General features: G+C 74.9%; 56 protein-coding genes, 2 tRNA genes and 1 pseudogene (2 of these 59 running past the window's edge). 34 read left to right on the top strand and 25 right to left on the bottom strand.

Annotated elements, in window-relative coordinates; all coding sequences use genetic code 11:
- Positions 1-219, top strand: the final stretch of a protein-coding gene (locus tag ABT006_RS07220; protein WP_350703826.1) for a hypothetical protein. The gene continues 396 nt to the left of window position 1, outside the view; 219 of the gene's 615 nt are visible here — the last part of the coding sequence; its start codon lies beyond the left edge, outside the window; its stop codon occupies positions 217-219.
- A 209-nt stretch (positions 220-428) separates the two neighbouring features.
- Here ABT006_RS07220 and ABT006_RS07215 read toward each other — a convergent pair whose 3' ends face one another.
- Entirely contained in the window at positions 429-1,727 is a 1,299-nt protein-coding gene (locus tag ABT006_RS07215) for a zinc-dependent metalloprotease (RefSeq protein ID WP_350703824.1), read from the bottom strand.
- 113 nt (positions 1,728-1,840) lie between these two features.
- Here ABT006_RS07215 and ABT006_RS07210 point away from each other — a divergent pair, with 113 nt between their 5' ends.
- The 7 genes from ABT006_RS07210 (at position 1,841) to ABT006_RS07180 (ending at position 8,611) form a co-directional block, all read left to right on the top strand.
- On the top strand, positions 1,841-2,854 hold the full coding sequence (locus ABT006_RS07210; protein ID WP_350703822.1) for a YlbL family protein: 1,014 nt from the start codon (positions 1,841-1,843) through the stop codon (positions 2,852-2,854).
- A gap of 220 nt (positions 2,855-3,074) precedes the next feature.
- Positions 3,075-6,110, top strand: a complete 3,036-nt coding sequence (locus ABT006_RS07205) for a UPF0182 family membrane protein (RefSeq protein WP_350703820.1) — start codon at positions 3,075-3,077, stop codon at positions 6,108-6,110.
- Positions 6,111-6,274: 164 nt separating this feature from the next.
- Positions 6,275-6,784, top strand: a complete 510-nt coding sequence (locus ABT006_RS07200) for a SigE family RNA polymerase sigma factor (protein ID WP_350703819.1) — start codon at positions 6,275-6,277, stop codon at positions 6,782-6,784.
- Complete coding sequence (locus tag ABT006_RS07195) at positions 6,774-7,709, top strand: superantigen-like protein SSL4 (protein ID WP_350703817.1); 936 nt, start codon at positions 6,774-6,776, stop codon at positions 7,707-7,709. Before ABT006_RS07200 ends, ABT006_RS07195 begins: the two co-directional genes overlap by 11 nt.
- Before the next feature lie 99 nt (positions 7,710-7,808).
- Positions 7,809-7,885: transfer RNA gene (locus ABT006_RS07190), tRNA-Met, on the top strand.
- 230 nt (positions 7,886-8,115) lie between these two features.
- Positions 8,116-8,189, top strand: a tRNA-Met gene (locus tag ABT006_RS07185).
- A gap of 173 nt (positions 8,190-8,362) precedes the next feature.
- The gene (locus ABT006_RS07180; RefSeq protein WP_350703815.1) at positions 8,363-8,611 is read left to right on the top strand and encodes a hypothetical protein; all 249 of its coding nucleotides are present in this window, start codon (positions 8,363-8,365) and stop codon (positions 8,609-8,611) included.
- A 30-nt stretch (positions 8,612-8,641) separates the two neighbouring features.
- Here ABT006_RS07180 and ABT006_RS07175 read toward each other — a convergent pair whose 3' ends face one another.
- Complete coding sequence (locus ABT006_RS07175) at positions 8,642-9,973, bottom strand: ABC transporter substrate-binding protein (protein ID WP_350703813.1); 1,332 nt, start codon at positions 9,971-9,973, stop codon at positions 8,642-8,644.
- A gap of 166 nt (positions 9,974-10,139) precedes the next feature.
- On the opposite strand from ABT006_RS07175, the gene ABT006_RS07170 reads away from it, so the two are divergent.
- The 3 genes from ABT006_RS07170 to ABT006_RS07160 are packed head-to-tail and all read left to right on the top strand — an operon-like array spanning position 10,140 to position 12,677.
- The gene (locus ABT006_RS07170; RefSeq protein ID WP_350703811.1) at positions 10,140-10,973 is read left to right on the top strand and encodes a phosphoribosylaminoimidazolesuccinocarboxamide synthase; all 834 of its coding nucleotides are present in this window, start codon (positions 10,140-10,142) and stop codon (positions 10,971-10,973) included.
- Positions 10,974-11,031: 58 nt separating this feature from the next.
- Positions 11,032-11,529, top strand: a complete 498-nt coding sequence (locus ABT006_RS07165; RefSeq protein ID WP_350703809.1) for a SigE family RNA polymerase sigma factor — start codon at positions 11,032-11,034, stop codon at positions 11,527-11,529.
- Positions 11,526-12,677: a hypothetical protein gene (locus ABT006_RS07160; RefSeq protein ID WP_350703807.1), complete on the top strand. Its 1,152-nt coding sequence runs from the start codon at positions 11,526-11,528 to the stop codon at positions 12,675-12,677. The genes ABT006_RS07165 and ABT006_RS07160 overlap by 4 nt, the downstream gene beginning before the upstream one ends.
- A gap of 36 nt (positions 12,678-12,713) precedes the next feature.
- Here ABT006_RS07160 and glpK read toward each other — a convergent pair whose 3' ends face one another.
- Positions 12,714-14,198: a glycerol kinase GlpK gene (gene glpK / locus ABT006_RS07155; RefSeq protein ID WP_350703805.1), complete on the bottom strand. Its 1,485-nt coding sequence runs from the start codon at positions 14,196-14,198 to the stop codon at positions 12,714-12,716.
- A 91-nt stretch (positions 14,199-14,289) separates the two neighbouring features.
- Between glpK and ABT006_RS07150 the strand changes: the two genes are divergently transcribed.
- Positions 14,290-15,228: a ribose-phosphate diphosphokinase gene (locus ABT006_RS07150; protein ID WP_350703803.1), complete on the top strand. Its 939-nt coding sequence runs from the start codon at positions 14,290-14,292 to the stop codon at positions 15,226-15,228.
- A 122-nt stretch (positions 15,229-15,350) separates the two neighbouring features.
- On the opposite strand, the gene ABT006_RS07145 is transcribed toward ABT006_RS07150, so the two are convergent.
- Positions 15,351-15,818: an ATP-binding protein gene (locus tag ABT006_RS07145; RefSeq protein WP_350703801.1), complete on the bottom strand. Its 468-nt coding sequence runs from the start codon at positions 15,816-15,818 to the stop codon at positions 15,351-15,353.
- A gap of 120 nt (positions 15,819-15,938) precedes the next feature.
- Between ABT006_RS07145 and macS the strand changes: the two genes are divergently transcribed.
- The gene (gene macS, locus ABT006_RS07140; RefSeq protein ID WP_350703799.1) at positions 15,939-17,081 is read left to right on the top strand and encodes a MacS family sensor histidine kinase; all 1,143 of its coding nucleotides are present in this window, start codon (positions 15,939-15,941) and stop codon (positions 17,079-17,081) included.
- 42 nt (positions 17,082-17,123) lie between these two features.
- On the top strand, positions 17,124-17,789 hold the full coding sequence (locus ABT006_RS07135; protein ID WP_350703797.1) for a response regulator: 666 nt from the start codon (positions 17,124-17,126) through the stop codon (positions 17,787-17,789).
- 66 nt (positions 17,790-17,855) lie between these two features.
- Here the strand turns inward: ABT006_RS07135 and ABT006_RS07130 are convergent, their stop codons facing one another.
- The 3 genes from ABT006_RS07130 to ABT006_RS07120 all read right to left on the bottom strand — a co-directional run bounded on the left by ABT006_RS07130 (position 17,856) and on the right by ABT006_RS07120 (position 20,316).
- The gene (locus ABT006_RS07130; protein ID WP_350703796.1) at positions 17,856-18,428 is read right to left on the bottom strand and encodes a DUF5709 domain-containing protein; all 573 of its coding nucleotides are present in this window, start codon (positions 18,426-18,428) and stop codon (positions 17,856-17,858) included.
- 104 nt (positions 18,429-18,532) lie between these two features.
- Complete coding sequence (locus ABT006_RS07125) at positions 18,533-19,258, bottom strand: ATP-binding protein (RefSeq protein ID WP_350703794.1); 726 nt, start codon at positions 19,256-19,258, stop codon at positions 18,533-18,535.
- Between the two features lie 59 nt (positions 19,259-19,317).
- A complete protein-coding gene (locus tag ABT006_RS07120) occupies positions 19,318-20,316 on the bottom strand; it encodes an SDR family oxidoreductase (RefSeq protein WP_350703792.1) in 999 nt (332 codons plus the stop codon).
- 213 nt (positions 20,317-20,529) lie between these two features.
- Between ABT006_RS07120 and ABT006_RS07115 the strand changes: the two genes are divergently transcribed.
- On the top strand, positions 20,530-21,729 hold the full coding sequence (locus ABT006_RS07115; protein WP_350703790.1) for a glycosyltransferase: 1,200 nt from the start codon (positions 20,530-20,532) through the stop codon (positions 21,727-21,729).
- Here the strand turns inward: ABT006_RS07115 and ABT006_RS07110 are convergent.
- From ABT006_RS07110 to aroA, 4 genes and pseudogenes are all read right to left on the bottom strand, one after another.
- Positions 21,684-22,609: pseudogene (locus ABT006_RS07110) on the bottom strand (hypothetical protein). The gene ABT006_RS07115 and the pseudogene ABT006_RS07110 sit on opposite strands and share 46 nt — an antisense overlap.
- A gap of 59 nt (positions 22,610-22,668) precedes the next feature.
- Complete coding sequence (hisN, locus tag ABT006_RS07105; protein WP_350703788.1) at positions 22,669-23,487, bottom strand: histidinol-phosphatase; 819 nt, start codon at positions 23,485-23,487, stop codon at positions 22,669-22,671.
- A gap of 28 nt (positions 23,488-23,515) precedes the next feature.
- A complete protein-coding gene (gene rsgA, locus ABT006_RS07100; RefSeq protein ID WP_350703786.1) occupies positions 23,516-24,652 on the bottom strand; it encodes a ribosome small subunit-dependent GTPase A in 1,137 nt (378 codons plus the stop codon).
- Positions 24,622-25,923 carry a 3-phosphoshikimate 1-carboxyvinyltransferase gene (gene aroA, locus ABT006_RS07095; RefSeq protein ID WP_350703784.1) on the bottom strand — a complete coding sequence of 434 codons (1,302 nt, stop codon included), beginning with the start codon at positions 25,921-25,923 and terminating at the stop codon, positions 24,622-24,624. Before aroA ends, rsgA begins: the two co-directional genes overlap by 31 nt.
- A gap of 101 nt (positions 25,924-26,024) precedes the next feature.
- On the opposite strand from aroA, the gene ABT006_RS07090 reads away from it, so the two are divergent.
- From ABT006_RS07090 to rsrA, 5 genes are all read left to right on the top strand, one after another.
- A complete protein-coding gene (locus ABT006_RS07090; protein WP_350703782.1) occupies positions 26,025-26,735 on the top strand; it encodes an SOS response-associated peptidase in 711 nt (236 codons plus the stop codon).
- A gap of 195 nt (positions 26,736-26,930) precedes the next feature.
- Positions 26,931-27,323 carry a WhiB family transcriptional regulator gene (locus ABT006_RS07085; protein ID WP_350683209.1) on the top strand — a complete coding sequence of 131 codons (393 nt, stop codon included), beginning with the start codon at positions 26,931-26,933 and terminating at the stop codon, positions 27,321-27,323.
- Between the two features lie 82 nt (positions 27,324-27,405).
- Positions 27,406-28,020 carry an alpha/beta hydrolase family protein gene (locus ABT006_RS07080; RefSeq protein ID WP_350703780.1) on the top strand — a complete coding sequence of 205 codons (615 nt, stop codon included), beginning with the start codon at positions 27,406-27,408 and terminating at the stop codon, positions 28,018-28,020.
- A 427-nt stretch (positions 28,021-28,447) separates the two neighbouring features.
- Positions 28,448-29,272: a sigma-70 family RNA polymerase sigma factor gene (locus tag ABT006_RS07075; RefSeq protein WP_350703778.1), complete on the top strand. Its 825-nt coding sequence runs from the start codon at positions 28,448-28,450 to the stop codon at positions 29,270-29,272.
- Position 29,273: 1 nt separating this feature from the next.
- Positions 29,274-29,561, top strand: a complete 288-nt coding sequence (rsrA, locus tag ABT006_RS07070; RefSeq protein WP_350703776.1) for a mycothiol system anti-sigma-R factor — start codon at positions 29,274-29,276, stop codon at positions 29,559-29,561.
- Positions 29,562-29,666: 105 nt separating this feature from the next.
- Here the strand turns inward: rsrA and ABT006_RS35080 are convergent, their stop codons facing one another.
- Positions 29,667-29,741, bottom strand: a complete 75-nt coding sequence (locus ABT006_RS35080) for a 50S ribosomal protein bL37 (protein ID WP_369700219.1) — start codon at positions 29,739-29,741, stop codon at positions 29,667-29,669.
- A gap of 314 nt (positions 29,742-30,055) precedes the next feature.
- On the opposite strand from ABT006_RS35080, the gene ABT006_RS07060 reads away from it, so the two are divergent.
- Positions 30,056-30,277 (top strand): biotin/lipoyl-binding carrier protein, encoded by a 222-nt coding sequence (locus tag ABT006_RS07060; RefSeq protein WP_176737378.1) that lies wholly within the window; start codon positions 30,056-30,058, stop codon positions 30,275-30,277.
- Positions 30,274-30,783: a GNAT family N-acetyltransferase gene (locus ABT006_RS07055; RefSeq protein WP_350703774.1), complete on the top strand. Its 510-nt coding sequence runs from the start codon at positions 30,274-30,276 to the stop codon at positions 30,781-30,783. Before ABT006_RS07060 ends, ABT006_RS07055 begins: the two co-directional genes overlap by 4 nt.
- A gap of 43 nt (positions 30,784-30,826) precedes the next feature.
- Here the strand turns inward: ABT006_RS07055 and ABT006_RS07050 are convergent, their stop codons facing one another.
- Entirely contained in the window at positions 30,827-31,420 is a 594-nt protein-coding gene (locus ABT006_RS07050) for a TetR/AcrR family transcriptional regulator (RefSeq protein WP_350703772.1), read from the bottom strand.
- A gap of 110 nt (positions 31,421-31,530) precedes the next feature.
- Between ABT006_RS07050 and ABT006_RS07045 the strand changes: the two genes are divergently transcribed.
- Positions 31,531-33,120 carry an MDR family MFS transporter gene (locus tag ABT006_RS07045; protein WP_350703770.1) on the top strand — a complete coding sequence of 530 codons (1,590 nt, stop codon included), beginning with the start codon at positions 31,531-31,533 and terminating at the stop codon, positions 33,118-33,120.
- Between the two features lie 6 nt (positions 33,121-33,126).
- Here the strand turns inward: ABT006_RS07045 and ABT006_RS07040 are convergent, their stop codons facing one another.
- Positions 33,127-34,953 (bottom strand): tetratricopeptide repeat protein, encoded by a 1,827-nt coding sequence (locus ABT006_RS07040; protein WP_350703768.1) that lies wholly within the window; start codon positions 34,951-34,953, stop codon positions 33,127-33,129.
- Positions 34,954-35,141: 188 nt separating this feature from the next.
- Between ABT006_RS07040 and ABT006_RS07035 the strand changes: the two genes are divergently transcribed.
- A complete protein-coding gene (locus tag ABT006_RS07035) occupies positions 35,142-36,173 on the top strand; it encodes an SIS domain-containing protein (protein ID WP_350704155.1) in 1,032 nt (343 codons plus the stop codon).
- A 25-nt stretch (positions 36,174-36,198) separates the two neighbouring features.
- Entirely contained in the window at positions 36,199-37,758 is a 1,560-nt protein-coding gene (locus tag ABT006_RS07030) for a histidine kinase N-terminal domain-containing protein (RefSeq protein WP_350703767.1), read from the top strand.
- Positions 37,759-37,941: 183 nt separating this feature from the next.
- On the opposite strand, the gene ABT006_RS07025 is transcribed toward ABT006_RS07030, so the two are convergent.
- Complete coding sequence (locus tag ABT006_RS07025; protein ID WP_350704153.1) at positions 37,942-39,396, bottom strand: glycosyltransferase family 39 protein; 1,455 nt, start codon at positions 39,394-39,396, stop codon at positions 37,942-37,944.
- Between the two features lie 408 nt (positions 39,397-39,804).
- On the opposite strand from ABT006_RS07025, the gene ABT006_RS07020 reads away from it, so the two are divergent.
- The 4 genes from ABT006_RS07020 to ABT006_RS07005 are packed head-to-tail and all read left to right on the top strand — an operon-like array spanning position 39,805 to position 43,260.
- Entirely contained in the window at positions 39,805-41,520 is a 1,716-nt protein-coding gene (locus tag ABT006_RS07020; protein WP_350703765.1) for a nitrite/sulfite reductase, read from the top strand.
- On the top strand, positions 41,517-41,675 hold the full coding sequence (locus ABT006_RS07015) for a hypothetical protein (protein WP_350703763.1): 159 nt from the start codon (positions 41,517-41,519) through the stop codon (positions 41,673-41,675). The genes ABT006_RS07020 and ABT006_RS07015 overlap by 4 nt, the downstream gene beginning before the upstream one ends.
- Positions 41,672-42,457, top strand: a complete 786-nt coding sequence (locus ABT006_RS07010; RefSeq protein WP_350703761.1) for a phosphoadenylyl-sulfate reductase — start codon at positions 41,672-41,674, stop codon at positions 42,455-42,457. The genes ABT006_RS07015 and ABT006_RS07010 overlap by 4 nt, the downstream gene beginning before the upstream one ends.
- Positions 42,439-43,260 (top strand): sirohydrochlorin chelatase, encoded by an 822-nt coding sequence (locus ABT006_RS07005; RefSeq protein ID WP_502890878.1) that lies wholly within the window; start codon positions 42,439-42,441, stop codon positions 43,258-43,260. Before ABT006_RS07010 ends, ABT006_RS07005 begins: the two co-directional genes overlap by 19 nt.
- A gap of 97 nt (positions 43,261-43,357) precedes the next feature.
- On the opposite strand, the gene ABT006_RS07000 is transcribed toward ABT006_RS07005, so the two are convergent.
- Positions 43,358-43,615, bottom strand: a complete 258-nt coding sequence (locus ABT006_RS07000) for a WhiB family transcriptional regulator (protein ID WP_007072794.1) — start codon at positions 43,613-43,615, stop codon at positions 43,358-43,360.
- A 449-nt stretch (positions 43,616-44,064) separates the two neighbouring features.
- The gene (locus ABT006_RS06995) at positions 44,065-45,015 is read right to left on the bottom strand and encodes a diacylglycerol/lipid kinase family protein (protein ID WP_350703759.1); all 951 of its coding nucleotides are present in this window, start codon (positions 45,013-45,015) and stop codon (positions 44,065-44,067) included.
- Positions 45,016-45,058: 43 nt separating this feature from the next.
- Between ABT006_RS06995 and ABT006_RS06990 the strand changes: the two genes are divergently transcribed.
- A complete protein-coding gene (locus tag ABT006_RS06990) occupies positions 45,059-45,448 on the top strand; it encodes a hypothetical protein (protein ID WP_350703757.1) in 390 nt (129 codons plus the stop codon).
- Positions 45,449-45,499: 51 nt separating this feature from the next.
- Here the strand turns inward: ABT006_RS06990 and ABT006_RS06985 are convergent, their stop codons facing one another.
- Genes ABT006_RS06985 through sodN form a run of 3 tightly spaced genes read right to left on the bottom strand, consistent with a single transcriptional unit; the run spans position 45,500 to position 46,917 of the window.
- Positions 45,500-45,907: an ATP-binding protein gene (locus ABT006_RS06985; protein WP_350703755.1), complete on the bottom strand. Its 408-nt coding sequence runs from the start codon at positions 45,905-45,907 to the stop codon at positions 45,500-45,502.
- A gap of 24 nt (positions 45,908-45,931) precedes the next feature.
- On the bottom strand, positions 45,932-46,516 hold the full coding sequence (locus ABT006_RS06980; RefSeq protein WP_502890877.1) for a GNAT family N-acetyltransferase: 585 nt from the start codon (positions 46,514-46,516) through the stop codon (positions 45,932-45,934).
- Positions 46,513-46,917 (bottom strand): superoxide dismutase, Ni, encoded by a 405-nt coding sequence (gene sodN, locus ABT006_RS06975; protein WP_350703753.1) that lies wholly within the window; start codon positions 46,915-46,917, stop codon positions 46,513-46,515. Before sodN ends, ABT006_RS06980 begins: the two co-directional genes overlap by 4 nt.
- A gap of 85 nt (positions 46,918-47,002) precedes the next feature.
- Between sodN and ABT006_RS06970 the strand changes: the two genes are divergently transcribed.
- The 3 genes from ABT006_RS06970 to ABT006_RS06960 all read left to right on the top strand — a co-directional run bounded on the left by ABT006_RS06970 (position 47,003) and on the right by ABT006_RS06960 (position 49,737).
- Positions 47,003-47,353, top strand: coding sequence for a S24/S26 family peptidase (locus tag ABT006_RS06970; RefSeq protein WP_350703751.1), 351 nt, complete (start codon positions 47,003-47,005; stop codon positions 47,351-47,353).
- Positions 47,354-47,493: 140 nt separating this feature from the next.
- Positions 47,494-48,669, top strand: a complete 1,176-nt coding sequence (locus tag ABT006_RS06965; RefSeq protein WP_350703749.1) for an NAD(P)-dependent malic enzyme — start codon at positions 47,494-47,496, stop codon at positions 48,667-48,669.
- Positions 48,670-48,774: 105 nt separating this feature from the next.
- Positions 48,775-49,737, top strand: a complete 963-nt coding sequence (locus ABT006_RS06960; RefSeq protein ID WP_350703747.1) for a zinc-binding dehydrogenase — start codon at positions 48,775-48,777, stop codon at positions 49,735-49,737.
- 51 nt (positions 49,738-49,788) lie between these two features.
- Here ABT006_RS06960 and ABT006_RS06955 read toward each other — a convergent pair whose 3' ends face one another.
- From ABT006_RS06955 to ABT006_RS06945, 3 genes are all read right to left on the bottom strand, one after another.
- A complete protein-coding gene (locus ABT006_RS06955; RefSeq protein WP_350703745.1) occupies positions 49,789-50,757 on the bottom strand; it encodes an alpha/beta hydrolase family protein in 969 nt (322 codons plus the stop codon).
- A gap of 231 nt (positions 50,758-50,988) precedes the next feature.
- Positions 50,989-51,528, bottom strand: coding sequence for a nucleotidyltransferase domain-containing protein (locus tag ABT006_RS06950; protein WP_350703743.1), 540 nt, complete (start codon positions 51,526-51,528; stop codon positions 50,989-50,991).
- Positions 51,529-51,598: 70 nt separating this feature from the next.
- Positions 51,599-52,459 (bottom strand): alpha/beta hydrolase family protein, encoded by an 861-nt coding sequence (locus tag ABT006_RS06945; RefSeq protein ID WP_466024162.1) that lies wholly within the window; start codon positions 52,457-52,459, stop codon positions 51,599-51,601.
- Between the two features lie 186 nt (positions 52,460-52,645).
- Here ABT006_RS06945 and ABT006_RS06940 point away from each other — a divergent pair, with 186 nt between their 5' ends.
- On the top strand, positions 52,646-52,816 hold the full coding sequence (locus ABT006_RS06940) for a hypothetical protein (RefSeq protein WP_350703739.1): 171 nt from the start codon (positions 52,646-52,648) through the stop codon (positions 52,814-52,816).
- Between the two features lie 14 nt (positions 52,817-52,830).
- On the opposite strand, the gene ABT006_RS06935 is transcribed toward ABT006_RS06940, so the two are convergent.
- Positions 52,831-53,949, bottom strand: coding sequence for an acetate/propionate family kinase (locus tag ABT006_RS06935; RefSeq protein WP_350703737.1), 1,119 nt, complete (start codon positions 53,947-53,949; stop codon positions 52,831-52,833).
- 200 nt (positions 53,950-54,149) lie between these two features.
- Positions 54,150-55,513, bottom strand: partial view of a phosphate acetyltransferase gene (pta, locus tag ABT006_RS06930; RefSeq protein WP_350703735.1) — the 3' portion only. Its footprint extends 706 nt past the window's final position; only the last 1,364 of its 2,070 coding nucleotides appear in the window; its start codon lies beyond the right edge, outside the window; its stop codon occupies positions 54,150-54,152.

Here is a 55,513-nt window from a genome sequence, read left to right as displayed (position 1 = left end):
GCCGCGCGGCTGCCCGTGCCGACGTGGCTGCCGCCGCTGGACCTGGACACCGCGCGGCCCGCGGCCGTGCGTGCGGCGGCGCCGCGCCCCGGCGACCTGGCGGTCACCCCGGCGTGGCGTCGCCTGCGCGGACCGGCCGACCTGGCCTTCCTCGACCCGGCCGTGGAGGGCTGGGAGACCACCCGCGCGCTGCTCTCCGGCAGCGGTCGGCCCCGCTGACGGCACCGCAGGAGCCACGCGCGACCGCACCGTGGCGAGAGGCCGGGACCGGACCGCGCGAGGGGCGCCGACCGGACGCACCTTGGCCACCGCGACGAGGGGCCACGGCCGCACCGCGACGAGGGGCCACGGCACCGCGCGGGCGGCGCTGACCGTGCGGTGCCGCCCGACCCGGGCGGGTCGGGCGGCACCCGTCGGTGGTTACGGGGTCAGGGGCGGGCGTCGCCGCCCTCGGTGTCGTCCGGGCGCTGCTCCGGCTCGCCCGGGGCCTTCTCCTCCGGGCCACCAGGCGCGCTGAAGTCGAAGCTCTCCAGCTCGCTGAGGTCGAACTGGGCCATCGCGAAGGCCACCGGGTCGGCGAAGTCGGCGTCCGAGGGGAGCAGGTCGGGGTGGCCCCAGAGGGCGTCCCGGCCGGCGATGCCCCGGTGCTCGGTGAGTGCCGCCCAGAGCGCCGCCGCCTCGCGCAGCCGGCGCGGGCGCAGTTCCAGGCCGACGAGGGCCGCGAAGGTCTGCTCGGCCGGGCCACCGGCCGCCCGGCGCCGCCGGAACGCCTCGCCCAGGCTGACCACGCTGGGCAGCCGGCCGCCGGCCGCGCTGTCCACCACGTGGCAGACCCAGCCCTCCACCAGGGCCAGGGCGGTCTCCAGCCGGGCCAGGGACGCCTTCTGCGCCGGGCTGTCCTCCGGGGTGAAGATGCCCTCCAGCGCGATCGCCTGCATCGACTCCGGGTCGGTCGGGTCGACCCGCCCCATCGCCTCCTCGATCGCCTCCCGGTTGACCCGGATGCCCGCGGCGTACATCTCCACGGCGCTGAGCACGTGCCCGCGCAGCCACGGCACGTGCTGGAAGAGCCGCTGGTGGGCGGCCTCGCGCAGGGCCACGTAGAGGCGGACCTCGTCCTCCGGCAGCTCCAGGCCCTCGCCGTACGCCCGGATGTTGGCGGGGATCAGCGCGGCCGTGCCGGCCGGGCCGAGCGGCAGCCCGATGTCGCCGGCGGAGAGCACCTCCGCGGCGAGCGAGCCGAGCGCCTGGCCGAGCTGGCCGCCGAAGAGCGCGCCGCCGAGGGTGGCGACCATGGACTGCATCGGGCCGAGCTGGGCGCGCGCCTCCGGCGGCACCAGGTCGCCCATCGCGCCGACCATCCGGCTGGCCACCGGGTCGCAGAGCTTGCGCCAGACGTCGAGGGTCTTGAAGATCCACTCGTTGCGGTTCCAGGCCACCGAGGTCTGGATGCCCGAGGGCAGGGCGGACGCCGGCTCCAGCCAGAGGTCGGCGAGCCGCAGCGCCTCCTCCACCGCGTTGCGCTCGTAGGGCGAGACCGCCGGGTCACCGGCGGCGGCGAGCTGGCTGGCGGCCACCTGCCGGGCCAGGTCCCAGTTGACCGGCCCGCTGCCCGACGCGGAGAGCAGGTGCTGCAACTGCGACATGAACTGCTGCATCTGCGCGGGATCGTTGGGGTCTGGTGGTTGCCCACCCGGGAGCGCGAAACCGAACGGAATATCAGGCACGACGTCTACGGTACGCGCGCCGCGCCCCAGGTCGCCGCCGCTGGCGTTCCGCTGAGGGCGAAGTCGTGGTTCGCCCGCCGGGGCGTCCCACCCCGGTCGGTACGCTCTGCCGCATGAGACGTCGTGGCGTGACCGTCCTGCTCGGTGCTCTGCTCACCACCCTGCTCAGCATCGGCGTGCTCGGCGCGCCCATCCCGTACGTGGTGCTCGGCCCCGGGCCGACCGTGAACACGCTGGGCAAGGAGAACGGCAAGGAGGTCATCCAGATCAGCGGCCGGGAGACCTCCACGTCCGCCGGGCAGCTCCGGTTGACCACGGTCGGGGTGCAGCCCACGGTCAAGCTGCGCTCGGCGATCCAGGGCTGGTTCTCCGACGACGAGGCGGTCGTGCCGCGCGAGCTGGTCTACCCGCCCGGGGAGAGCCGCGAGGAGGTCGACGAGCGCAACGCCGAGGACTTCAAGGTCTCGCAGACCAGCGCGGAGACCGCGGCGCTGAGCGAGCTGGGGTACCCGGTCCAGGTGGTGGTCAAGACCGTGGCCGCCGACGGCCCGGCCGCCGGCGTGCTCAAGCCCGGCGACGTGGTGACCTCGGTGGACGGGCAGCCGGTGCCGCTTGCCGCCCGGCTCACCGAGCTGGTCCGGGCCAAGCCCGCCGGGACCGCGCTGGAGATCGGCTACACCCGGGGCGGCGCCGCCGCCACGGCGAAGGTGACCAGTCGGGAGCAGGACGGCCGGCCCCGCATCGGCATCGAGATCGAGCAGCAGCAGCCGCACCCGTTCACCCTCAACATCGACCTGGAGGACATCGGCGGGCCGAGCGCCGGCCTGATGTTCGCCCTCGGCATCGTGGACAAGCTGACCCCGGAGGACCTGACCGGCGGGAAGATCATCGCCGGCACCGGCACCATCGACGACGCCGGGCGGGTCGGTCCCATCGGCGGCATCGCGCAGAAGCTGGTGGGCGCGAAGGAGGCCGGCGCGGTGGCGTTCCTGGTGCCGGCGGACAACTGCGCCGAGGCCGTCCGCAACCCGCAGCCCGGGCTGCCGCTGCTGCGGGTCGGCTCGCTGGACGAGGCGCTGACCGCCCTGGAGACGCTGCGCGCCGGCGGACAGCCGACCCGCTGCTGACCGCCGCACGCGGCCGGTTCCGCCGCCGCCGACCCCGTCGCGTCAGGGAGCGCGCGCCGATCGGGTGCGCACCCGGTCGCCGCGACGAGCGCCGTCGGCCGGCGCGGGGCGGCTCCGCGTGGTCGCCACGTGACCTTGGACCGACACGTTCAGGAACACCCCGTACTCTGGGTGCCTGGTCGGAGCCGATCACATCGAGCGTGCGGAGCCAACAGTGGTCATGCGTAGCAGCAGCCCCCTGCCGAGGATGAGCCGACGCGGACGCGTCACGATCGGTGTGCTGGTCGGGGTGTTCGTGCTCTTCACCCTGCTCGGCTGGGGTGTCCAGGCGTGGACGGACTGGCTGTGGTTCGACGAGGTCCGCTACACGCAGGTCTTCACCGGCGTGCTGGCGACCCGGTTGCTGCTCTTCCTCGCCGTCGGCCTCGGCATGGCCGTGATCGTCGGCGGGAACCTCTGGCTGGCCCACCGGCTGCGCCCCCGGATGCGGCCACACTCGCCGGAGCAGGCCACCCTCGAGCGCTACCGGATGCTGCTGAGCCCCCGGCTCGGCCTGTGGATCGCGCTGGTCGCCGGCGTGGTCGGCCTCTTCGCCGGGCTGTCGGCGCAGAGCCGGTGGAACCAGTGGCTGCTCTTCCGCAACGGCGGGGACTTCGGCGTCGAGGACCCGGAGTTCGGGGTGGACATCGGCTTCTACGTCTTCCAGTTGCCGTTCTGGCGCTACCTGCTCGGGGTCGGCTTCACCGCGGTGGTGCTGTCCGTGGTCGGCGCGCTGGCCGTGCACTACATCTTCGGCGGCGTCCGGCTCCAGGGCGTCGGCGACCGGATGACCAACGCCGCCCGGGCCCACCTGAGCACGCTGGTCGCGGTCTTCGTCCTGCTCAAGGCCATCGCGTACGTGCTGGACCGGCGGGCGATGCTGCTGGAGTACAACGACGGCGCCAACGTCTACGGCGCCGGCTACGCCGACGTCAACGCGCTGCTGCCGGCCAAGGAGATCCTCGCGTACATCTCCATCGTGGTGGCCATCGCGATCATCGTCTTCTCCAACGCGTGGATGCGGAACCTGGTCTGGCCCGGCATCTCGCTCGCCCTGCTCGGCGTCTCCGCGGTCGCCATCGGCGGCATCTACCCCTGGGCGGTGCAGACCTTCGAGGTCAAGCCGAGCGCCAAGGAGAAGGAGGCGCCCTACATCGATCGCAGCATCAAGGCCACCCGGGCGGCGTTCGGGCTGGAGTCGGTGACCACCACGCCGTACGCGGCGAACAACCTGACCCCGCCGGCGAGCCTGGCCACGGACACCTCCGTGGTGCCGAACATCCGGCTGCTCGACCCGCAACTGGTCTCGGAGACCTACACCCAGCGCCAGCAGGTCCGGCAGTTCTACGACTTCGGCGAGAAGCTGGACGTCGACCGGTACGCGGTCAACGGCAAGGTGCAGGACTACGTGGTCGGCCTCCGCGAGGTCAACTACCGGCAGCTCACCCCCCAGCAGAACACCTGGATCAACCGGCACACCGTCTACACCCACGGCTACGGCCTCGTGGCGGCGCCGGGCAGCCGGGTGGTCTGCGGCGGCCAGCCGTTCTTCGTCTCCGGCTTCCTCGGCGACCCCCAGGAACAGCAGAAGCAGCAACAGGGCCAGGCGCAGACGAACGAGCAGTGTGCCGCGCAGACCGAGCAGATCCCGGCGAAGCAGCCCCGGATCTACTACGGCGAGCGGATGGACGAGGGCGACTACGCGATCGTCGGCCAGACCGACCCGGAGCGGAAGGCGGAGTTCGACCGCCCCGTCGGCGAGGGCGGCGAGTCCTACACCTACACCGGTGAGGGCGGCGTCGAGATCGGCTCGTTCACCCGCCGGCTGCTCTACGCGATCAAGGAGCAGGAGTCGAACTTCCTGCTCTCCGACGCGGTCAACGACAACTCGAAGCTGCTCTACGTGCGCAACCCGCGCGACCGGGTGGAGAAGGTCGCCCCGTTCCTGACCCTGGACGGCGACCCGTACCCGGCGGTGGTGGACGGCCGGATCCAGTGGATCATCGACGGCTACACCACGGCGGCGACCTACCCGTACGCCGAGCGGATCAACCTCCAGGAGCAGACGGCCGACGAGCTGACGGGGCGGGGCACGTTCCAGCTCGCCCGGGAGAACGTCAACTACATCCGCAACTCGGTCAAGGCCACCGTCGACGCGTACGACGGCACCGTCCGGCTCTACGAGTTCGACGAGACCGACCCGGTGCTCAAGGCGTGGAACAAGGCGTTCGGCGGCGACCTGGTGGTGCCGAAGTCGGAGACCCCGGTGGAACTGGCCGAGCACTTCCGCTACCCGTCCGACCTGTTCAAGGTGCAGCGCAACCTGCTGACCCGGTTCCACGTGACCGACCCCGGCGACTTCTACTCGGCGCAGGACTTCTGGCAGGTGCCGAACGTGCCGGACGCCCCCGACACCGGCCAGAAGCAGCCGCCGTACTACCTGTTCACGCAGTTCCCCGGCCAGGAGTCGCCACGCTTCCAGCTCACCTCGGCGGTCACCCCGAACGGCCGGGAGAACCTCGCCGCGCTGATCTCCGGGTCGTACGTGGACGGGCAGCCGAAGCTCGAGGTGCTCGACCTGCCCGACCAGACCCGGGTCTCCGGGCCGGTACAGGTGCACCAGTCGATGACCCAGAACGGCAACATCCGGCAGCAGCTCAACCTGCTCCAGTCCGCGCAGGCGCAGGTGCAGTACGGCAACCTGCTCTCCCTGCCGTTCGGCGACGGCATGCTCTACGTCGAGCCGGTCTACGTGAAGACCGCCGCGCAGAACGCGCCGCCGCTGTTGCAGCGGGTGCTGATGTCCTACGGCGACGGCGGCTCCTACGTGGTGCTGGCCAACAGCGTCGCCGACGGCATCAAGCAGCTCGTCGAGCAGGGCAAGCAGGCCGCCACCCCGGGCGCGCCGCCACCGCCCGGCGGCACGCCGCCGGGCGGCACCCCGCCGGGCGGCACGCCGCCCGCGCTGACCGGTGAGTTGGCCGAGGCGGCCAACCGGGTCCAGACCGCCATCACGGAGGTCCGGGCCGCGCAGGCGTCCGGCGACTTCGAGCGGTACGGGCGCGCGCTGAAGGCGCTGGACGAGGCGCTCACCGCCTTCCAGCAGGCCCAGCGGGCGGCGACCGCCCCGACGCCCGGTGCCACGCCCAGCGGCAGCCCGCCGGCGTCCCCGGCGGCCAGCGGCAGCGCCGCACCGACACCGACGCCGAGCGGCTGACCAGGCAATCCGCCGCAGCGCCCCCGGCCCGCGGACCGATCCGGTCCCCGGCGCCGGGGGCGCTGTCGCTTTCCCGACCGGCGGCCGGACCCCCGCAACCCGCCCCCTCCTGACGCCGTCTTCCCTGCAAGAGGCGGGAACGGCCGGGGGAGCGTGGTCGGGAGATGAGGGACGCAACAAGCTTCGACGAGTTCTACCGGAGCACCTCGCGGCGGATGCTCCGCTACGGCTACGCGGTGGTGGGCGACCACACCGAGGCGCAGGACCTCGTGCAGGAGGCGTACGCCCGGGCCTGGCGGCAGTGGGGCCGGCTGACCACCCACCCGGCGCCGGAGGCCTGGCTGCGGCTCGTGGTCGCGCGGCTGGCCACCGACCGGTGGCGCCGGCTGCGCGGCTGGCGCGCGATGCTGAGCCGTACGGGGCCGCCGGAGCAGGTGCCGCCGCCGGGCGAGGAGGGCGTGCTGCTGGTGGGCGCGCTGCGCCAACTGCCGGCCGCCCAGCGGCAGGCGCTCGCCCTGCACTACCTCTTCGACATGTCGGTGCAGGACATCGCCCGGGAGACGCAGGTGCCCACCGGCACCGTGAAGTCCTGGTTGGCGCGGGGGCGGGCCCGGCTGGCCACGCTGCTGCCCGACCTGTCCGTCGAGGATCTGGAGGCGAACGATGTCGCGTGAACTGTCCGATCTCTACCGGTCGCTCGCCGAGGACGCCGACGGCCGCACCCTGGCCGCCCCTCAGCAGGTGCGACGGCGCGCGGACCGGCGGGCCCGGGTCCGGATCACCGGTGCCGCGCTCGCGACGGCACTGCTGGTCGGTGGGCTGGCGACCGGCACCCGGCTGGTGCTGGCCGGGGACGCCACCCCCCTCCCGCCGCCCGCCGGCACCCCGGCACCGCCGGCGCCCACTCCGTCGTCGGCGGCGACGGGCACGCCGACCGGCGCGCCGTCGGTGACGGGCACGCCCCCGACGCGGGGCACGCCCGCGACGACGCCGGGGAGCACCGGCGCCGCGCCGCCGCGTACGCCCACCTCGGTCCCGGACCGGGCCTTCTTCGTCCAGGCGGCCGCGAACCGGACGGGCATCGACCCGGTCTTCCGCGACACCGCGGCGCTGCCGGGGCTCTGCGACGCCCGGTACGGCAGCGACGCCGGGATCGTGCAGCGCCGCACCCGGAACCTCGCCTACAAGCTGCCCCAGACCCCGCAGGGGTACGTCCCCGACGGCAGCTACGCGCACAGCGTCACCGTCTACCGTCCGGGCCGGGCCGACGACTTCCTGCGCGAGCTGCGGGCGGCGGTGCGAGCCTGCCCCGAGCAGCCGGGCGTGAGCGGCGGCAACCCGTCGACGTCCCGGGTGCGGCTGCTGGCCGACGGCGGATTCGGCGACGACTCGGTGCTGTTCGAGATCCGGACGCCGGGTCGGGACGTCGAGGGCGAGCCGACGGGCGGCGAGGAGGTCCGGCTGATCCGGGCGATCCGGGTAGGGGACGTGGTGACCGTGCTCTGGGAGCAGGGCTGGGAGGGCACCTCCGCCGAGCGGTCCCAGGTCGACGCCGACAGCCGGCGGGCGGTCGACGCGATCGAGGACTGGCTGGGTTGAGCCGTACGGCGGTCCGGGCGGCGGCGCGCGGCCCGGACCGCCCCGCTCGGGGGTCGTTTTGCGGTGGCCGGGGGTGGTGAGATACGGTGTACGAGCCGACGCGGGGTGGAGCAGCTCGGTAGCTCGCTGGGCTCATAACCCAGAGGTCGCAGGTTCAAATCCTGTCCCCGCTACCACGTCGGAACGGCCCCGAGGGAGATCCTCGGGGCCGTTCCGCGTTTTCGGGCAGGAACCGGGCTCTGGGCCGTGCCGCCGGCGACGGACGCGACCCGGAGTCCCCGCCAGTCTTGGGCCCCGGGTCACGCGTCCGCGGCTGCCTCGGTGACGCGGCCGGGAGGGGAATCCGGGCGGGATCGGGGGCCCGCTGATCATCGGGGCGAGGGATGCGATAGAGTTAACGAGCCGACGCGGGGTGGAGCAGCTCGGTAGCTCGCTGGGCTCATAACCCAGAGGTCGCAGGTTCAAATCCTGTCCCCGCTACTCTCGCGGAAGACCCCGGAGATTATCTCCGGGGTCTTCCGGCGTTTCCGGGGTCTTTCGGCATCTCGGGGGTCTTTCGGCGTCTCCGGGCCCGACCGCGCCGGTCCGGATCCTGCCGGCGGGTTGCCCGCGACCGGCGTGCCAGGGTTGCGGTTGTCGGCGAGGATGTCAGCATGTCTTCCTTCGGTAAGTGGTGGGGCCGGCTCAGCGCGGTCCTCGGTGCCGTCGTGCTGTCGGTGTTCGTGCCCGTCGCGGCCTGGGCGTCCACCGGCACGGGTGAGCTGGTGGTGGAGGCCGCGCGGCGACGCCGCAGTGGCGGCTTCGGCTTCCTCAGCCTGCTCTGCTGCCTCGTCGTGGTCGCCGTGATCGTCTTCCTGGTGCTGCGGATGATGCGCAACCGGCGCGGCGGCCCGCCGCGCTGAGCCGGCGGGTCGGCGCCTGCCGGACGGCCGCTATCCGGCCAGGGCGGCTTCCGCCCTGGCCATGAAGCGCGACGTCGCCGCCCGGCTGCCGGCCGCCCCGCTGCGGATGCTCTCGGCGGCCTCCAGCAGCAGCGCGCGCACCCGGGGATGGCCCTGCGGTGGCGGGCTGGGCGCCGGTCCCAACCGGTCGTCCAGCGCGGTGCCGAACGCCGCCGCGCGCTTCTGCGCCGGGTCGGTGATGCTGCCCTCCACGTAGCGGCGGACGGCGAGGCTGGGGCTGAGCCCCCGTTCGTGACCGAGCACCGTGCCCACCTCGCCGTTGCCGGTCAGGAAGTTGATCACGTCCGCCACCACGGCGGGCTGCCGCGTGCCGCGGAAGCCCGCCCAGAACATCGACGCCCGCGCCCACTGCGCCTCCGGCGGGCCGGGCAGGGCGGCCAGGCCGAGCTCGGCGCCGGTGAGCCGCTGGAGCTCCGGAAGCTGGTGCGACCAGGCGAAGGAGGCGGCCGCGGCGCCGGTGACCACCAGCTGCCGGGCCGGTTCGCCGCTGTCGGCCTGCTCGACCAGGGCGGCACTTGGGGTGGCCCGGTCGGACCGGGCGCGCCGCCACAGCTCGAACCACTCGACCAGCGCGTCGGCGTCGAAGCCGAGCTGCCGGCCCCGGTAGAACTCACCGCCCTGGCCGCGCAGCCAGTGCCAGAAGGCGCGATAGTCGCCGGAGGCGTCCATCGTGCCGGCCACCCGGCCCTCGCTGGCCAGGGTGACCCGCCGCGCCCAGGCGACGTACTCCGGCCAGGTCATCCCGTCGCCCGGCTCGGGCACGCCCAGCCGGCGCAGCAGCGTGCGGTTGTGGACCAGCGCGGCTGCGGTCTGCCCCGCCGCGACGCCCACCGTCCGCCCGTCGACCTGCCCGTAACGGACCAGGCCCGGCGGCAGGCTCCGCAGGTCCAGCCGGTGGTCGGCGACGTACCCGGTGAGGTCCAGGACGATCTCGCGGCGGGCGTACTCGGCGAGCATGCTGTCGTCGACCTGGATCAGGTCGGGCACGTTGCCGCCCGCGGCCTGGGTGGCCAGCCGGTCGTAGTAGCCGTCGACGCCCTGCCAGGTGATCCGGAAGCCGACGTGGGGGTTGCGGTCCGTGTAGAGCCGCAGCACCCGCTCGGTGAGCGCGGCCCGCTTCGGTCCGCCGTACCAGAAGACCGACAGCTCGACCGGGCCGCTCTCCGTCGGGGCCGCCTGCTCCTCGCTGCACCCGGTGAGCCCGCCGGTGGCGAGCACCGGCGCCCCCAGCAGCGCGGCGAGCACCCGCCGCCGGCCCGGGTCCGCCCCGTGACGGGGCAGCGGGGAGCGGACAGCGGGCACGGAGTCTCCTGGGACCGGATGGGCGGGGCGGCCGGATCATTCACGCAGGCGGTGCGGGAGGGTGTCAACGTCCGTCCGGCCACACCGCCGCACCCGCTGTCGTCGGCATCGATGCCGTCCGCCACCGCCGGAGGCCGTACGCAGGTCGCGTGGTGTACTAGGCCGCGTGGAACTTCTGCACTCGGGCAAGGTACGGGACGTCTACGCCGACGGCGACGACCTGATCCTGGTCGCCTCCGACCGCATCTCGATCTACGACGTGGTGCTGCCGACGCCGATCCCCGACAAGGGCAAGTTGCTCACCGCGCTGTCCCTGTGGTGGTTCGAGCAGCTCTCCGACCTGGTGCCGAACCACGTCATCTCCGCCACCGACGTGCCGGCCGAGTTCGCCGGCCGGGCGATCCGCTGCCGGCGGCTGGAGATGGTGCCCGTGGAGTGCGTCGCCCGGGGCTACCTGACCGGCGGCGGCCTCAAGGAGTACCAGCGCACCGGTGCCGTCTCCGGCGTGGAGCTGCCGCGCGGCCTGGTCGAGGCGTCCATCCTGCCCGAGCCGATCTTCACCCCGTCGACCAAGGCGCCGGTGGGGGAGCACGACGAGCCGATCACCTTCGCCGAGGTGGTGGACAAGGTCGGCGCCGAGACCGCCGAGCGGCTGCGCCGGATCACCATCGACCTCTACCGCCGGGGCGCCGAGCTGGCCGCCGACCGGGGCATCCTGGTCGCCGACACCAAGATCGAGCTGGGCTGGGCGCCGGACGGCACCCTGACAATCGGCGACGAGCTGCTCACCTCCGACTCGTCCCGGTTCTGGCCGGCCGAGTCGTACCAGCCGGGCCGGGCGCAGTTCTCCTACGACAAGCAGTACGTCCGGGACTGGGCCGTGGAGAGCGGCTGGGACAAGCAGGCCCCGGCGCCCGAGGTGCCGGCCGAGGTGGTCGAGGCGACCCGGGCCCGCTACGTCGACGTCTACGAGAAGCTCACCGGCAACCGCTGGGGCTGATTTCCCGACCGGTGCAGCACCTCGGCCACCCCACGGACTTTCCTGGGGCGGAGGTGCCATGCAGCCGACGTTCGAGGAGTTCGTGACCGCCCGCGGGGGAGCCCTGCTGCGGTTCGCGCTGATGCTCACCGGGGACCGGCACCAGGCCGAGGACCTGGTGCAGTCGGTGCTGGCCAAGGCGTACGTGCGGTGGGCGCGGGTGGCCGGGATGAGCCGGCCCGAGGCGTACCTCAAGCAGGTCCTGGTCAACGAGAACCTGCGCTGGTGGCGGCGGCTCTCCTCGCGCGAGTTGCCGGTCGCCGCCCCCGCTGACGGGGCGGCCGGCCCGGACGACGCCGGCAGCCACGCGGCGCGCGACGCCGCCTGGGCGCTGCTGCGCCGGCTGCCGCGCCGCCAGCGGGCGGTGCTGGTGCTGCGCTACTACGAGGACCTCTCCGACACCCAGATCGCCGAGGTCCTCGGCTGCGCCCCGGCCACCGTGCGGTCGCAGGCTGCCCGGGCCCTCGCCACGCTCCGGGCCACGGTGCCCACGATCGATCGGGAGGCGCTGCCATGAGCCGGTACGACGTCGAGACGCTGCTCCGGGACACCTTCCTCAGCCACGAGGCCGAGGCCGAGGAGGGCGGCGGGGACCTGGCCGGGGCGGTACGGGCGCGGGTGGCCCGGCGACGTCGCCGGGCCCGGGTGGCGGGGACCGGGGCGGCGGCCGTGGCGGTGCTCGTCACCGTGGGGGTGGTTCCGGCGCTGACCGGCGACCGCCCGGCCCGGCCCCCGGCGGTCGACACGGCGGCGCAGGACCGGGCGGCGACCGCCGACTGGCGCTGGGAGAGCTCCCTCGGCGCGGAGATCCGGGTGCCGGCGCACTGGACGGTCAACGACTCCGGCTGCGGGATGACCGACGCGCCGAGCGTGGTGCGGGCCAAACACCTGGAGCGCGCTTGTGCGACTCCGGAGCCGGTGGACAAGGAGATCGCCGTCATCGACCAGTGGCCGATGGAACCGAGTCAGCCCGGCGGTGCCGGGTTCGTCCAGCGGGCGGTCGACGTGGGTGGGGTGCTCGCCGTGCGCGCGGAGGGGCGGCTGCCCGACGGGCGGTTCGCTGGCACCGTGACCGTGCCCGGGCAGCAGGTCGCGGTGACCGTGCGGACCCGGGACGAGGCCACCACCCGGCGGATCCTCGACAGCTTCCGACTGGTGGAGACCGACCACGCCGGTTGCTCCACCCGTCTCCTGCCGGTCGCCCCCGCGCCGCTGCCCGGGCAGGAGTCGCCGGGCCGGCCGACGGCGCAGACCACGGAGGATCGGAAGCGCACACCCTTCGTGCCGGGCGATCCGTCCTCGATCTCCATCTGCTCCTACGGATCGCTGGACCCGTACCGGGAGCGCCGCGGCCGGCTCGATGCGTCGGCCCGGCTCACCGGTGCCGAGGCAACAGCGCTCGCCGCCGCGCTGAACGCCGCCCGTCCCGGGGGAAACCCCGCGCCCCCCGGTCTGGCCTGTGCCCCGCCGGACCCGGTCGGTTACGAGGCCCTGCTCCTGGTGCGGCACCAGGGCGACGAGGTGCGGGTACGGGTCAACTGGAACGGCTGCACGCGGGGGCTGGACAACGGGGCGAGCCGGGCCCAACTGACCATGTCGCTGCTCGCGAGCGTCATGCGGCCGGTGAAGACGGGCTACTCCCTCTCCCACGACCTGCCGAGGTGACCGGGCGGCGCGCCGAGACGAGCCCGGTCCGTGTCGTCAGTCGACCCAGTCGAGGGTGCGCTCGACGGCCTTGCGCCAGTTGCGCAGCTCGCGCTCGCGGTGGGCCGCATCCATGGTCGGCTCCCACTGCGCGTCGGAGCGCCACTTGGCGCGCAGCGTCGCCAGGTCCGGCCAGAAGCCGACCGCCAGGCCGGCCGCGTACGCGGCGCCGAGGCAGGTGGTCTCGGTGATCCGGGAGCGGACCACCGGCACGTCGAGCACGTCGGCGAGGAACTGCATCAGCAGCCCGTTGGCGGTCATGCCGCCGTCGACCCGGAGCCGGCGCAGCGCCACGTCGGAGTCGGCGTTCATCGCGTCGACCACCTCGCGGGTCTGCCACGCCGACGCCTCCAGCACGGCCCGGGCCAGGTGCCCCTTGGTGATGTAGCCGGTCAGCCCGGCGATCACCCCGCGCGCGTCGCTGCGCCAGTGCGGGGCGAACAACCCGGAGAAGGCCGGTACGACGTAGCAGCCGCCGTTGTCGTCGACGGTGCCCGCCAGCTCCTCCACCTCACCGGCGGTGGAGATCAGCCCGAGGTTGTCCCGCAGCCACTGCACCAGCGAGCCGGTGACCGCGATCGCCCCCTCCAGCGCGTACGCGGCGGGCTGGCCGTCGATGCGGTAGGCGACCGTGGTGAGCAGGCCGTGGGCGGAGGGGACCGGGCTGGCGCCGGTGTTGAGCAGCAGGAAGCTGCCGGTGCCGTAGGTGCACTTCGCCTCGCCCGGCTGGAAACAGGTCTGCCCGAACAGGGCGGCCTGCTGGTCGCCGAGCGCGCTGGCCACCGGCACCCCGGCCAGCACCCCGGTCGCCTCCCCGTAGACCTCGGCGGAGCTGCGGATCTCCGGCAGCACGGCGGCCGGCACGCCCATCGCGTCGAGCAGCTCCGGGCTCCAGTCGAGGGTGGTCAGGTCCATCAGCATGGTGCGGCTGGCGTTGGTCACGTCGGTCACGTGCCGGCCGGTCAGCTTCCAGACCAGCCAGCTGTCCATCGTGCCGAAGAGCACCTCGCCGGCCTCGGCGCGCTCGCGCAGCCCGTCGACGTGGTCCAGCAGCCAGCGCAGCTTCGGCCCGGCGAAGTAGGTGGCAAGCGGCAGGCCGGTGCGGGAGCGGAACCACTCCTCGCCGTACGCCTGCGCCAGCTCGTGCAGCAGCGGCCCGGTGCGGGTGTCCTGCCAGACGATCGCGTTGGCCACCGGCCGCCCGGTGGCCCGGTCCCAGACGAGGGTGGTCTCCCGCTGGTTGGTGATGCCCACGGCGGCGAGCCCGGCGGCGTCGGTCCCGGCGGCCCGCAACGCCTCCCGGACCACCAGCTCCACGTTGTCCCAGATCTCCTCGGCGTCGTGCTCCACCCAGCCGGGTCGGGGGAAGACCTGCCGGTGCTCCCGCTGCGCCACGGAGACGATCTCCCCGGCCTGGTCGAAGACGATGCACCGCGAGGAGGTGGTGCCCTGGTCGATGGCGGCGACGTACTGGGGGGTCACGGCAGCACCGTACCCGGACCGGCCGCGCTCCGCCGACCGGCGCGGCCCCGATCGGGGCCCGGTCCGGGCGCCGTCCGTACGATGTGCGGACGTGCGCGACATCGCCGTTTTCAGTGGTACCGCCCATCCCGACCTCGCCGCCGAGATCTGTGCCCACCTCGGTGTGCCCCTGCACCCGGTGCGGGTGTCCCGGTTCGCCAACGACTGCCTGGAAGTGCAGTTGCAGGCCAACTGCCGGGAGCGCGACGTCTTCCTGATCCAGCCCCTGGTCCCGCCCGTGCAGGAGAACCTGGTCGAGCTGCTGCTCATGATCGACGCGGCCCGGGGCGCCTCCGCCGGCCGGATCACCGTGGTGCTGCCGCACTACGCGTACGCCCGGTCGGACAAGAAGGACGCGCCGCGCATCTCCATCGGCGGGCGGCTCGTGGCCGACCTGCTCACCTCGGCGGGGGCGGACCGGGTGCTGGCGATGACCCTGCACTCGCCCCAGGTGCACGGCTTCTTCAGCGTGCCGGTCGACCACCTGCACGCGCTGCGCGAGCTGGCCGCCCACTTCAGCCGCTACGACCTGAGCAACACGGTGGTGGTCTCGCCGGACCTGGGCAACGCCAAGGAGGCCGCGGCGTTCGCCCGCCGGCTCGGCACGCCGGTGGCGGCCGGGGCGAAGCAGCGGTTCAGCGACGACCGGGTCAAGATCAGCGCGGTGATCGGCGACGTGGCCGACCGGGACGTCATCGTGCTGGACGACGAGATCGCCAAGGGCAGCACGGTGATCGAGCTGATGGAGCACCTGCGCGAGCGGAAGGTTCGCTCGATCCGGCTGGCCTGCACGCACGGCCTCTTCTCCAGCGGCGCGCTCCAGCGGCTCAGCGAGCAGGAGGGCGTGCTGGAGATCGTCTGCACCAACACCGTGCCGATCCCGGCCGACAAGCGGGTGCCGAAGCTGGCGGTCCTCTCGGTGGCTCCGGCGCTCGCCGAGGCGGTGCGCCGCATCCACAACGGCGAGTCCGTCAGCGCCCTCTTCTCCTGACCCCTCGCCCGCTCCCGCCCCTGCCCTCCCCGCGATCTTGCACTGGTGGCCCCGGCGAATCGGGCACGGCGCCCATTTCGAGGGCCGAAAGTGCAAGATCGCCGGGGTCGGGGGAGGGAGGGTCAGTCGCGGCGGTGGCGGCCGATGTGTTCGGGGGTGCCGACGGCAGCGCTGATCCGTACGGTCGTGCCGGCGGCGCCGGTCTCGACCTCCATGCTGTCGCTCAACTCCCGGGCCAACCAGAGGCCCCACCCGCCGGCGGTGTCCGGTGCGGGGCGGGCCCGGTCGCCGAGCCGCTGCGTGCTGATCCCCCCGCCGTGGTCGGCGACCTCGCAGACGACCAGCCCCGACTGCCGCCACAGTCGCAGCCAGCCCCGGCCCCCGCCGTGCCGGACCGCGTTCGTGATCAGCTCGTTGACCGCCAGCACGAAGTCGTCCAGGCGCTGGCCGGCCAGCCCGGCGGTGTGCGCGCAGGAAGTGACCGAGTGCCGCAACTCGGTCACCTGGGCCTGGTCGAAGGCCTCGGCGATCAGGAGGGAAGGTTCGATGGGCACAACCGTACGCGGTACCGGGGATTCTGCACTCGTCATGGCCCCGTCCCGACAGCGGATCACAGAACTTGTTGCGGAATTCCCACCGTACGCCAGCGCTTCCCGGCGTGCATCCGCCAGCCCGTCGGCCGCCACGCGGGCTGTGGCATCGTGACGACCGTGCCGACGCCGCCCAGTGGATTCGAGGTCCCGCTCTGGCGGGCCATCGCCGTGTTCCGGGTGGCCTCCCTGGCGTACGTCTGCGTGCTGGCGCTGCGGCACTTCGACCGGTACGCCCACCCCCTGGCGGCCGTCGGCGTGGTCCTGCTGATGGCGGCCTGGACCGGGGTGACCGCCGTCGGCTACGCCCGCCCGGCCCGGCGGGGCTGGCCGCTGCTCGCCGCGGACCTCGCGGTCGTCCTCGGCATCCTGCTGGTCAGCCCATGGGTGGCCGGGCGTGCGGCGCTCGCCGCCGGGGTGCCGACCCTGGCGGTGGCCTGGCTGGCCGGCCCGGTGCTCGCCTGGGCCGTCTCCGGCGGGCGGCGCCGGGGCACGGTGGCCGCCCTGGCGGTCGGGGCGGCGGACCTCGTCACCCGCGAACGCATCGGCCAGTCCTCGCTCACCGGGGTGATCCTGCTGCTGCTCGCCGGGGTCGTCGTCGGGCACGTCGCCCGGCTGGCGGTGACCGCCGAGGAGCGGCTGCACCGGGCGGTGGAGCTGGAGGCGGCGACCCGGGAGCGGGAGCGGCTGGCCCGGGACATCCACGACGGCGTCCTCCAGGTGCTCGCCCTGGTGCAGCGGCGCGGCGCCCACCTGGACGGCGAGGCCGGCGAGCTGGCCCGGCTCGCGGGGGAGCAGGAGGCCGCGCTGCGCGCCCTGATCGCCGGCACCGCGCCGGCCGGCGCCGACACCGACGGCGGGCCGGTGGACCTGCGGGCGCTGCTCGGCCGGTACGCGTCGGCGGCGGTCTCGCTGTCCGCGCCGGCCACCCCGGTGCCGCTGCCCGGGCCGGTGGCCCACGAGCTGGTGGCCGCGACCGCCGCCGCGCTGGACAACGTCGCCCGGCACGCGGACGGGCGGGCCTGGGTGCTGATCGAGGACGAGGGGGCGACGGTGACGGTCTCCGTCCGCGACGAGGGGCCGGGGTTTCCGGACGGCCGCCTGGCCGAGGCCGCTGCCGAGGGGCGGCTCGGCGTCGCGCGGTCCATCCGGGGCCGCCTCGCCGACCTCGGCGGCACGGTGCGGATCACCTCCGCGCCCGGTGCCGGTACCGAGGTGGAACTGACCGTCCCGAGGGGGAGCGACGGTGCCCGCGAGGAGTGAGCCGGTCTGCGGGCCCCGCGGGTCGCGAACGAAGATGGGCTCATGACGGGTGTGCGCGTGATGGTGGTCGACGACCACCCGATGTGGCGGGAAGGGGTGGCCCGGGACCTCACCGAGGCCGGCCACGTCGTCGTCGCCACCAGCGGCGAGGGCCGGCAGGCCGTCCGGGTGGCCGCCGCCGCCCGGCCCGACGTGGTCGTCCTCGACCTGCAACTGCCGGACGTCTCCGGGGTGGAGGTGATCCGCGGGCTGCGCGCCGCGCTGCCGGAGGTGCGGGTGCTGATGCTGTCGGCCAGCGGCGAGCAGCAGAGCGTGCTGGACGCGGTGAAGGCGGGCGCCACCGGCTACCTGGTGAAGTCGGCCGCCCCGGCCGAGTTCCTGGACGCCGTGCGCCGGACGGCGGCGGGGGAGCCGGTCTTCACACCCGGCCTGGCCGGCCTGGTCCTCGGCGAGTACCGCCGGCTGGCCGCCGCCCCGGCCGGGGCCGCCCCGACGGCGGGCCGGGACCCGGCGCCCCGGCTCACCGACCGGGAGACCGAGGTGCTGCGCCTGGTGGCCAAGGGGATGTCCTACAAGCAGATCGCCGACCGGCTCGGGCTGTCGCACCGCACGGTGCAGAACCACGTGCAGAACACGCTGGGCAAGCTCCAACTGCACAACCGGGTCGAGCTGACCCGGTACGCGATCGAGCGGGGCCTGGACGACTGAGGGCTGCCGGGCCGCGCACTGGACGTGGTGGGTGAACGCTGGACGCTCCGACAGCCCTGCGCCGCCTCAGACCGAGTGCGGCGGGCGCGTCTCGTGGATGGCCAACTCCTCGGCGCTCGCCCCGCCGCCGGCCGACCCGGCGTCGTACGCGACCGAGTCGGTCTCCTGGTCGGTGTGCGCCCCCTCGTCCGGTTCGACGAGCCGGCCGACCTGGGCGTCGGCGGTGGTGCCGAGCCTGCCGTGGTCGTAGAGGGAGACCGGCGAGTCCGGGTCGGAGGTGGGCCCCGGGTCGATCACGTCCGCGTCGAGCTGGGCCTGCGCCGCGGCCTCCTCGCTGTCGGCCTCGGCGGCGATGTCCGGGTCGACGGGGCCGGCCAGCGGATCGTCGGCCGGGCGTTCACGCTGCTCCCGGTCGAGCTTGTAGTCCAGCGACTCGCCGTCGAGCTGCTCCTCGGCGGTGGTCCCGTACCGGTCCACCGCCACCGGCGTCCGGTCGGCGGGTAGCTGCGCCGGCTCCGGTCCGTCCGCCTCGCGCCCGGTCAGGACGTCGTCGTTGGCGGTCGAGTCGTCGTCGGCGGTGTCGGGCAGGCCCTCCGCCTCGGGGTCGGACACGGGGGTCGGGTACTGGTCGTCGCGCATGGCTGACCACTACCCACTGCCCTCCCGGCGTAACCGGTGCCGGGCGTGGCCATCCGGGCGGAAGCGTCGCCTTCCGGGACGGACGGGGAGGATCGGGGCGGCGGTCAGCCGCCGAGGCCGGCCTCGTCCGCGGCGTACAGGACGCACCAGACGACCTTGCCGTCCGGCACCCGGCTGCTGCCCCAGCGGCGGGCGACGGTGTCGATCAGCAGCAGGCCGCGCCCGCCGACGGTGTCCACCGGCGCCGGCCCGGCGAAGGCCGGCTGCCGCGACGAGTGGTCGCGCACGGCGAGGTGCAGGGTGTCGTCCCGGGGCGCCAGCCGCACCGTCATCGCGGTGTGCGCGTGGGCGACCACGTTGCCGACCAGCTCGGTGACCGCGATGCACCCCGGCTCGGCCAGCTCGTCCAGCCCCCAGCGGCGGCAGCCCTCGGTGACGAGGTGCCGGGCCTGCCGGGCGGCCTCCACGGCGGGTGGGAAGTCGGCGCTGACCACCGCGGCCATCGGCGCGGCGGCCAGCCCGGCCATCGCCCCCTCCAGGGTCGGCCAGGCCGGCGCGCCGTCGACGGTGGTGGTCGGGTCGCAGAGGAGCAGGTCGGCGGCGGGCCAGTCGAGGACCTCCCGGCGCACCTCCGCGAAGACGCCCCGGGCGGCCGGATCGGGCATCGCCAGGCCGGTCAGGTCGGCCACCACCGGGCCGGGCCGGGCGCAGAGCCGGGCGAGCAGCCCGGCGCGCACCGTGCCGACCTCAAGCCGGTCGAGGACGCCGGTCAGCCGGACCACCCCGGACGACTCGTCCGTCTCCACCCGGCAGCGCACGTCGGTCGGCATGATCGTCCCATTGTGCCCTCCCGGGGCGGGCCCCGCACCGCTCCGCTCGGCCCGGCGCATCAGCGGCCCGTCCGCGCTCGGCGGGCCATCGCCGCCACCGTCCCGACGGCCGTTCCCGCCGCCGCCAGCCCGAAGGCGGCGGTCATCCGCACCAGGTGCCGGCGCCGGCCGTGCCAGCCGCCGTCGCGCCGCGCCGCCGCGTCGGCCTGGAAGACGTTGCCGGTGCTGTCGAGCTGCGGGGCCGGTCCGAACTGGGTGCGGTGGGCGTACCAGCCGAGCGCCCGTTCGGCCAGCGCCGGGGCGACCCGCCACTGCAGGCCGATCAGCCGGGAGGCCCCACCGGCGTACGCCTCGCGCCGGGGCCGGCGCAGCATCCGGACGATCGTCTCCGCCACCACCTCCGGCGGGTAGACCGGGGGCGGCGGCACCAGTTCCCGCCCGCTGTGGTTGGCGGCGTGCCGGAAGAACGGGGTGTCGATGGTGGCCGGCAGCACCGTGCAGATCGAGATGTTTCCCCGCCCCGTGACCCGCAGCTCCTGGCGGACCGTGTCGGCCAGGCCGCGGATGCCGTGCTTCGTCGCGTTGTACGCCGACTGGTAGGGCATCGCCACCTCGGCCAGCACCGAGGCGTTGTTGACCAGCACCCCGCCGCCCGCCGCGCCGAGGTGGGGCAGGGCGGCCCGGGTGCCGTACGCGGCGCCGAGCAGGTTCACCTCCAGCACCCGACGGAACTCCTCCACCGGGATCTCGTCGAAGAGCCCGACCGCGCTGACCGCGGCGTTGTTGACCCACCCGTCGATCCGGCCGAACTCGGCCACCGCGCGGGCGGCGAGCCGCTCGACGGCCGCCGGGTCGGTCACGTCGGTCGGCACGACCAGCGCCCGCCCGCCCAGCTCCCGGCACCGCTGCGCGACCCGCCCGAGGGCCGGCTCGCTGCGGGCGGCCAGCACGACGGCGGTGCCGCGTCGGGCGAGGGCGTACGCCGTGGCCGTCCCGATCCCGCTGGAGGCGCCGGTGAGCACGACGGTGGCGTCGGCGAGGCTGCGGGTGAGAGGCATTCCTGGGCGGTACCCCGGCTGGCAGGGGTCATGCGGCCGATTGTGGGTCGGATGACCGTCGGTGGGTGACGCGCGACCCGGCCGCGACGCTTGCCGTCACGCAAGCACCCGCCGGGCTCTTCCCGATCTGCCAGGTTTCGGCTCCCGAGGGTCTGGTTAATGGGACCCTCTGACCGAGGACCACCGCTCGAGAAGATCGCATGGAGGTGACCCATGCGCGTCGGCCTCGTCTGCGCGCACGCCGGCCCGCCCAGGCGTGCCGACGGTCCGACCGTCGGCACCCACCAGCACATCGCGAGGGTCGCCGCCGAACTGGCCGCGCGGGGCCACGACGTCCGGGTGTACGAACGGCGCGACGACCCGGGCCTGCCGGACACGGCGACGGTCGACGGCTACCGGGTGGAGCGGGTGCCCGTCGGCCCGGCCGCCCCGATCCCCACCGCCGAGCTGGTCCCCCACGTGGCCGAGTTCGGCACCTGGCTGGCCGACCGGTGGGCGGGCGACTGGCAGCCGGAGGTGGTGCACGGGCACTACTGGATCGGCGGACTGGCCGCGGCGCACGCGGTGCGCGAGACCGACATCGCGGTGGTGCAGACCTTCCACTCCCTCGGTGTCGAGCAACTGCGCCACCTCGGCCGCGAGTACGACGGCCCGGGGGAGCGGATCCCGCTGGAGCGGGCGCTGACCCGGGCGGTGGACATCGCGGTCGCCCAGTGCAACGACGAGGTCGACGAGCTGACCCGGATGGGGCTGCAACGCGCCTCCGTGGCGATGGTGCCGGCCGGCGTCGACACCGAGCAGTTCCACCCCGACGGCGAGGCCGCGCCCCGCGACCAGCGGGCCCGGATCCTCTCCGTCGGACTGTCGGCCGGGCACGGCCAGGAGGACCTGATCCGGGCCATGCGGCTCGTCGGCGACGCCGAGCTGGTGATCGCCGGCGGCCCGCCCGCCGAGCAGCTCGCCGGCCACGCCGAGGCCCGCCGCCTGCGCGAGCTGGCCGAGCGGAACGGGGTGGGCGACCAGGTGACGCTGGTGGGCGCGGTGCCGCACGAGCAGATGGCCACCTGGTACCGCTCGGCCGACGTGGTCGCCTGCACCCCGCACTACTCGTCCGCGGGGCGGGTGTCGCTGGAGGCGATGGCCTGCGGCGTGCCGGTGGTCGGCTACGCCATGGGCGGGATCGCCGACGCGGTGGTCGACGAGGTCACCGGGCGGCTGGTGCCGCCGGGCGACGTGCGCGTCCTCGGCGTGACCCTGCGCCGGCTGCTCTCCGACAACGCCGGACGGTTCGCGTACGGGCACGCCGCCGTCGACCGGGTGCGGTGCAGTTACACCTGGGAGCGGACGGCGGGCGCGCTGGAGCGGCTCTACGAGCGGGTGGTGCGCCGCCGCAAGCCGGTCGAGGCGGCCTGAGGGAGCGGCCCGCCGGCCCCGTGTCTCAGACCGGGCGGCCGACGCCGACCACGGCCCGGTCCCGTGCCCCGGCCACCGCGTGGTGGTGCTGGGGTTCGGCGTACCGGGTGAGGCCGATGACCGAGGCGAGGGTGACCAGGAACCCGGCCGCGGCGAGCCACTCCCGGCCGGGCCAGATCTTGTCGTTGAGCAGCAGCAGGCCGACGATCGCGGCGGGCACCGCCCCGGCGGCGTCCATCGCGGCCACGGCGGCCGTGGTCGAGCCGCGCTGCATGGCCAGGCCGAGCAGGAGCTGGCCGACGATCGAGTGCGCGATCAGCAGGTAGAGCAGCGGGTCCCGGACGAGCGCCTCCGCCGTGGAGGCCGAGGCCAGCGGTCGGGCGGCCACCGCGGCGGCGGAGAACGCCAGCCCGGCCAGCGAGCCGAGCGCCACCGAGCCCGGCGCCCCGTGCAGGCGTACGGCGAAGAAGCCGAGCACCGCGATCACGCCGAGCGTCACCGCCAGGGTGATCATGCCGGCGGTGCCGAGCGGCTTGGACGGCGCGGGCCGGGCGGAGAGCACCAGCGCGGAGATCCCGGCGAAGAGCAGCACCAGCAGGGCCACCTCGGCCGCCGGCAACCGCCACTTCAGGACCAGCACGCCGAGCAGGGCGGTGACCCCGAGCCCGGCCGCGACGCTGGACTGCACGAGGAAGAGCGGCAGGTCCCGCCGGGCCAGGAAGGCCAGCACGAACCCGGCCACCTGACACGCCAGCCCGACCAGGTAGGTGCGGTGCCCGGCCAGCCGCAGCAGCAGCCCCGGGTCGAAGGTGTGGTGGACGGTGGTGCGGGCGGCGGCGACCGACTGGAGCAGGTTGGCGACGCCGTACGCGACGATCATCGCCGCGAGGAAGCACCACCCGGAGGAGACCACCTGGCGAGGATAGAGGTTGCCGGAGGTCAGTGCTCGGCTGGCCGACCCAGCCGGGCGAGGATGTCGGCGTGCAGCGGGCCGTTGCTGGCCACGGCGCTGCTCTCGGTGCCGGCGTCGCCCGAGGGCGCGGGCCGGCCGGCCAGGTCGGTGAACGTCCCACCCGCCTCGGTGACGATCGGCACCAGCGCGGCGACGTCCCACAGCGACAGCTCCGGCTCCACCATCACGTCCAGCGCGCCCTCGGCGAGCAGCATGTAGCCGTAGAAGTCGCCGTACGCCCGGCTGCGCCAGGTGTCCCGCATGAGCTGGAGCATCGCGTCCAGCCGGCCGGCGGACTCCCATCCGGTCAGGGACGAGTAGCAGAAGCTCGCGTCCGCCAGGTCCCGGACGCCGGAGACCCGGATGGGCGCGCCGCCGGCGGCGTCCGGCCCCGCGTACGCGCCCTCGCCGAGCGCGGCCCACCAGCGGCGGCCGAGGGCCGGCGCGGAGACCAGGCCGGCGACCGGGCGGTCCCCCTCCAGCAGCGCGATCAGGGTGGCCCAGACGGGCACGCCGCGGATGAAGTTCTTCGTGCCGTCGATCGGGTCGACCACCCAGCGCCGGCCGTCCGGGCCGCTGGCCGGCTGTTCGCCGTACTCCTCGCCGAGCAGACCGTCGGCCGGCCGGTGCGTGGCCAGCAGCGCCCGGATCTCCCGCTCCACGGCGGTGTCCGCGTCGGAGACGGGGGTCAGGTCGGGCTTCGCGTCGACCCGCAGGTCGAGCGCCCGGAACCGGGCCGTGGAGACGGCGTCGGCGGCGTCGGCGAGCAGGTGGGCGAGGGCGAGGTCGTCGGCGTACCCGGTCACGTGCCCCAACCTACCGACGGCCCGGGCCTCACGCCCCGGCGGGCGGGTCGCCCTCGCCCGCCCGGGAGGCGAGCAGCCGGCGGTACGAGGCCAGCCGGCGCGGGTCCGCCTTGCCGGCCGCCACCCAGGCGTCGAGCCCGCAGTCGGGAGCCTCCGGGGTGTGCGGGCAGTTGGCGGGGCAGTCGACCGTGCCCTCCACCAGGTCGGGGAAGCCGTGCAGCAGGCTGTCGGCGGAGACGTGTGCCAGCCCGAAGCTGCGTACCCCCGGGGTGTCGATGATCCAGCCGGCGGCGGCCCCGGGTCGCGGCGCGGCGGCGTCCCCGCCGTGCGCTGCATCCTCGGGCAGCGGGGGCAGCCGAAGCGCCACCGCGCTCGTGGAGGTGTGCCGGCCCCGGCCGATCGCGCTGACCGTGCCGACCGCCCGCGCGGCGTCCGGCACCAGCCGGTTGACCAGCGTCGACTTGCCCACCCCGGAGTGCCCCACCAGGACGGAGATCCGGCCGGCGAGCAGGCTGCGCAGGGCGTCGAGGTCGGAGTCCGGCCGGATCAGCACGTACGGCAGCTCCAGTTCGGCGTAGTAGCCGAGCACCCCCTCGGGGCCGGCCAGGTCGGCCTTGGTCAGGCAGAGCAGCGGCTCGATGTCGGCGTCGTACGCGGCCACCAGGCAGCGGTCGATGAACCCGGTGCGCGGCGGCGGGTCGGCCAGCGCGCTGACGATCACCAACTGGTCGGCGTTGGCCACCACCACCCGCTCCAGCCGCCCCTCGGCGGTGGTCGCGTCGTCCTCCGCGGTGCGCCGCAGCACCGACGTCCGCTCGGCGATCCGGACGATCCGGGCCAGCGCCCCGGCCGCGCCGGAGGTGTCCCCGACCAGGCTGACCCGGTCGCCGACCACCACCGACTTGCGGCCCAGCTCCCGGGCCCGCATGGCGGTGACCGTGGGCGCGTCCGGCCCCCCGTCGGGCGGCACGCACGTGTAGCGGCCCCGGTCGACGGCGATCACGAAGCCGTCGACGGCGTCCGCGTGCCGGGGCCGGGTGCGCGTACGTGGGCGCGACGACTTCCCGGGTCGTACCCGGACGTCGTCCTCGTCGTACTCCCGCCGTCTGGTCGCCAGGACCGCCCCCCGTCGTGTCAGCTCTTGCCGGTCACCATCGCCGACCATAGTGCCGGGAACTCGGGCATGGTCTTCGAGGTACACGCCACGTCGCTCAGCTCGATGCCCGGCACGGCCAGGCCGGCCACCGCCGCCGCGTGCGCCATCCGGTGGTCGTGGTAGGTCTCGAACACCCCGCCGCGCAGCGGCCGGGGCCGGATCTCCAGCCCGTCGGGGGACTCCGTGATGTCCGCGCCGAGCGCGGCGAACTCCCGCGCCAGCGCGGTCAGCCGGTCGGTCTCGTGGCCCCGGATGTGACCGACGCCCGTGAACCGGGACGGCGAGTCGGCGAGCATGGCCAGCGCGGTCAGCGCGGGCGTCAGCTCGCTGACGTCGGAGAGGTCGGCGTCCAGGCCGTGCACCGTGCCGGTGCCCCGGACGGTCAGCCCGGCGGTGGAGAGGGTCACCTCGCCGCCCATCCGGTGCAGCAGCGAGCGGAGCTGCTCCACCGGCTGCGCGCTGCTGCGCGGCCAGCCCTGGAGGGTCACCTCGCCGCCGGTGACCAGGGCCGCGGCGAAGAACGGCACCGCGCCCGACAGGTCCGGCTCGATCTCCCAGCCGCGCCCGGCCAGCGGGCCCGGCTCGACGACCCAGACGTCGGGGGTGCTGTCGTCGACGGCCGCGCCGGCGGCCCGGAGCATCTGCACCGTCATCCGCAGGTGCGGCGCGGAGGGCACCGGGGGACCCACGTGCCGGACCACCACGCCCCGGTCGAAGCGCGGGGCGGCCAGCAGCAGCCCGGAGACGAGCTGGCTGGAGGCCGAGGCGTCGATCACCACCTCGCCGCCGGCCACCCGCCCGCCGCCGAGCACGGTCAGCGGCAGGCTGCCGGTGGCGGGGGCGTCCACGCGTACGCCGAGGGAACGCAGCGCGCCGATCAGCGGGCCGAGCGGCCGGGTGCGGGCCTGCGGGTCGCCGTCGAAGGTGATCCGCCCGTCGGCCAGGCCGGCCACGGGCGGGACGAAGCGCATCACCGTGCCGGCCAGGCCGACGTCGACGTGCGCGGGGCCGACCAGCGGGTGCGGCCGGACCAGCCAGCGCTCGTCGTCGCTGATCGACATGTGCGCGCCCAGCGCGCGCAGCCCGGCCGCCATCAGCTCGGTGTCCCGGGCCCGCAGCGGCCCGGCCAGCGTCGAGGGACCGCTGGCCAGCGCGCTCAGCACCAGGGCGCGGGCGGTCATCGACTTGGAGCCGGGCAGGCGCAGCGTGGCCGTGACCGGGTCGGAGGCGGTCGGAGCGGTCCACGGCTGCGGCGGCCGGGTCGCGGTCAGGTTCCCCACGGTTACATTCTGCCGTGTCCGCCGCGGATGACGCCCGGCACCGTCCCGGCTCCCGGCCAGCGGGACAGCCGGGCGACGCCCGGCGGGTTAGCGTGTGCGGCATGTGCGGGAGGTACGCGACGACCCGGAGCGCGGGCGACCTGAGCGCGCTGTTCGAGTCCCACGACGAGACCGGCGGCCAGCTCGGCCCCGACCACAACGTCGCGCCCACCGACCCGGTGCCGCTGGTGCGGGTCAGCCCGGAGGGCCACCGCGCGCTGTCGGTCGGGCGCTGGGGGCTGGTGCCGGCCTGGTCCCGGTCGCCCGCCGGCGCCGCCCGCATGATCAACGCCCGCGCCGAGACGGTCGCCACCAGCCGGGCGTACGCCGGCGCGTTCGCCCGCCGCCGCTGCCTCGTTCCGGCCGACGGCTGGTACGAGTGGGTCCGCTCGCCGGGCGGGGGCAGGCAGGCGTACTACATGACCCCGCTGGACGGCTCCGTGCTCGCCTTCGCCGGCATCTGGTCGGTCTGGGAGGGGCCCGACGGCCCGCTGCTGACGTGCAGCGTGCTGACCACCGCCGCGCTCGGCGAGTTGGCCGAGGTGCACGAGCGCATGCCGCTGCTGCTGCCCCGGCCGCGGTGGGGGTCGTGGCTGGCGCCCAGCGACGAGCCGGCGGGCCTGCTCGCCCCGCCCCCGCTCGACTGGCTGGCGCGGCTCGAGATCCGTCCGGTGGGACCGGCGGTGGGCAACGTGCGCAACGACGGGCCGGAGCTGACCGCCAGGGTGCCGCTCGCCCGGGTCGCCCCGCCGGAGGAAGTGACGCTTTTCTGACAGCGGCGGCACATTGTCGGGCGTGATTTGCCAGAGTTGCGGGCGAAACGTCGCCCACTCGTTTACCCGTATTTGCCGTAGAGGCTTGTCCCCGTGTCCGTAAGTGCGATAGAACACAGCGCCGGTAGTGGGCGCGACTCGCACGGGGCGGACGACGCTCACCGATCTTGCCGGTCCCACGGGGGAGGTGGGTGGATGACACGGGCACGCATGCCCCGCCCGCACGAGGTCGCCGCCGCACGACGAGATCCGCGACTGCTGCGGGCGTTGCGGGAGCGGCGACAGGACGAGGCTTGGCGGACCAGAGGAACCTGTCAGAGTGTCGACCCGGAAACGTTCTTTCCGGCGCCGAACGAGCCGGCCGACGCGGCTGTCGCGCTCTGCCGAAGTTGCGACGTGCAGGGCTCCTGCCTGGCCTGGGCGCTGGACGTGGGCGACTGCCACGGCGTCTGGGGCGGCACGACCCCGCGCGAGCGGCGGGCGATGCTGGTCGCCTGGCGCGACGAGGTGCAACCGGATCCGGACGCCGCCGACGAGGCGGGTCCGCCGGTCCGGGACCGTCTGCTCACGCTGGTGCCGCTGAGCTGACCGTCGACTGAGCCGGCCGGGGCCGGCCCGCGATCACGCGGGCCGGCCCCGCGTCGTGTCCCGGACACCCCAGAATGGGCTGGTGCCCGAGACCGACGAGCTACCCACCCCGCGCGGGCCCGCCCGGGTCGCCACCGACCTGCCGGCCGGTCCGCCGACCGCCGTGCTGGCGCTCGGCCACGGCGCGGGCGGTGACGTCGACGCCCCCGACCTGCTCGCGCTCCGCGACGCGGCGGCCGGCGCGGGCCTGGTGGTGGCACGGGTGACCCAGCCGTACCGCGTGGCCGGCCGGCGCGCCCCGGCTCCGGCCGGGCACCTCGACGAGGCGTGGACCGCCGTGCTCGCCGTGCTGCGGGAGCGGCATCCCGGCGTACCCCTGCTGGTGGGTGGGCGCTCCAGCGGCGCGCGGGTGGCCTGCCGCACCGCGCGGGCGGTCGGCGCCGCCGGTGTGGTTGCGCTCGCGTTCCCGTTGCACCCGCCGGGCCGCCCGGAGCGGTCCCGGGCCTCGGAACTGGCGACCGGCCTGCCGACCCTGGTGGTCAACGGCGACCGCGACCCGTTCGGGGTGCCGGAGCCCGGGCCCGCGGTGTGCGTGGTCACCCGACCCGGGGAGCGGCACGACCTGCGGGGCGATCCGACCGGTACGGCCGCGACGGTGCGCGACTGGCTGCGCGACCAGGGCTGGGCGCGGCCCTGATCCCCGGCGCGCGCGACCTTCCCGTCCCGCGCGACCTTCCCGTCCCGCGCGACCTTCCCGTCCCGCGCGACCTTCCCGTCCCGCGCGACTTCCGTCCCCGTCGCTCGTGGGCGCGAGCCCCCGTCCCGGCCCCGCTGGGCGCGGCCTGGTGGGTGGGCGGCCGACGCGCCGCGGGCGGGCGAGGACGCGCCCCGGGGGAGGGGTGACGCTCCGGCCGGCCGTGTCCGGTGACCGCGGCGGGTCGTTGCATCGGATGGTGCCGGATGCCCGGTTCGGGCGGCGGCGCCGGTCCTCCCAGGCCCTTCCTGGTCCCAGCGTCGGCGTCCCGCCGGGGCCGGGACCAGGAACGGGAGGCCGGGACGGAATGCCCCGCCCGTCCGTGCCGTTGCACCCCCCGGACGACATTTCTGGCGAGGGGGGTGACCGGGTGCCGATCGAGACGCAGGCCCGGGAACGGGACGAGCGGGGAGCGCGGCAGCTGCGGCAGTTGCTGGGCGCTCCGGACTGGCCCGCGACGGCGCCGCCGGTCGGCGTGGCCGCGGTGAGCACGAGCACACCCGCCGGAAGTGAATCTGTGGGCAGGTCTGTGCGCGTATCCTCGGCGGGAAAGCATCCGACGCGAGGGGATGTGCGGTTGACCACCGAGAAGACGGACGAGCGCAGGGCCCGATTCGAGCGGGACGCGATGCCCTTCGTCGATCAGCTCTACGCTGCCGGCCTGCGGATGACCCGCAACCCGGCGGATGCGGAGGACCTGGTCCAGGAGACCTACCTGAAGGCGTACGCCGCCTTCCACCAGTTCGAGCAGGGCACGAACCTGAAGGCCTGGCTCTACCGGATCCTGACCAACACCTACATCAACTCCTACCGCCGCCGGCAGCGCCAGCCCATCCAGGCGCCGACTGACGAGATCACCGACTGGCAGCTCGCCGAGGCCGAGTCGCACACCTCCAGCGGGCTGCGTTCGGCCGAGACCGAGGCGCTGGACCGGCTGCCGGACAGCGACGTCAAGGAGGCCCTCCAGCAGTTGCCGGAGGAGTTCCGCCTGGCCGTCTACCTCACCGACGTCGAGGGCTTCTCCTACAAGGAGGTCGCCGACATCATGGGCACGCCGATCGGCACGGTGATGTCGCGGCTGCACCGGGGTCGACGTAATCTGCGCAAGCTGCTCGAGCAGTACGCCGCGGAGCGGGGCTTCACCGCCGCGTCGTCGAAGAAGGGCTCAACCGCTGCCGCCGGCCGGGAGGTGTGACGTGAGCTGTGGGGAACCGCACGAGACGGACTGCCGTGAGGTGCTGGCGGAGGTCTACCTCTACCTGGATCTGGAGTGCGCCGAGGAGCGGCGCACGCTGATCCGCTACCACCTCGACGAGTGCGGGCCGTGCCTGCGCGAGTACGGCATCGAGCAGGAGGTGAGGGCGCTGGTCGCCCGCTGCTGCGGCAACGAGACCGCGCCCGACCAGCTGCGGGAGCGGCTCCGGGTCCGGCTGACCGAGCTGGTCGTGTTCGAGAACAGCGAGTCGCGGGAGCTGGCCGACTGAGGCCGGCGGCACCGACAGCAACGCCGGTGGCCCGGGTCGGAGACGACCCGGGCCACCGGCGTTTCGCTGGCTGATCGACGCCGGGCCGTGGGCCCGGCCGCCGGATCAGGAGTTGGGGCGCTTGCCGTGGTTGGCGCCGCTCTTCTTCCGGGCCTTCTTCTTCCGGGCCTTCTTCGCCATGGTGACCTCCTCGTGATGGTCGGATCCGCCTGCGCACGACCTCGGCGCCGGTGCACGCACCGGTCCTCCCGGCGCCGGGTCCGACCCGCTGATGCTAGTGCTGCCGGCACCCGCCGTGGTGCGCCGGGGCGGCCGGCCGTACGCGCGCCGCGCGACACGCCGGCCGCCTCGCCGCGTCGCCGCACCCCGGCCGGGCGGGACGCCGCGGCCCGCCCGACCCGACAGTGGATCATCCGGACGCGACCGCTCCACACCCGCCGCGGGGCGTCCGCATGATTGGATACGTCGGCAGGCAACACGCGAGAGAAGGGGCCGTGGAGATGGCCGAGGAGATCCGCGCCGAGATGGTGGCGAACGTCTGGAAGGTCGTCGCGTCGGCCGGGGACACCGTGTCCGAGGGGGACACGCTGGTGATCCTGGAGTCGATGAAGATGGAGATCCCGGTCGTCGCCGAGTCCGACGGCGTCGTCAAGCAGCTCGCGGTCAACGAGGGTGACGTCGTGCAGGACGGCGACCTCATCGCGGTGATCGATTGACCGGCCTCTCGGTGCGGCGGGCCGGGCCGGCCGACTTCGCGGCGGTGGCCCGGCTGACGGTCGCCGCGTACGAGGCCGACGGCCAGCTCAAGGGCGAGCACGGCTACGCCGCCGTGCTCGCCGACGTGGCGGTCCGGTCGGAGCACGGCGAGGTCCTCGTCGCCGCCGACCAGGAGACCGGCGCGGTGCTCGGATCGGTGACGTTCGTCCTCCCCGGCACCCGGTACGCGGAGCTGTCCGGGGCGGGGGAGGCGGAGTTCCGGATGCTGGCCGTGGACCCGGCCGCGCAGGGCCGGGGCGTCGGCGCGGCCCTGGTCGAGGCGTGCGTGTCCCGGGCGACCGAGCTGGGCTGCTCGGCGGTGATGATCTGCGTCCGCCACGGCTTCGCCGCCTCCGCCCAGCGGCTCTACCGGCGCCGGGGCTTCGTGCGCGTGCCGGAGCTGGACTGGTCGCCCCTGGCCGGGGTGGAACTGCTCGCCCTCCGGCTGGAGCTCACCGGCGCCTGATCCGGCCCGGGCCGGGCCGGCGTATCGTCGGGGCCGGCGGGCGTCAGGGCGCCTCCGTCGCGGCGGCGTCGCGCCCGGTCCCGATGGGGGCGAGCAGCTCGTCGGCCATCTCCAGCGCGAGCGTCCTGCGCTCCGTGTCGGTGATGCCCGGCGTGCGGATCGCGAACCAGCTGCTGTGCACGGCGAAGATCGACAGGATCGCGCGGAGCTGCGCGGCGGGCGAGTCGTCTCCCCGGCAGAGCACCTCGGCCAGCCGCAGCATCCGGCCGCGCATCTGCTGCCCGGCGGCGAGACTCTTCAGCACGGTCTGGTTCTGCTCGAAGAACCGCATCACCGACGGCACGTCGCCGGCGAACATGGCGTCGGCGTACCGGCCGATCACGGCGCGCCGGGTGTCGCGGCTCGCCGGCTGCGACTCGGCCCAGGCGATGAGGTCGTCCATCAGTTCCAGCCGGTCCTCGACGACGCTGCTGACGATCTCGTCCTTGCTCTTGAAGTGGTAGTAGAGCGCGGCCTTCGTCACGTTCAGCCGTTCGGCGATCTCGCGCAGCGAGGTCTTCTCGTACCCCTGCTCGGTGAAGAGCTCCAGCGCGACGGACTTGATGCGCTCCCGCGTGCCGCCTGTGCTCTCCCTCACGTGTGCCACCCAATTCGCTTGACCGGTCCTGCCGCCAAACTTACCGTGCGGCTAGTAAGTTAACTGGCCGGGCGGCAAGTAAGTGCGGCACATCTCGGGGGAGCTTACCCATGACGCAGGCAAGCCAGGAACCGGCACGACCCAACGTGCGGGTCGTGCTCTTCGGTCTGATGATCGCCATGATGCTGGCGATGCTCGACAACATGATCGTCAGCACGGCGCTACCGCGGATCGTGGGCGAGTTCGGCGGGCTCGACCACTTCACCTGGGTGGTGACGGCGTACGTGCTGGGCACCACGGTCTCGACCCCGATCTGGGGCAAGCTCGGCGACCTCTACGGGCGCAAGTCCGTCTTCCTCACCTCGGTGGTCGTCTTCCTGGTCGGCTCGGCGCTGTGCGGGATGGCCGGCTCCGACCTGTTCGGCGGGCCGGGCGACGGCATGGTCGAGCTGATCGCCTTCCGGGCGGTGCAGGGCCTCGGCGCCGGCGGCCTGATGGTCGGCGTGATGGCGATCATCGGCGACCTGGTGCCGCCCCGGGAGCGGGGCCGCTACCAGGGCATGATCGCCGGCATCATGGCCATCGCGATGGTGGCCGGCCCGCTGGTCGGCGGCTTCATCACCGACCACCTCTCCTGGCGCTGGGCGTTCTACGTGAACCTGCCGCTGGGCGGCGTCGCGCTGCTGGTCCTCGCCACGACCATGCACCTGCCGAAGTACCGCACCGAACACCGGATCGACTGGCTCGGCGCCGGGCTGCTCTCGGTCGGCATCACCGCGATCGTGCTCGTCACCACCTGGGGCGGCAACGAGTACGCGTGGGTGTCGCCGCAGATCCTCGGCCTGGCCGCGCTCGCCGCGGTCGCGCTGGTGGTCTTCGGTCTGGTCGAGCGGCGGGCCGCCGAACCGATCCTGCCGCTCGGGCTCTTCGCCAACCGCAACTTCGCGCTGATCTCCGTGATCGGCTTCCTGCTCGGCTTCGCGATGTTCGGCGCGATGAACTTCCTGCCGCTGTACCAGCAGACCGTGCAGGGCGCCTCGGCGACGAACTCCGGGCTGCTGCTGCTTCCGCTGATGTTCGGCATGCTGGTGGTCTCGCTGGTGGTCGGTCGCGCGATCACGAAGACCGGGCGGTACCGGATCTACCCGATCGTGGGCGGCGTGGTGATGACCGCGGGCATGGCGCTGCTGACCCTGCTCGACGTGCACACCGGCAAGCTGGAGTCCTCGCTCTACATGATCGTGCTCGGCGTCGGCATGGGCTTCCTCATGCAGACCTCGATGCTCATCGCGCAGAACAGCGTGGCGCAGAAGGACCTGGGCGCGGCGAGCGGCGCCGCCACGTTCTTCCGCTCGATCGGCGGCTCGTTCGGCATCTCGCTGTTCGGCGCGATCTTCGCCAACCGGCTGGCCGACTCCCCGGCCGGCGGCGCGTTCAGCGGCGGCGGCGAGGCCGGTGCCGCGATGGACCTGGCGGAGCTCAAGGACCTGCCGGCGCAGGCGCGGGAGCTGGTGCTCGGTGGCCTCGCCGACGCGATCTCGCACGTCTTCTGGTGGGCGGTGCTGTTCACCGTGGCGGTTCCGGTGCTGGCCTGGTTCATCAAGGAGATCCCGCTGCGGACCGCCAACGAGCCGCCGGCCCCGCAGGGCGCCGGCGAGGGCCAGGCCGAGGCCGCCCTGGGCAAGGCGCCCGTCGCCTGACCCGCTTCAGGGCCGTCGGAAGGGGCCGGTGAGGCGGTGCCAGAGGCGGCGCAGGCCGGAGCGGGGGCGGGGCACCACGGCCCTGGCGACCAGGGAGGTCGCCAGGGCCGTCGTCTCCGCGTCCAGGGCCGGCGTCGCCAGGGCCAGGTGGGCCAGGGACACCGCGACGGGCACCGGGCGCAGCCGCGCCACCGCCGCGACGTCGGCCAGCCGCTCGGCCACCACCCGCGCCACGTCGGGGCGTACCGCCGGGTCGACCCAGGCGGCGGTCACCATGGCGAACAGCGCCGCCTCGGTGATCCAGTCCTCGACGCCCCAGACCAGGTCCAGCAGCACCCGGCGGCGGGTCGAGGTCGCCCACGGCTCGTCCGTGCGGTGGTGCAGCAGGCCGAGGCAGGCCCACACCTGGACGCAGCGCACCCAGAGCGAGGGGTCCTGCCCCAGCACCCGCCCCAGCGCGGTGGACGGCGCGTCCGGCGGGTGCGCCAGCAGGCCGACCAGGTCGGCCAGGTCCAGGGTGGCCAGGCCCACCGCCGCGTCGTACGCCGCCGGGGGGTGCGGCCACGCCGGGTGGGCGAGCTGCCGCAGCCGCGCGGTCGCTTCCGCCGAGGGCGCCGGCACCGCGGGCGCGACCGTCGTCCCGTCCCAGCGCCAGATCCGCCGGGCGTCCGCCCGCCGGGGCTCGCGCGGGTCCGGCTCCGGCACGCCGGCCACCTCGACCCGCAGCGCCGGCACGGCCGTGGCGACGGTACGCAGCGCGCTCGGCGGCGCGGGTGACTCCAGCAGCACGGCGGCGCCGACCCCGCCGTGGTCGTCGGCGACGGCCTGACGCAGCGCGTCCACCACCGCCCCGGCCGCCGGGGTCACCTGCCCGAGCCAGGCCCGGCTGCGGCAGCACTCGGCCAGGTCGCCGTGCTCGTGCGAGTCGTCCGGGTGGTCCCGCACGAAGTCGGCGAGCGCGACCAGGTGCGCCACGTCGCCGTCGCGCTGGTGCCGCAGCCGGTGAGCGGTGTGCACGGCGCAGTCGAAGGTGGGATCCCGGGCGAGGGCCCGGTCGATCCAGTCGAGCGCCTCGTCGAGCCGCCCGATGTCGGCGAGGGTGCCGGCGATGTCGGCGTACACGGCGAGGTCGTCGGGGTCGTGCGCGACGGCGCGGCCGAGTGCCGCCAGCGCCTCCCGGGTGCGGCCGGCGCTGCGGTACGCGTACCCGAGCCACACCTCGCCGATCTTCGACGGCTCCGCGCGTACGCCCCGGGCGGCCCAGCGGACCGCCAGGGCGACCTCGCCGACCCGCCGGGCCAGCGCGGACGCCGCGCCCAGCAGCAGGCCGTGCTCGGCGTGGACGGTGACCGCGTTGCGGGCCAGCGCCAGGTAGGGGGCCAGCGCCGCCCGGTCGGCCCGGGGCGCCGGGTCGGGCACGGCGGCGCAGACCTGCATCAGGATGCGGGCGGTCCGGTCCGGTTCGAGGCGTTCGGCGAGTTCCGGCGCGGTGACCCACGGCACGCCGGCCCAGTCCGCCCCCGGGGCGTGCCCGGTCGCGGCGACCAGCAGGTCCAGCCCCTCGGCGGGCCGGCCGGCGGCGGCCAGCAGGTGGGCGCGGGCGACCACGGCGCCGACGAAGGCGTGGTGGTGCAGCGGGAAGAGGTCCACGCCGCCGGCGCCGTCGGCGGCGGCGAGCCGGGCGAGCGTCTCGTGCACCTCGGGCAGGGTCGGGGCCTGGGCGAGCGCGGCGGCGACGTGCCCGGCCGCGTGCTCCAGGTCGCCGGAGTCCATGGCGAGCCGGGCGAGGGCAAGTTCCTCCGCCGCGGGCAGCGCCCGGTCGTCCTCGGCCACGGCGTCCTCTCACTCGTCGGTGCTCCGGTGGGCCGGGCAAGCCTAGGTGATGTTGCACCGACGCGGTGATCAACTGCGCACTCCTGCTCGTTCGATTGCTCTGATCAGATCAAAGATGCAAGACTGAGCAGGAAACGCGCGGCAACCGCGCAGTGGGAGGAGTTTCCGTGACGCGTGCAGGGGCTGGCATGGCCGCCGACATCGACGAGCAGCCGGCGGGCTACGCCCGGCTGCTCTCCGCCGAACACGCCGGGCCGATCGCCCGGGTGGCGGCGGTCATCGCGGAGCGCCGGCCCCGGCACGTGGTCTTCACCGCCCGGGGCACCTCCGACCACGCCGCCCTCTACGGGGCGTACCTGACCGAGATCCGGCTCGGCCTGCCCGCGGGGCTCGCCTCGCCCAGCGCCGTCACCGTCTACGGCGCCCGGCCGGACCTCTCCGACGCGCTGGTCGTCGGCGTCAGCCAGAGCGGCGGCTCGCCGGACCTCGCCGAGGTGCTGCGCACCGCCCGCGCCTCGGGCGCGCTGACCCTGGCCGTCACCAACGCGCCCGACTCCCCGCTGGCCGACGTCGCCGAGCTGAGCGTCGACATCGCCGCCGGGCACGAGCGCGCGGTGGCCGCCACCAAGACGTACACCGCCGAGCTGCTCGCCCTGCTGATGCTCGTCGAGGGCATCCGGGCCGGCGACGGCGCGCTGCCCGCCGACGAGCGCGACGCGCTCGCCGCCCTGCCCGAGCTGGCCGCCCGCACCCTGGACGACCCCACCCCGGCCCAGCTCGCGCCCCGCTACCGGTTCGCCGGCCAGCTCGTCACCACCGGCCGGGGATACGCGTACCCGACCGCCCGCGAGGCCGCGCTGAAGCTGATGGAGACCTCCTACCTGCCGGCGCTGGCGTTCTCCGGCGCCGACCTGCTGCACGGCCCGCTCGCCATGACCGACCCCGACGTGCCGGTGCTCGCCGTGGTCGGCTCCGGGCCGGGCGGCCGGTCGATGGGCGAGGTGCTGCCCCGGCTCGGCGAGCGCCGCGCCGACGTGGTGGTGGTCGGCTCCGCCGACGTCGAGGGCGCCACCCGGATGGCCGTCCCCGAGGTCGACGAGCGGTACGCACCGCTGCTGGACATCCTGCCGCTGCAGCGCCTGGCGCTGGCGCTGGCGCTGGCCCGGGGCGAGGACCCGGACGCGCCGCGGGGGCTGAAGAAGGTCACCGCGACGATGTGACGCCCGGCGTGGCACGCTGGTCAGCGTGTCCACGCTGCGCGACCTCGCCGAGGAGCACACCCTCCTCCGTCCGGCCGACATCGACCACCTGCACCGGATCGCCGGCGACTGGCAGTTGCTGTCCGACCTGTCCTTCGCCGACCTGCTGCTCTGGGTGCCCGTGGACGGTGACGGGACGTACCTCTGCGTCGCCCAGGTCCGGCCGACGACCGCCCCCACCGCGTACCTGGACGACCAGGTGGGGCGGATCGTCGGCGGGCCGGAGGTGGCCCACCTGGAGGTGGCCCACCGGCAGGGCCGGATCTGGCGGGAGGGCGACCCGGTCTGGTACGGCGACGTGCCCGCGCGGCACGAGGCGATCCCGGTCCGGCTGCGCACGACCGACGGCGAGGCCGGCGAGGTGGTCGCCGTGGTCGGGCGGGACACCAACCTCTCCACCGCGCGCACCCCGAGCCAGCTGGAGCTGAACTACCTCACCACCGCCGACGACCTGGCGCAGATGATCGCCGACGGCACCTTCCCGCCGCCGCGCCACCCGGGGGAGACCACCTCGGCGCCCCGCGTCGGCGACGGGCTGGTCCGGCTCGACGCCGGCGGCAAGGTCACCTACGCCAGCCCGAACGCGCAGTCGGCGTACCGGCGGCTCGGCTACGCCTCGCACCTGGTGGGCGAGGACCTGGCGGCGCTGCACCGCCGGCTGGCCGGCGACCCGCTGGAGGGGACGGACGCGGCGAACGGCATTCTCGCCGCCCTGCGCGGCGAGGCGCCGCCCCGTCGGGAGATCGACGCCCGCGGCGCCACGATGCTCACCCGGGCGCTGCCGCTGATGCCCGCCGGGGTGCCGATCGGCGCGCTGGTGCTGGTCCGGGACATCACCGAGGTACGCCGCCGCGACCGCGCCCTGATCACCAAGGACGCCACCATCCGGGAGATCCACCACCGGGTGAAGAACAACCTCCAGACCGTCGCCGCCCTGCTGCGCCTCCAGGCCCGCCGGGTGGCCATGCCGGAGGCCCGGGTCGCCCTGGAGGAGTCGGTACGCCGGGTCGCCTCCATCGCGCTGGTGCACGAGACCCTCTCCCTGTCCAGCGACGAGGCGGTCGAGTTCGACGGCATCGTGGACCGGGTGGCCAGCGCGGCGACCGAGGTGGCGGCGGCCGAGTCGACGGTCGGGATGCGGCGGACGGGGAGCTTCGGGGTGCTTCCCGCCGAGGTCGCCACGTCGTTGGTGATGGTCCTCAACGAGCTGCTGCTCAACGCCGTCGAGCACGGCTTCCCGCCGGCCGCGGACGCGGTGACCGCGCCGGACGCGGCCGGCGCGGTCGGCGCCGTGCCCGAGGTGGTGGTGTCGGCGCACCGGTTCCGGAAGATGCTGCACGTCTCGGTGACCGACAACGGGCGCGGGCTGCCGCCGGACTTCGACGCCGAGCGGGGCGGCAACCTCGGTCTGCAGATCGTCCGGGCGCTGGTGACCGGCGAGCTGCGCGGCACGATCGAACTGCGCGACGGCGCGAACGGCGGCACCGAGGCGACGCTCGTCGTGCCGCTGGCCCGCAGCGCCCCGGAGGGCCGCGCCGCCGGCTGACCCGCCAAACGGCGTCGGATCCTCCGGACCCCGCGCCTCCGGGTCCCCGGCCGCCAACACCGGCAGACCCCGCGGGGCGGGCCGGTCACCGTCGTCGCCCCGCCGCCGCGCTACACGTCCCCGCCGGTGCCGGTGGCGGCGACGCGGCGGCAGGCCGGCGCGGACCCGCGGGCCCGGGGCGGGTCAGCGGGTGAGCAGCGCGACCGTCAGGCCGGGGCGGTGCCAGACCCGTTCGACGGTGTAGCCGGCGCGCAGCGCGTCGCCCTTGGCGCCCGGCACGGCGGCCAGCGGGTCGTCGCGGCGGCCGGCCACGACCAGCCAGACCCGCTGCGCGCCGGCCAGGCACTCGGCCGGCCGGGCGCACTCGGCGGCCCACAGGTCGCCCCGACGGGCCTGCTCCTCGGTGGCCAGCACGTCCCGGGGGCGGCGGTCGCCCAGGTGGTAGTTGAGGCCGAGGTCGAGGAAGAGCCAGCTCTCGCGGGGCGAGTAGACGACGGCGTCCCCCGGCCGCTGGCCGCCGGCGACGACCCGGGCCGCCCCGCGGTAGTCGACCGCGGCGCTGCGTGGCCACTCGTGCGTCCGCCGCAGCGCCGCCTGGTCGGGCAGGCCGAGCAGCCCGGCCAGGGCCACCACGGCCAACGCGGGCGGCAGCGGCACCGTCGCGAGCGCCGCGCCGGCCAGCAGGCAGCCGAACGGCACGACGAAGAACAGGTAGCGGGACACCCAGAGGGGCACGACGGCGCCGGCGGCGAAGAGCAGCAGCACCGGCAGCAGCACGGCGCACCCGGGCAGCAGGGCGCGCCGGCCGAGCCCGGCCGCCCCGAGCGCCGCCAACCCCACCAGCAGCCCGCCCACCACGCCGCTCTGCGCCACCCCGCCCGGCAGCGCCGTCAGGTCGGTCAGCCGGACCGTGTCCACCCAGTCGAGCTGCCGGGACCGCTGGCCCCTGGCCAGCAGCACCAGCGGGGTCACCAGCAGCGCGGCCGGCACCAGGGCGAGCGCCCAGCGCAGCGGGCGGCTCAGCGGGCCCTCGCGGTGGGCGGCGAGCACCGCCACCGCGTGCGCGGCGAGCAGGGTGAGCGCGACCAGGTGGGTGAGCCCGAGGGCGGCCACGGCGGCGGCGTACGCGGCCCAGCGGGGCCACCCGGGCCGGGCCAGCGCCTCGACCAGGAGCAGGGTCGCCAGCACCGCGAAGAACGCGGCCAGCGCGTACGGGCGCGCCTCCTGACCGTACCGCGAGGTGCCTGGGAGCACCGCGAGGAGCAGCCCGGCGATCAGCCCCGCCCGGGTGCCGGCCAGCCGCTGCCCGAGTACGGCGGTCAACCCGGCGGTGGCGGCCATGGCCAGCGCGGCGGGCAGCCGCAGCGCGGCGACCGAGTCGCCCGCGAGCGCCACCCAGGCGTGCATGAACAGGTAGTAGGGGCCGGTGGCGGCGTCGATGGTGCCGGCGAGCCGGACCAGGTCCCCGGGTGACCGGGTCGCCGCGCTCCAGGTGGCCAACTCGTCGCGCCACGGTTGCGCGTGGCCGATCCCGGTCAGCACGACGGCCAGGGTGGCCAGCGTCGGGCCGACCCAGACCAGGCGGGGCGCGCGGACCGGCCCGCCGGGCGCGTCGCCGGCGGGCGGCGGCGCGGTCAGCCGGCCCGGACCGCCGGCAGACAAATCAGAAGAACCGGTCACATATCGCAGCGTCACACAGCCGGGCCGTGCCGTTGTGCCGGTCCACGGATCAGTCGCCGGCGTCGTTCCCGGGGCGCGTCGCCCGTGATGTGGGATCACGCACGCGCTCGTTGGCCGGCCCCCACCCGGTGTGGCAGCATGACTCCATGACCGCCGCCGTCGTCCGCCGCTTCGTGGCCCGCCGCCACGTCGACTACGGCCGCGTGCGCAGCGCCATCTGTCCGGCCTACTGACGACGCCCGACCAATCTGTCTCGGGCGCGCCCCCGCGCCGGCTGTTCCGACACCGTTGTCCCCAGCCCGTCCCGACGGGCCGGCCGCCGCGTCCGCGCGTCACGAGGCACCCCAGACAACGGAGGACGCCGCCATGGCGGTCAGCAGCATCCCGGCCCGGGCCGGTGACCCGACGGCCCCCCGACCGGCCCGGGCCCCGCGCCGCCCGCGCGGCGAGGGCCAGTGGGCACTCGGTCACCGCGAGCCGCTCAACGCCAACGAGCGGATCAAGAAGGACGACGACCCGCTGAACGTGCGGGCCCGGATCGAGAACATCTACGCCCACCACGGGTTCGCCTCGATCGATCCGCAGGATCTGCGCGGCCGGTTCCGCTGGTGGGGCCTCTACACCCAGCGCAAGGCGGGCATCGACGGCGGTCGGACGGCCGTGCTGGAGCCGCACGAGCTGGAGGACGAGTTCTTCATGCTCCGGGTCCGGGTGGACGGGGGCGAGCTCAGCCTGGCGCAGCTGCGGGTGGTCGCGGAGATCTCCCGCGAGTTCGCCCGGGACACCGCCGACATCACCGACCGGCAGAACATCCAGTACCACTGGATCCGGGTCGAGGACGTGCCGGAGATCTGGCGTCGGCTGGAGTCCGTCGGGCTGCAGACCACCGAGGCGTGCGGCGACTGCCCCCGGGTCGTGCTGGGCAGCCCGGTGGCCGGCGTGGCGCGCGACGAGCTGGTCGACCCGACGCCGGCGGTCGACGAGATCGTCCGCCGGTACGTCGGCGACAAGGACTTCTCCAACCTGCCGCGCAAGTTCAAGACCTCCATCTCCTGGCTGGTCGACACGCCCTACGAGGCGAACGACATCGCGTTCCTCGGCGTGGACCACCCGGACCACGGCCCGGGCTTCGACGTCTGGGTGGGCGGCGGGCTGTCCACGAACCCGATGCTGGCCCAGCGGCTCGGCGTCTGGGTGCCGCTGGCCGAGGTGCCGGACGTCTGGGCCGGCGTGGTCGGCATCTTCCGCGACTACGGCTACCGCCGGCTGCGCAACCGGGCACGGCTGAAGTTCCTCGTCGCCGACTGGGGCGTGCCGAAGTTCCGCGAGGTGCTGGAGAAGGAGTACCTGGGCCGCGCCCTGCTCGACGGGCCGGCCCCGCGGCTGCCCGACAGGCCGGTGGACCACATCGGCGTGCACCCGCAGCGTGACGGGCGCAACTACGTCGGCGCCGCCCCGGTGGTCGGGCGGGTCTCCGGCGGGCAGCTCGCCCGGCTGGCCGACGTCGTCGAGGCGCACGGCAGCGACCGGGTGCGGCTCACCCCGTACCAGAAGCTGCTGGTGCTGGACGTGGCGCCGGAGCGGACCGACTCGCTGGTGCGGGCGCTGCGGGGGATCGGCCTGGAGGCGCAGCCGTCGGCCTGGCGGCGCGGCACCATGGCGTGCACCGGCATCGAGTACTGCAAGCTGGCCATCGTCGAGACCAAGGCCCGGGGCGAGGAGCTGGTGGCCCGGCTGGAGGAGCGGCTGCGCGACTTCGACGCCGACATCTCCATCCACCTCAACGGCTGCCCCAACGCCTGCGCCCGCACGCAGGTCGCCGACATCGGCCTGAAGGGCCAGCTGGTGGTCGGCCCGGACGGTCGCCAGGTGGAGGGCTTCCAGGTCCACCTCGGCGGCGGGCTCGGCATGGCCGAGGGGCAGACCGCCGGCTTCGGCCGCAAGCTGCGCGGCCTGAAGACCACCGCCGAGGAGCTTCCGGAGTACGTGGAACGCCTCGCCCGGCGCTACCTGGCCGGGCGGGAAGCCGGCGAGACGTTCGCCAACTGGGTGATCAGGGTCGACGAGGAGGAACTCCGATGAGCGAGACCCGTTCCGCGCCGCTGTACTGCCCCTACTGCGGCGAGGAGGACCTGCGGCCGAGCGAGGCCGGCCACGGCGCCTGGGAGTGCCACGCCTGCGCCCGGGTGTTCTCGGTGAGGTTCACCGGCCTGCTCGGTCGGGCGGTGGCCCGGTGAGCGGGGGCACGGACGACCCGTCGGGCCTCGTCTCCGCAGCGGGCCTGGGCCTGGTCGGCGTCGGCGGCCCGAAGCCGGCCGACCCGGCGCGTCGCGCCCCGGACGAGCTGCGCGCACTGGCCGAGGAGGCCGGGCGGGAGTTGGAGGGCGCGCCCGCGCTGGAGATCGCCCGCTGGGCGACCGCGACCTTCGGCGACCGGTTCTGCGTCACCAGTTCGATGGCCGACGCCGTGCTGGCCCACCTGGTCTCCCGGGTCGCCCCCGGGGTGGACGTGGTCTTCCTCGACACCGGTCTGCACTTCCCCGAGACGCTGAAGGTCCGCGACGAGGTGGCCAGGACGCTGCCGGTGAACGTCCGGTCGATCCGGCCGCGGCTGACCGTCGGCCAGCAGGACGGCGAGTACGGCCCCCGGCTGTTCAACAAGTCCCCCGACGACTGCTGCCAGCTCCGTAAGGTCGAGCCGCTGGAGCGGGCGCTGGCCGGGTACGACGCCTGGGCCGCCGGGCTGCGCCGGGACGAGTCGCCGACTCGGGCGAACACGCCGGTGGTGACCTTCGACGCCCGCCGGGGCAAGGTCAAGGTCAACCCGATCGCGGCCTGGAGGCAGGCGGACGTGGACGCCTACGTCGCCCGCTGGAACGTGCCGGTGAACGAGCTGTTCCGGCAGGGCTACGGCTCGATCGGCTGCTGGCCCTGCACCCGCCGCACGAAGGCGGGGGAGGATCCGCGGGCCGGCCGGTGGGCCATGTTCGAGAAGACCGAGTGCGGCCTGCACGTCTGACCGGGCCGGGCCCGGCCGCTCCCGCACCGGGGGCGCCCGGGTCGTGGGGGGCGGCCGACCCCGTGGTCCTGGTCGCCCACGGCAGCCGGGATCCGCGGGCCGCCGAGGCGACCCTGGCGCTGGCCCGGGCGGTGTCGACGGCCCGGCCCGGCACGCCGGTGCTGGCGAGCTGGCTGGACCACACCGCGCCGGGACCGGCCGCGGTGCTGCGGGACCTGGCCGGCGCCGGGCATCCCCGGGCGGTGCTGGTGCCGCTGCTGCTCACCGCCGCGTACCACCGGCGGGTGGACATCCCGGCGGCGGTGGCGGCGGCCCGCGCGGCGGGGCCGCCGATCGCGGTGCGGGTGACCGCCGTGCTCGGCCCCGCCGACGGCGAGGTCGACGGCGGGCTGCTGGCCGGCCTGCGCCGGCGGTTGGGCGAGGCGGAGCCGGGGCGGTTCGACGGGCTGGTGCTCGCCGCCGCGGGCACGAGGGACGCCCGGGCGCGCGGGTCGGTGGGGCGGGTGGCCGCCGCGCTGCGCGCCGGTTTCGGGGTGCCCACCCGGGTGTCGTACGCCTCGGCCGCCCCGCCGGCCGTCGAGGCGGCGGTGGCCCGGCTACGTGCCCGGGGCGCCCGGCGGGTGGCGGTGTCGGCCTACTTCCTGGCTCCCGGCCTCTTCCACGACGCCGTGGCCGGGGCGGCGCGGGACGCCGGCGCGGTGGCGGTGTCCGCCCCGCTGACCGACGCCCCGGAGCTGGCCGACCTGGTCCTGCGGCGCGTCGACGCCGCCGCCGGGGTGGCCGGGGTCACGGCCCGCCCGTGATCGGAAAGGCGCCCCGGTGGGTACGTGAGCGGGGTGCGGACAGCGAGACGCCCCGGCGGGCGGACCCGGCCGGGGCGTGCAGCTGTGGTGCGTGGGATCAGGCGGAGTGAGCGCGCAGCACCCGGAGGCCACCGCGGCGCTTCACGGCGCGCCGCTCCTCCTCGCTCATCCCGCCCCAGACGCCAGCGTCCTGACCGGACTCCAGCGCCCACTGCAGGCACTGGTCGGTCACGGAGCAGCGCCGGCAGACGGCCTTGGCCTGCTCGACCTGCAGGAGAGCCGGTCCGGACGTCCCGATCGGGAAGAACAGCTCCGGGTCCTCGTCGCGGCAGACAGCATGGTGACGCCAGTCCATGGCGGCAACACTCCTCATTCTGGGTGGGTGGCAGATATTGCTTTGGTGCTTTTCCTATATGCATCCGCAGCGCCGACGGTGACGGTTCGCGTCCGCTTATTCGGCAGTGCGTGAGCAGGCTGTTGTTGGCCCCGCGGACCTGCTGGAACAGCTCAACCTGCCGAGCATATCCAGGCAATGTCCCGGTAACTCAAGTTCGCTTGTGAATACTTTCACGAACGCTCGGGATGTCAAGGGTGGCGCTCGGAAAAACTCCAGGCGGTGAGCAAGCCCACAACCCATTTGTCCGGATTCCGGCGTCTTCCCGGTTACCCGGCGTACCACAGTCGAGGATCAATATAGTACAGTCCGCGTGACATTGCTGACATTTCCGGCACCTGCCTCTCGGTGTGGCGGCCGCTCCGGTCGGTGCGGTCGTCGCCGCGTCGACCTACGGCAGTACCCGAGACCTAGCAGATTACTCTCAGTGCGGCGGGAATGGATGTGAATCTGACTTTCTCCCGCTCGCCGAGGTAGTCGCCGTCGAGCTGGAACGCCTGCGGGCGGGCCGAGAGCAGGGTGAACTCCGCGACGTCGTGCAGCCGCAGCACTTGGCGGCCGTGCGGGTCGGGCGTCCGGGCGAAGAACTGCGTCACCGTCCGTGTCGTGCTGGCGACCCGGAGCTGCCGCAACGCCAGCACGTCCAGGCCCAGGTCGAACGACGCCTCCGGGTTCGGGTTGACCTCCCGGTCGCCCAGGTACGTCCACGGCGCGGTGTTCTGGATGATGACCGTGGCCAGCTCGCCCTCCGCCGGCTCGCCCGGCCGCTCCAGGCTGATCGCCGGATGCCGTCGGTCGGAGTTGAGGAAGTACTGGGCGACCGTGGCGCGGAAGTAGAGCGCGGGGGTGGAGACCCGACCCCGCCGGCGGGCCTGCTCCACCCGGTGGATGACCGCCGCGTCGACGCCGAAGCCCGCGCAGAAGGTGAAGTAGCGGTCGTCGGCGCGGCCGAGCCCGATGGTCCGGTACCGGCCCAGCCGCAGGCCCTCCAGGATCATGCTGGCCCCGTCCGGCCAGTCCCGGGGCAGGCCGAGCGCCCGGGCGAAGACGTTGGTCGAGCCTCCGGGCACGGTCGCCAGGGCGGGCAGCCGCTCGGCCGGCGAGGCGGCACCCGGCATGGTCGGCGGCTCGGCCGTCATCAGGCCGTTGACCACCTCGTTGACCGTGCCGTCGCCACCGAGCGTGACGACGACGTCCACGCCCTCCTCGGCCGCCTCCCGGGCGAGGTCGGTCGCGTGCCCGCGTCGGCGGGTGTAGCGCACGGAGAGGTCGACTTCGCTGCGCAGCGCCCGGACCAGCACGTCCCGGCTGCGCTCGCTCGTGGTGGTGGCCTTCGGGTTGACCACCAGGACGGCCCGCATGGGCGGCACTGTACCGCGCGGTAGCCCGGGTATCGTGGCGCGCGTGACCATCGACTCGGACCCGATTCCCGTCACCCTCCGCTGGGCGGTCCGGCTGCTGCGGGGCGAGGCGGTCGCCGTGGGGCTGGTTGCCGCGTGGCTGGTCTGGGCCGATCTCACCGCCACCACCACCGACCTCACCTCGGCGTTGCTGGTGACCGCGTTCGCGCTCGGTGCGGCGGCGGCGCTCTGGGCGCTCGGCGGCGCGTTGGCCCGGCGCCGGGCGGGCGCCCGCGCCCCGGCGATCGTGCTCCAGCTCATGCTGCTGCCGGTGGGGTGGTTCATGGTCCAGGGCGGGGTGGCCTGGCTCGGCGTACCGCTGATGGCGCTCGGTCTTGGCGTCACCGCGCTGCTGGTGAGCACCCCGACCACGCGGGCCCTCGGCTTCGAGTGACGCCCCGAGGGTGCCGGAGCGCCCGGCGGCGCACCGCCGGGGGCGGTCGGCTCAGTACCCGGAGGCGCGCCGGGTGAGCAGCGAGATGGTGGCCCGGCCGTCGGCGGCGCTCGCGGACGCCGACGTGGTGAGCGCGGTGAGCACCTTCCAGGCGAACGACGACTCCGCCGGCAGCGTGGCGCCCCGGACGGTCGGCACCGTCACCTCGACGGTGAGCGCGTCGTCGGTGACCGCGAAGCGGCAGTCGAGTTCGGCGTCGCGGGTGGCGATGGCGAGCAGCATGGCGCACGCCTCGTCCACGGCGATGCGCAGGTCCTCGATCTCGTCGAGGGCGAACTGGAGCCGCGCCGCGAGCCCGGCGGTGGCGGTACGCAACACCCCGAGGTAGCCCCCGTCCGCGGGCACGGTGAGGTGCACGACGTCGTCGTCGGTCGTCGGCTGCCCGGTCAGTTGAGTCACCACTCATCCCCCCGGTCGGGGACTCTACCCGCTCGGTCGCCCGGACGTGTGGGGGCCGCCACGTGCCTGCGCGGCCAGGCCGGCCAGGGCGTCCCCGCTGAGCCGGTAGGGGACCCACTCGGACATCTGCCGCGCGCCGATCGAGGCGTAGAAGCCGGCGGCCGGGTTCCAGTCGATCATCCACCACTCCAGCCGCTGGTAGCCCCGCTCCACGCAGATCGCGGCGAGGGTCGCCAGCAGCAGCCGCCCCGCGCCGGTGCCCCGGGCGGCCGGGCGGACGTAGAGGTCCTCCAGGTAGATGCCGTGCACCCCGGCCCAGGTGGAGAAGTTGAGGAACCACAGTGCGAAGCCCACCGGCTCGTCGTCGGCGTCGACGGCCACGTGCCCGTAGAGCGCCGGGGCCGGGCTACGGCTGCTCCAGCTCGGCGCGTCTGACGCCGCGCCGCGACCTGGAGCAGTCGCGAACAGGGCGGCGGTGAGCTGTTCCTCCGTGAGGTGGCACTCGTCGGCGGCGCGTTCGTACGCCGCCAGCTCGTGCACCATGGCGACGACGGCCGGCACGTCCCCGGGACGTGCCGGCCGGATCGTCGGCGGACCGGCGAGGCTCACGCCTTCTTGGTCTCCCAGAAGATCTTGGAGATCTCGTCGATCTTCTGCAGCAGCTCGTCGGCCTTGGCCGGGTCGGTGCCGCCCTTCGCGCCGGCGGCGCCGGCCAGCTTGGTGGCCTCGTTGAACAGCTGGTGCAGGTGCGGGTACTTCTCGAAGTGGGCCGGCTTGAAGTAGTCGGTCCAGAGCACCCACAGGTGGTGCTTCACCAGCTCGGCGCGCTGCTCCTTGATCAGGATGGCGCGGGTGCGGAACTCCGGGTCGGTGTTGGCCTGGTACTTCTCGCAGATCGCCTTCACCGACTCGGCCTCGATCCGGGCCTGGGCCGGGTCGTAGACGCCGCAGGGCAGGTCGCAGTGGGCGCTGGCGGTCACGCGGGGCGTAAGGATGCGTGGAAGTCGCATCAGGATCCTCCATGGGAAGTTTGCGATGATCCAACACGACATTACTCCTGGACGCGTGCCGAGAGGCCGGGTGGAGGTGAAACCGATGGGGGCGGCTCACCCGGCAGGGGCACCCCGACTGCGGTGGCCGCTGACCGCCGTGCTGGTGACCGGTCCGTCCATGTCGCCCACGCTGCGGCACGGCGACGCGGTGCTGGTCCGCCCCGGCGGGCGGACCGTCCGTCCCGGCGACGTCGTGGTCGCGGTGTTCCGCAGCCGCCCCGAGCTGCTCGTGGTCAAGCGCGCGGTCCGCGCCGAGGACGGCGGCTGGTGGCTGGCCGGCGACAACGACCTCGTCACCGACGACTCCCGGGCGTACGGGGTGGCCGACGTGCGGGGCCGGGTGGTGGCGCGCTACTGGCCCCGCCCCGGACGGGTGCGTCGGCGTCGGTTATGACCCCGCTCACATCGGTGTGACGGGGGCGACACTATGCTCGGGGCGTGCCCGGGTGACCCCCGCACCGCGTGTCGCCGCTGGGCGCCTCACCTCGCGCCCGCGCCGGCCGCTCCGTCTGCTCGACAGATCCTGGAGTCACCATGTCATCGTCCATCGTGGACCCCGCTGATCCCGTCTTCCGGCTGCACCGGGGCGGCAAGATGGCCGTCGCCTCGACCGTCCCGCTGACCAGCCGGGAGGACCTCTCCCTCGCGTACACCCCGGGGGTGGCCCGGGTCTGCGAGGCGATCGCCGCCGACCCGGGCGTCGCCGACGACTACACCTGGGCCGCGCACACCGTGGCCGTCGTCACCGACGGCTCGGCCGTACTCGGGCTGGGCAACATCGGCCCGCGCGCGGCGCTGCCGGTGATGGAGGGCAAGGCGGTGCTGTTCAAGCAGTTCGCCGGCGTCGACGCCGTGCCGGTCTGCCTGGACACGCAGGACGTGGACGAGATCGTCGCGGTGGTGCGGGCGCTGGCGCCGTCGTTCGGCGGGATCAACCTGGAGGACATCAGCGCCCCGCGCTGCTTCGAGGTGGAGCGCCGGCTCGACGAGGCCCTGGACATCCCGGTCTTCCACGACGACCAGCACGGCACCGCGATCGTCGTGCTCGCCGCGCTGCGCAACGCCGCCACGCTGCTCAACCGCAAGCTCGGCGACCTGCGGGTGGCGGTCAGCGGCGCCGGCGCCGCCGGGGTGGCGGTGACGAAGATGCTGGTCGCCGGCGGCGTGGACCCGGACCAGGTGGTGGTCTGCGACTCCAAGGGCATCATCGGCCGGCACCGGGCCGGGCTGACCGGCACGAAGGCCGAGCTGGCCGCGATGACGAACGCCGACGGCCGCGAGGGCGACATCGCCGAGGCGCTGCGCGGCGCGGACGTGCTGATCGGCGTCTCCGGCGGGCAGATTCCGGAGCAGGCGGTGGCCGGCATGGCGGCGGGGGGCATCGTCTTCGCGCTGGCCAACCCGACGCCCGAGGTGCACCCCGAGGTGGCCGCCCGGCACGTGGCTGTCGTCGCCACCGGCCGCAGCGACTACCCGAACCAGATCAACAACGTGCTGGCGTTCCCGGGCGTGTTCCGGGGCGCGCTGGACGCCCGGGCCACCCGCATCACCGACGGCATGAAGGTGGCCGCCGCCGACGCCATCGCGGGCGTCGTGGCCGAGTCGCTCACCACCGAGGCGATCGTCCCGTCCCCGCTCGACCCCAGGGTCGCCCCCGCGGTCGCCGAGGCGGTCGCCGAGGCCGCCCGCCGCGACGGCGTCACCCGCTGAACGCGGAGGGGCCCTTCCCTGTTCGCCCCGGGCGACACGGAAGGGCCCCTCCGCACACCCCGGACCCGGGAGGAAGCCTTCTTGTCGGCCGCTCGGCTTGTTACCGTGCCGATCATGCGTGCCGCCTTCGCCTCCCGCCTCGACGACGCCAACCCGCTCGCCGCGCTCACCGTCGGCGAGCAGCCCGAGCCCACCCACCCGGCCGACGACTGGGTGACCGTGCAGGTGCGGGCCAGCTCCCTCAACCACCACGACCTCTGGTCGCTGCGCGGCGTGGGGCTGCGCGCGGAGCAACTGCCGATGATCCTCGGCTGCGACGCCGTCGGCGTGGACCCGGACGGCAACGAGGTCGTCGTCTACCCGGTGGTCGCCACCCCGGGCGACCCGCGCGGCGTCTCCATCCTCTCCGAGCACTTCCCCGGCACGCTGGCCGAGCGGGTCGCCGTGCCCCGGTCCAACCTGGTGCCGCTGCCGGCGGGCCTGGCGGCGACGGACGCGGCCTGCCTGCCGACCGCCTGGCTGACCGCGTGGCGGATGCTGACCACCGTGGGCCGGGTCGACGACGCCGACGCCGTGCTGGTCCAGGGCGCCGGGGGCGGCGTGGCGACCGCGGCCGTCGCGCTCGCCGCGGCGATGGGCAAGCGGGTGTACGCGACCAGCCGCGACGCCGCCAAGCGGGAGCGGATCGCCGAGCTGGGCGCCACCGCCGTCGAGCCCGGCACGCGGCTGCCCGAGCGGGTCGACGTGGTGATCGAGACGGTCGGGGCGGCCACCTTCGACCACTCGCTGAAGTCCGCCGCGCCGATGGCCCGGATCGTGGTCTCCGGCGCGACCGCCGGGCACGAGCCGAAGGTCAACCTGCGCCGGGTCTTCGCCATGCAGCTGGAGATCCTGGGCACCTCGATGGGCACCCCCGACGAGCTGTCCGCCCTGCTCGCGTTCTGCGCCGAGCGGGGGGTGCGCCCGGTGGTGGACACGGTCGTCCCGTTCAGCCGGGTCGCCGACGCCTTCGCCCGCCTGCACTCCGGCGACGTCTTCGGCAAGGTCGTCGTCGACCACACCGCCTGACGGCCCCCGGCGGCCACGCCCGCCCGCCACACGGCGAGCGGGCGCGGTCGCTCAGAGGCGGTTGTCGAGGGTGGCGATGTCGTGGCGGGCGGCGTCGGTGGGGATGCGGCGCTTGGCGGCCTCGTCGCCGTAGAGGGACCAGCGCAGGAACTCGACCGTGGTGTCCGAGACCACCCGCAGGGCCTCGCCGTCGCTGAGCAGGGCCCGGCCGTGGTCGCCCTTCGGCAGGCTCAGCATGGCCTTCGGCCAGGGCACCTTGTCGTAGGCGGCCTTGCCGGCGGCGTACTCGACCACCTCGTCGGCCTCGCCGTGCACGAAGAGCTGCGGCGCGGCGGCGCCCGCGAAGGCGGTGCCGACACCGAGCGCGGTGCCGGCGAAGACCACGCCGGCGTCCAGCCGCTCGTCGCGGCCGGCGGTGAAGAGGCCGATCGTGGTCACCCCGCCGGCCGAGTGCCCGGCCGCGGCCACCCGGTCGGTGGCCAGCCGGCCGCGCAGCGGGTCGCCGCTGCGGCCGTCGAGGGCGAGCACCTGGGTGAGCGCGTACGACACGTCGGCGGGCTGGTTGAGCACGTCGAGCACGTTGCCGTCGCCGCCCCGCGCGGTGTGCGGGAAGGTCGGGGCGGCCACCACGAACCCGGCCGCCGCCCAGCGGGTCAGCAGCGTCTCGTAGTCGGCCGGCCGCCCGTTCAGGCCGTGGCTGAACATGACGACGGGAAACCTCCCCCGGGCCGCCGCCGCCGAGCGCTCCGGCTCCCCGCCGGCCTTTCCGGCCGCCGGGTACCAGACGGTCACCGGCAGCGGCCGGTCCCCGTCGCGGTTCAGCTCGAGCTGTCGTACGCCGACGGCGAACGCCTTCTCGGGGGCGGTGCCGGCGGGCACCAGCGGCGCCGGGGTGCTCGCCTTCGGCGACTCGACGGGAGCGGCCGGGCGGGCGACCGGACCGGCGTCGGCGGAGCAGCCGACCAGACCGGCGGCGAGCAGTGCCGTGGCGAGCAGGGCGGGGGTGGCGCGACGCGACATGGCTCCGATTGTGCCTCGCCGCGCCACCCGCCCCACCCGGGATCGACGCAGCGCACCGGCCGCGTGACCGGCTCGTGCCGGCTCGTCCCACTCGGGTGCCGGACGCGCGACCGAACCAGGTGGAGCGGCACGTCGTGGCACCGAACGACCGGACCGCGCCGCGGCGCGCCGCCGCCGGTTGCTCGGCCGCCGCGGCGTGCCCGCTCGCCCGGTTCGCCGGTCGCCCGGGCGTCAACCGGTCATGGGCGGGGCATCGGCGACGGCGGCGCGGAGGCGCGCCAGATCGGCGGCGTCCTTGGGGCGGCGGGGGCGCCCCGGCATCCAGACGGGAAACATCTCCTTGAACTCGATCTGGGCGGCCACCGAGATCACCGGGACGGCCAGCGGGCCGATCCGGCCGGGCGGACCGGTCAGCATGCCGTCGGGCAGCGGGGTGCCCGCCCACTGACCGGCGCCCACCACCACCCGGCCGGCCGCGTCCCGCGCCAGGTACGCGACGCTCACCTCGACGTCGTTGCGGACCAGGTCGAGCTGCAGGTGGACGGGCATCCTCGGGTCTGGCCGCCAGCCGTGCGCCCGCAGCAGGCCGGCCAGCCGCTCCGCGTCGGCACGCCAGCAGTACCAGTCGACGTCGACGTGCGGCCGGGTCACCTCGCCCAGGTGGAAGTCCATCGCCCAGCCGCCCCGCAGCCACACCTCGACGCCGGCCGCCGACGCCAGCCCGGCCAGCTCGGCGATGCCGTCGAGTTGTCGCCCCGTCAGACCGTCCACGGCGGCACCGTAGCCCGGCGGCCTTCGCCGCACCAGAGCGTCACCCGTACCGGGGCGGCCGGTGCGGCGGTCAGCGGGCGGAGCGGGTCTCGAACGCCGTCACGCCCGGAAGGCGGGCGCCGCCGGGCAGGCGCCGGCCGGCGTCCGGGTCGCCGTAGAGGCTCCAGCGGAGGAAGTCCGTGGTGGTGGCGAGGACCTGGTCGAAGCCGGGCCGCCCCGGGGTCAGGTACTCGCCGTGGCCCTGGCCGAGCAGGCTCAGGAAGGCGGCCGGGCCGGTCGTGCGGTCGTACGCGGCCCGGCCGACCGACGCCGGCACGATCGGGTCGGCCGTGCCGTGCACGAACAGCAGCGGCGCCGCCGGGCCGGCGAAACTGCCCGCCATGCCGCCGCCGGCGATCACGATGCCGGCCCGCAGCCGCCCCGACCGTCCGGAGGTGAACATCCCCGCCGTGGTGAAGCCGCCCGCCGAGTGGCCGGCGGCGGCGAACCGGGTGACGTCGAGGTGCCCGGCGAGCGGGTCACCGCGCCGGGCATCGAGCCGCACCAGGTGCCGGACGAGCCGCCAGCCGTCGGCCGGCTGGTGGCGTACGTCGGCGCGGCTGAACCGGGGCGTCCCGCGCCGGGTGTGCGGGTAGGCCGGGGCGGCCACCACGAAGCCGGCGGCGGCCCAGCGCGTGGTCAGCCCGGCGTGCAGCTCGGGGAGGCTGTGCAGCCCGTGGCTGTAGACCACCACCGGGAACCGGCCCGCCGCCACCGCGTCCCCGTCCGCCGGGTACCAGACGGTCACCGGGAGCGGCCGAGCCGAGGTGGGGTCGACGGTGAACGTCCGCACCCCGACGGCGTACGTCGTCTCAGGGGCCGGACGGGCCGGCGGCGTGCCGCTCCCGGGCGCGGCGGTGGCCGGCGCGCAGCCCGCCAGCAGCGCCGTCATCAGCACGGCGACCAGCCGCTTCACCCCCACCGTTCCACGGTAGGTGCCGGGTCGTCCGGACCGTCCCCACCGTCCGGCCGGACACTCCCGTCGGCCGGGCGGATCCCGTCCACCGGCCGGCCCGACCTGGGTCGGGCGGCGCGTGACGGACCACGGGGCGGTAGCGACTTGGCTAGGGTCACCGGCATGCCTGAGAACCACACCGACCCGAGCGGCAACACCGCGGCGTTCCGCGCCTTCGCCAACACCGCCGAGCCCGAGGCGCCGGCCGGCGCCTCCCGCACGCCGCTGCTCGTCGGCGCCGGGGCGGTCGCGGTCGTGCTGGTCGCCCTCCTCGCCTGGCTCGCCCTGAGCTGACGCCCGGGCCCGGGTCAGCCGGCGGCGCCGACCACGGCCCGCGTCTGGAGGGCGATCTCGCGCTCCTCGTCGGTGCCTACGACGCAGACCGTCACCTCGGTGCCCTCGGGTGAGATGACCCGGTCGCCGCTGCCGGCGTTGCGCTCCGGGTCCACCGCGATGCCGAGCCGGTCCAGGCCGGCCAGCGCGGCGGCGCGCACCGGCGCGGCGTGCTCGCCGACCCCGGCGGTGAAGGCGATCGCGTCCACCCGCCCGAGCAGCGCGTAGTACGCCCCGACGTAGCCGGTGATCCGCCGGCAGTAGACGTCGAAGGCGAGCGTGGCCGCCGGATCGCCGTCCGCCCGGCGCCTGAGGACCTCGCGCATGTCGTTGGCGCCGGTCAGCCCGAGCAGGCCGCTGCGGTGGTTGAGCAGGTCGTCGATCTCGTCGACGGAGAGACCGCCCTCCCGGCGCAGGTGGAAGATGACGGTCGGGTCGAGGTCGCCGCTGCGGGTGCCCATCACCAGGCCCTCCAGCGGGGACATCCCCATCGAGGTGGCCACGCTCCGGCCGCCGGCGACCGCGCAGGCGCTGGCCCCGTTGCCCAGGTGCAGGGTGATCGTGTTCACCTCCGCGTACGGGTGGCCGAGCAGCTCGGCGGTGCGCCGGGACACGTACGCGTGCGAGGTGCCGTGGAACCCGTACCGCCGGATGCCGTACCGCTCGGCGGTGTCCCGCTCGACCGCGTAGGTCGCGGCGGCCTCGGGCAGCGTGGTGTGGAACGCGGTGTCGAAGACGGCGACCTGCGGCACGTCCGGCAGCGCGGCCAGGGCGACCTCGATGCCGGTCAGGTTGGCGGGGTTGTGCAGCGGCGCGAGCGGGATCAGGTCGCGGATCGCGGCGCGCACCGCGTCGTCGAGCAGGACGGGCTCGCCGAACCGCTTGCCGCCGTGGACCACCCGGTGCCCGACGGCGGCCAGCCCGGCCAGGTCGAGCCCGGCGAGAATCTCCCGGACGGCGGTCTCGTGGTCGGCCGGGCCGCCGCCCGGCTCGCCGACCCGCTCCACGGTGCCCCTGTCGAGCACCCGGTCGCCGTCGAAGAGCCGGTACTTCACCGACGACGATCCGCAGTTGAGCACGAGCACCCGGCTCACGGGTGCCTCCTTTCGGCGGCGGGCGGGCCGACCTGGGCGCTCATGACGGCACTTCGCTTCGCTGCGTGTCGCCATGAGGCACCATCGCACTGAGCTTGCTGATTCGCTCGCTTCGCTCGCTCATGACGGCACTTCGCTTCGCTGCGTGTCGCCATGAGGCACCGTCGCACTGAGCCTGCTGGTTCGCTCGCTTCGCTCGCTCATGACGACTCCTCGGCCGCGGCCTGGATGGCGGTGATCGCCACGGTGTTCACGATGTCCGGCACGGTGGCTCCCCGGGACAGGTCGTTCACCGGCCGGCGCAGGCCCTGCATCACCGGCCCGACGGCCACCGCCCCAGCGGAGCGCTGCACCGCCTTGTACGTGTTGTTGCCCGTGTTCAGGTCGGGGAAGACGAAGACCGTGGCCCGGCCGGCGACCGTGCTGCCGGGCAGCTTCGTCGCCGCGACCGCCGGGTCGATCGCCGCGTCGTACTGGATCGGCCCCTCGACCAGCAGGTCGGGGCGGCGCTCCCGGACCAGTTTCGTGGCCGCCACGACCTTCTCCACGTCGGCGCCCGCCCCGGAGCTGCCGGTGGAGTAGGAGAGCATGGCGACCCGCGGCTCGATGCCGAACCGGGCGGCGGTGTCCGCCGAGGAGATGGCGATGTCGGCGAGCTGGGCGGCGTCCGGGTCGGGGTTGACCGCGCAGTCGCCGTAGACCAGCACCCGGTCGGCCAGCAGCATGAAGAAGACGCTGGAGGCGACCGAGACCCCCGGCACCGTACGGATGATCTCGAAGGCCGGCCGGATCGTGGCGGCGGTGGTGTGGGTCGCCCCGGAGACCATCCCGTCGGCGTGCCCGGTCTGCACCATCAGGGTGCCGAAGTAGTTCGGCTGGGCGACGATGTCGTGCGCCAGCTCGGCGGTGACCCCCCGGTGGGCGCGCAGCTTCGCGTACTCGACGGCGAACTCGTCGCGCCACTCGCTGGTGACCGGGTCGACCACCCGCGCGCCGGTGATGTCGATGCCCAGCTCGCGGGTCCGCCGCACGACGTCGTCGGGGCGCCCGAGCAGGGTGATGTCGGCGACGCCCCGGCGCAGCAGGATCTCCGTCGCCCGCAGGATCCGCTCCTCCGCCCCCTCGGGCAGCACGAGGTGCCGGCGTCGGGCCCGGGCCCGGTCGATCAGGTCGTTCTCGAACATCAGCGGGGTGACCCGCCCGGAGCGGCTGACCCGCAGCCGGCGGGCCAGGTCGTCGGTGTCCACGCAGCGCTCGAACGCGCCGAGCGCGGCCTCCACCTTGCGCGGGTGGGCCGCGCTGGGGCGGCCCTCGATCCGGCTGGACGCGGCCACCGTGTCGTAGCTGTCGCTGGGCACGGAGAGCACCGCGAGCCCGGTGCTCAGCCCCTCCACCAGCCGCATCGCGCGCGGGTCCGGCTGCTCGCCGAGGGTGAGCACCACCCCGGCGACCGAGACCTGCCCGGCCACGTGCGCCGCGCTCGCCGCCACCAGCAGGTCCGCCCGGTCCCCGGGGGTGATCACCAGGGCACCCTCGGTCAGGTGGTCCAGCAGCGTCGGCACGT

Source organism: Micromonospora sp. NPDC002717 (genome assembly GCF_040295705.1).
Lineage (GTDB): Bacteria > Actinomycetota > Actinomycetes > Mycobacteriales > Micromonosporaceae > Micromonospora.
The sequence above is the reverse complement of the archived record's forward strand: the minus strand, read 5'-3'. Positions and strand labels throughout refer to the sequence as shown.

What these genes read in the sequence shown, in the direction of transcription:
- ABT006_RS07210 (WP_350703822.1), top strand. Translation starts at nt 1,841, where the DNA reads ATGAGACGTCGTGGCGTGACCGTCCTGCTCGGTGCTCTGCTCACCACC.
- ABT006_RS07205 (WP_350703820.1), top strand. Translation starts at nt 3,075, where the DNA reads ATGCGTAGCAGCAGCCCCCTGCCGAGGATGAGCCGACGCGGACGCGTC.
- ABT006_RS07200 (WP_350703819.1), top strand. Translation starts at nt 6,275, where the DNA reads ATGAGGGACGCAACAAGCTTCGACGAGTTCTACCGGAGCACCTCGCGG.
- ABT006_RS07195 (WP_350703817.1), top strand. Translation starts at nt 6,774, where the DNA reads ATGTCGCGTGAACTGTCCGATCTCTACCGGTCGCTCGCCGAGGACGCC.
- ABT006_RS07180 (WP_350703815.1), top strand. Translation starts at nt 8,363, where the DNA reads ATGTCTTCCTTCGGTAAGTGGTGGGGCCGGCTCAGCGCGGTCCTCGGT.
- ABT006_RS07165 (WP_350703809.1), top strand. Translation starts at nt 11,032, where the DNA reads ATGCAGCCGACGTTCGAGGAGTTCGTGACCGCCCGCGGGGGAGCCCTG.
- ABT006_RS07160 (WP_350703807.1), top strand. Translation starts at nt 11,526, where the DNA reads ATGAGCCGGTACGACGTCGAGACGCTGCTCCGGGACACCTTCCTCAGC.
- ABT006_RS07145 (WP_350703801.1), bottom strand. Translation starts at nt 15,818, where the DNA reads ATGACGAGTGCAGAATCCCCGGTACCGCGTACGGTTGTGCCCATCGAA.
- ABT006_RS07135 (WP_350703797.1), top strand. Translation starts at nt 17,124, where the DNA reads ATGACGGGTGTGCGCGTGATGGTGGTCGACGACCACCCGATGTGGCGG.
- ABT006_RS07130 (WP_350703796.1), bottom strand. Translation starts at nt 18,428, where the DNA reads ATGCGCGACGACCAGTACCCGACCCCCGTGTCCGACCCCGAGGCGGAG.
- ABT006_RS07125 (WP_350703794.1), bottom strand. Translation starts at nt 19,258, where the DNA reads ATGCCGACCGACGTGCGCTGCCGGGTGGAGACGGACGAGTCGTCCGGG.
- ABT006_RS07120 (WP_350703792.1), bottom strand. Translation starts at nt 20,316, where the DNA reads ATGCCTCTCACCCGCAGCCTCGCCGACGCCACCGTCGTGCTCACCGGC.
- ABT006_RS07115 (WP_350703790.1), top strand. Translation starts at nt 20,530, where the DNA reads ATGCGCGTCGGCCTCGTCTGCGCGCACGCCGGCCCGCCCAGGCGTGCC.
- rsgA (WP_350703786.1), bottom strand. Translation starts at nt 24,652, where the DNA reads ATGGTCGGCGATGGTGACCGGCAAGAGCTGACACGACGGGGGGCGGTC.
- ABT006_RS07090 (WP_350703782.1), top strand. Translation starts at nt 26,025, where the DNA reads ATGTGCGGGAGGTACGCGACGACCCGGAGCGCGGGCGACCTGAGCGCG.
- ABT006_RS07085 (WP_350683209.1), top strand. Translation starts at nt 26,931, where the DNA reads ATGACACGGGCACGCATGCCCCGCCCGCACGAGGTCGCCGCCGCACGA.
- ABT006_RS07045 (WP_350703770.1), top strand. Translation starts at nt 31,531, where the DNA reads ATGACGCAGGCAAGCCAGGAACCGGCACGACCCAACGTGCGGGTCGTG.
- ABT006_RS07035 (WP_350704155.1), top strand. Translation starts at nt 35,142, where the DNA reads ATGGCCGCCGACATCGACGAGCAGCCGGCGGGCTACGCCCGGCTGCTC.
- ABT006_RS07020 (WP_350703765.1), top strand. Translation starts at nt 39,805, where the DNA reads ATGGCGGTCAGCAGCATCCCGGCCCGGGCCGGTGACCCGACGGCCCCC.
- ABT006_RS07015 (WP_350703763.1), top strand. Translation starts at nt 41,517, where the DNA reads ATGAGCGAGACCCGTTCCGCGCCGCTGTACTGCCCCTACTGCGGCGAG.
- ABT006_RS07000 (WP_007072794.1), bottom strand. Translation starts at nt 43,615, where the DNA reads ATGGACTGGCGTCACCATGCTGTCTGCCGCGACGAGGACCCGGAGCTG.
- ABT006_RS06995 (WP_350703759.1), bottom strand. Translation starts at nt 45,015, where the DNA reads ATGCGGGCCGTCCTGGTGGTCAACCCGAAGGCCACCACCACGAGCGAG.
- sodN (WP_350703753.1), bottom strand. Translation starts at nt 46,917, where the DNA reads ATGCGACTTCCACGCATCCTTACGCCCCGCGTGACCGCCAGCGCCCAC.
- ABT006_RS06970 (WP_350703751.1), top strand. Translation starts at nt 47,003, where the DNA reads ATGGGGGCGGCTCACCCGGCAGGGGCACCCCGACTGCGGTGGCCGCTG.
- ABT006_RS06965 (WP_350703749.1), top strand. Translation starts at nt 47,494, where the DNA reads ATGTCATCGTCCATCGTGGACCCCGCTGATCCCGTCTTCCGGCTGCAC.
- ABT006_RS06955 (WP_350703745.1), bottom strand. Translation starts at nt 50,757, where the DNA reads ATGTCGCGTCGCGCCACCCCCGCCCTGCTCGCCACGGCACTGCTCGCC.
- ABT006_RS06945 (WP_466024162.1), bottom strand. Translation starts at nt 52,459, where the DNA reads ATGACGGCGCTGCTGGCGGGCTGCGCGCCGGCCACCGCCGCGCCCGGG.
- ABT006_RS06940 (WP_350703739.1), top strand. Translation starts at nt 52,646, where the DNA reads ATGCCTGAGAACCACACCGACCCGAGCGGCAACACCGCGGCGTTCCGC.